This window comes from Streptomyces sp. NPDC048337 (assembly GCF_043201175.1).
In the GTDB taxonomy this organism is placed as follows: Bacteria; Actinomycetota; Actinomycetes; order Streptomycetales; family Streptomycetaceae; genus Streptomyces.
Genome location: NZ_JBICYR010000006.1, coordinates 244,966 through 301,025, shown reverse-complemented (window position 1 = coordinate 301,025; position 56,060 = coordinate 244,966). Strand labels below are relative to the sequence as shown.

Annotated in this window: 49 protein-coding genes and 1 riboswitch (2 of these 50 only partly in view); of the genes, 24 read left to right on the top strand and 25 right to left on the bottom strand. The window is 72.9% G+C overall.

The window, feature by feature from the left end:
• Nucleotides 1–740: the 5' portion of an ABC transporter substrate-binding protein gene (locus ACGFYU_RS13320; RefSeq protein ID WP_393827395.1), read on the bottom strand. 316 nt of this gene lie to the left of the window's left edge; the window shows 740 of its 1,056 coding nt (coding positions 1–740); it begins with the start codon at nucleotides 738–740; its stop codon lies beyond the left edge, outside the window.
• Between the two features lie 210 nt (nucleotides 741–950).
• Between ACGFYU_RS13320 and ACGFYU_RS13315 the strand changes: the two genes are divergently transcribed.
• A complete protein-coding gene (locus ACGFYU_RS13315) occupies nucleotides 951–2,084 on the top strand; it encodes a hypothetical protein (protein ID WP_393827394.1) in 1,134 nt (377 codons plus the stop codon).
• Here ACGFYU_RS13315 and ACGFYU_RS13310 read toward each other — a convergent pair.
• Genes ACGFYU_RS13310 through ACGFYU_RS13300 form a run of 3 tightly spaced genes read right to left on the bottom strand, consistent with a single transcriptional unit; the run spans nucleotide 2,071 to nucleotide 5,013 of the window.
• Nucleotides 2,071–3,012: a 3-oxoacyl-ACP reductase gene (locus tag ACGFYU_RS13310; RefSeq protein WP_393827393.1), complete on the bottom strand. Its 942-nt coding sequence runs from the start codon at nucleotides 3,010–3,012 to the stop codon at nucleotides 2,071–2,073. The genes ACGFYU_RS13315 and ACGFYU_RS13310 overlap by 14 nt on opposite strands.
• Nucleotides 3,013–3,056: 44 nt before the next feature.
• Complete coding sequence (locus ACGFYU_RS13305) at nucleotides 3,057–4,133, bottom strand: Zn-dependent alcohol dehydrogenase (RefSeq protein WP_393827392.1); 1,077 nt, start codon at nucleotides 4,131–4,133, stop codon at nucleotides 3,057–3,059.
• Between the two features lie 25 nt (nucleotides 4,134–4,158).
• Entirely contained in the window at nucleotides 4,159–5,013 is an 855-nt protein-coding gene (locus ACGFYU_RS13300) for a MaoC/PaaZ C-terminal domain-containing protein (RefSeq protein WP_393827391.1), read from the bottom strand.
• 196 nt (nucleotides 5,014–5,209) lie between these two features.
• Here ACGFYU_RS13300 and ACGFYU_RS13295 point away from each other — a divergent pair, with 196 nt between their 5' ends.
• Nucleotides 5,210–5,563, top strand: a complete 354-nt coding sequence (locus ACGFYU_RS13295) for a DNA-binding response regulator (protein ID WP_393827481.1) — start codon at nucleotides 5,210–5,212, stop codon at nucleotides 5,561–5,563.
• A 27-nt stretch (nucleotides 5,564–5,590) separates the two neighbouring features.
• Nucleotides 5,591–6,076, top strand: a complete 486-nt coding sequence (locus tag ACGFYU_RS13290) for a hypothetical protein (protein ID WP_393827390.1) — start codon at nucleotides 5,591–5,593, stop codon at nucleotides 6,074–6,076.
• Between the two features lie 340 nt (nucleotides 6,077–6,416).
• Here the strand turns inward: ACGFYU_RS13290 and ACGFYU_RS13285 are convergent, their stop codons facing one another.
• The 8 genes from ACGFYU_RS13285 to ACGFYU_RS13250 all read right to left on the bottom strand — a co-directional run bounded on the left by ACGFYU_RS13285 (nucleotide 6,417) and on the right by ACGFYU_RS13250 (nucleotide 17,729).
• Complete coding sequence (locus tag ACGFYU_RS13285; protein WP_393827389.1) at nucleotides 6,417–7,604, bottom strand: lipid-transfer protein; 1,188 nt, start codon at nucleotides 7,602–7,604, stop codon at nucleotides 6,417–6,419.
• A 15-nt stretch (nucleotides 7,605–7,619) separates the two neighbouring features.
• Nucleotides 7,620–9,785 carry an acyl-CoA dehydrogenase gene (locus ACGFYU_RS13280; protein WP_393827388.1) on the bottom strand — a complete coding sequence of 722 codons (2,166 nt, stop codon included), beginning with the start codon at nucleotides 9,783–9,785 and terminating at the stop codon, nucleotides 7,620–7,622.
• Between the two features lie 72 nt (nucleotides 9,786–9,857).
• Entirely contained in the window at nucleotides 9,858–11,492 is a 1,635-nt protein-coding gene (locus ACGFYU_RS13275; protein ID WP_393827387.1) for a protein kinase, read from the bottom strand.
• 11 nt (nucleotides 11,493–11,503) lie between these two features.
• Nucleotides 11,504–13,090 carry a serine/threonine-protein kinase gene (locus ACGFYU_RS13270; RefSeq protein ID WP_393827386.1) on the bottom strand — a complete coding sequence of 529 codons (1,587 nt, stop codon included), beginning with the start codon at nucleotides 13,088–13,090 and terminating at the stop codon, nucleotides 11,504–11,506.
• Entirely contained in the window at nucleotides 13,087–14,640 is a 1,554-nt protein-coding gene (locus ACGFYU_RS13265) for a protein kinase (protein ID WP_393827385.1), read from the bottom strand. Before ACGFYU_RS13265 ends, ACGFYU_RS13270 begins: the two co-directional genes overlap by 4 nt.
• 55 nt (nucleotides 14,641–14,695) lie before the next feature.
• Nucleotides 14,696–16,594 carry a serine/threonine-protein kinase gene (locus tag ACGFYU_RS13260; protein WP_393827384.1) on the bottom strand — a complete coding sequence of 633 codons (1,899 nt, stop codon included), beginning with the start codon at nucleotides 16,592–16,594 and terminating at the stop codon, nucleotides 14,696–14,698.
• A gap of 60 nt (nucleotides 16,595–16,654) precedes the next feature.
• The gene (locus tag ACGFYU_RS13255) at nucleotides 16,655–16,921 is read right to left on the bottom strand and encodes a DUF397 domain-containing protein (protein WP_393827383.1); all 267 of its coding nucleotides are present in this window, start codon (nucleotides 16,919–16,921) and stop codon (nucleotides 16,655–16,657) included.
• Nucleotides 16,881–17,729, bottom strand: a complete 849-nt coding sequence (locus tag ACGFYU_RS13250) for a helix-turn-helix domain-containing protein (protein ID WP_393827382.1) — start codon at nucleotides 17,727–17,729, stop codon at nucleotides 16,881–16,883. Before ACGFYU_RS13250 ends, ACGFYU_RS13255 begins: the two co-directional genes overlap by 41 nt.
• 84 nt (nucleotides 17,730–17,813) lie before the next feature.
• On the opposite strand from ACGFYU_RS13250, the gene ACGFYU_RS13245 reads away from it, so the two are divergent.
• The 7 genes from ACGFYU_RS13245 (at nucleotide 17,814) to ACGFYU_RS13215 (ending at nucleotide 25,765) form a co-directional block, all read left to right on the top strand.
• Complete coding sequence (locus tag ACGFYU_RS13245) at nucleotides 17,814–18,227, top strand: ATP-binding protein (protein WP_393827381.1); 414 nt, start codon at nucleotides 17,814–17,816, stop codon at nucleotides 18,225–18,227.
• A gap of 43 nt (nucleotides 18,228–18,270) precedes the next feature.
• Nucleotides 18,271–20,175, top strand: a complete 1,905-nt coding sequence (locus tag ACGFYU_RS13240) for a protein kinase (RefSeq protein ID WP_393827380.1) — start codon at nucleotides 18,271–18,273, stop codon at nucleotides 20,173–20,175.
• A 451-nt stretch (nucleotides 20,176–20,626) separates the two neighbouring features.
• Complete coding sequence (locus ACGFYU_RS13235) at nucleotides 20,627–21,274, top strand: class I SAM-dependent methyltransferase (RefSeq protein WP_393827379.1); 648 nt, start codon at nucleotides 20,627–20,629, stop codon at nucleotides 21,272–21,274.
• Nucleotides 21,275–21,445: 171 nt separating this feature from the next.
• Entirely contained in the window at nucleotides 21,446–22,390 is a 945-nt protein-coding gene (locus tag ACGFYU_RS13230; protein ID WP_393827378.1) for an N-acetylmuramoyl-L-alanine amidase, read from the top strand.
• A 163-nt stretch (nucleotides 22,391–22,553) separates the two neighbouring features.
• A complete protein-coding gene (locus ACGFYU_RS13225; RefSeq protein ID WP_393827377.1) occupies nucleotides 22,554–23,372 on the top strand; it encodes a hypothetical protein in 819 nt (272 codons plus the stop codon).
• Nucleotides 23,373–23,541: 169 nt separating this feature from the next.
• Complete coding sequence (locus tag ACGFYU_RS13220) at nucleotides 23,542–24,552, top strand: LLM class F420-dependent oxidoreductase (protein WP_393827376.1); 1,011 nt, start codon at nucleotides 23,542–23,544, stop codon at nucleotides 24,550–24,552.
• 106 nt (nucleotides 24,553–24,658) lie between these two features.
• Complete coding sequence (locus ACGFYU_RS13215; protein WP_393827375.1) at nucleotides 24,659–25,765, top strand: hypothetical protein; 1,107 nt, start codon at nucleotides 24,659–24,661, stop codon at nucleotides 25,763–25,765.
• Nucleotides 25,766–25,789: 24 nt separating this feature from the next.
• Here the strand turns inward: ACGFYU_RS13215 and ACGFYU_RS13210 are convergent, their stop codons facing one another.
• Nucleotides 25,790–26,194, bottom strand: a complete 405-nt coding sequence (locus ACGFYU_RS13210) for a hypothetical protein (protein WP_393827374.1) — start codon at nucleotides 26,192–26,194, stop codon at nucleotides 25,790–25,792.
• Nucleotides 26,195–26,442: 248 nt separating this feature from the next.
• On the opposite strand from ACGFYU_RS13210, the gene ACGFYU_RS13205 reads away from it, so the two are divergent.
• Entirely contained in the window at nucleotides 26,443–27,765 is a 1,323-nt protein-coding gene (locus ACGFYU_RS13205; protein WP_393827373.1) for a DUF6923 family protein, read from the top strand.
• 81 nt (nucleotides 27,766–27,846) lie between these two features.
• On the opposite strand, the gene ACGFYU_RS13200 is transcribed toward ACGFYU_RS13205, so the two are convergent.
• The 4 genes from ACGFYU_RS13200 to ACGFYU_RS13185 all read right to left on the bottom strand — a co-directional run bounded on the left by ACGFYU_RS13200 (nucleotide 27,847) and on the right by ACGFYU_RS13185 (nucleotide 32,038).
• Nucleotides 27,847–28,482, bottom strand: a complete 636-nt coding sequence (locus tag ACGFYU_RS13200) for a hypothetical protein (protein WP_393827372.1) — start codon at nucleotides 28,480–28,482, stop codon at nucleotides 27,847–27,849.
• A gap of 355 nt (nucleotides 28,483–28,837) precedes the next feature.
• Nucleotides 28,838–29,926, bottom strand: coding sequence for a prenyltransferase (locus ACGFYU_RS13195; RefSeq protein ID WP_393827371.1), 1,089 nt, complete (start codon nucleotides 29,924–29,926; stop codon nucleotides 28,838–28,840).
• Nucleotides 29,923–30,657 carry a class I SAM-dependent methyltransferase gene (locus ACGFYU_RS13190; RefSeq protein ID WP_393827370.1) on the bottom strand — a complete coding sequence of 245 codons (735 nt, stop codon included), beginning with the start codon at nucleotides 30,655–30,657 and terminating at the stop codon, nucleotides 29,923–29,925. The genes ACGFYU_RS13195 and ACGFYU_RS13190 overlap by 4 nt, the downstream gene beginning before the upstream one ends.
• Nucleotides 30,658–30,724: 67 nt before the next feature.
• Nucleotides 30,725–32,038, bottom strand: coding sequence for a glycosyltransferase family 4 protein (locus ACGFYU_RS13185; RefSeq protein ID WP_393827369.1), 1,314 nt, complete (start codon nucleotides 32,036–32,038; stop codon nucleotides 30,725–30,727).
• A 217-nt stretch (nucleotides 32,039–32,255) separates the two neighbouring features.
• On the opposite strand from ACGFYU_RS13185, the gene ACGFYU_RS13180 reads away from it, so the two are divergent.
• Nucleotides 32,256–32,888 carry a TetR family transcriptional regulator gene (locus tag ACGFYU_RS13180; RefSeq protein WP_393827368.1) on the top strand — a complete coding sequence of 211 codons (633 nt, stop codon included), beginning with the start codon at nucleotides 32,256–32,258 and terminating at the stop codon, nucleotides 32,886–32,888.
• A 13-nt stretch (nucleotides 32,889–32,901) separates the two neighbouring features.
• Here ACGFYU_RS13180 and ACGFYU_RS13175 read toward each other — a convergent pair whose 3' ends face one another.
• From ACGFYU_RS13175 to ACGFYU_RS13165, 3 genes are all read right to left on the bottom strand, one after another.
• Complete coding sequence (locus ACGFYU_RS13175) at nucleotides 32,902–33,747, bottom strand: hypothetical protein (RefSeq protein ID WP_393827367.1); 846 nt, start codon at nucleotides 33,745–33,747, stop codon at nucleotides 32,902–32,904.
• 140 nt (nucleotides 33,748–33,887) lie between these two features.
• On the bottom strand, nucleotides 33,888–34,121 hold the full coding sequence (locus ACGFYU_RS13170) for a ferredoxin (protein ID WP_393827366.1): 234 nt from the start codon (nucleotides 34,119–34,121) through the stop codon (nucleotides 33,888–33,890).
• A complete protein-coding gene (locus tag ACGFYU_RS13165) occupies nucleotides 34,121–35,584 on the bottom strand; it encodes an aldehyde dehydrogenase (protein ID WP_393827365.1) in 1,464 nt (487 codons plus the stop codon). Before ACGFYU_RS13165 ends, ACGFYU_RS13170 begins: the two co-directional genes overlap by 1 nt.
• Before the next feature lie 184 nt (nucleotides 35,585–35,768).
• On the opposite strand from ACGFYU_RS13165, the gene ACGFYU_RS13160 reads away from it, so the two are divergent.
• The 7 genes from ACGFYU_RS13160 (at nucleotide 35,769) to ACGFYU_RS13130 (ending at nucleotide 43,821) form a co-directional block, all read left to right on the top strand.
• Entirely contained in the window at nucleotides 35,769–36,842 is a 1,074-nt protein-coding gene (locus ACGFYU_RS13160; RefSeq protein ID WP_393827364.1) for an MBL fold metallo-hydrolase, read from the top strand.
• A gap of 85 nt (nucleotides 36,843–36,927) precedes the next feature.
• A riboswitch (cobalamin riboswitch) is annotated at nucleotides 36,928–37,039 on the top strand.
• Between the two features lie 128 nt (nucleotides 37,040–37,167).
• Nucleotides 37,168–38,421 carry a prenyltransferase/squalene oxidase repeat-containing protein gene (locus ACGFYU_RS13155; protein ID WP_393827363.1) on the top strand — a complete coding sequence of 418 codons (1,254 nt, stop codon included), beginning with the start codon at nucleotides 37,168–37,170 and terminating at the stop codon, nucleotides 38,419–38,421.
• Entirely contained in the window at nucleotides 38,421–39,077 is a 657-nt protein-coding gene (locus ACGFYU_RS13150; RefSeq protein ID WP_393827362.1) for an SCO2322 family protein, read from the top strand. The genes ACGFYU_RS13155 and ACGFYU_RS13150 overlap by 1 nt, the downstream gene beginning before the upstream one ends.
• Nucleotides 39,078–39,298: 221 nt before the next feature.
• Nucleotides 39,299–40,438: an energy-coupling factor transporter transmembrane component T gene (locus ACGFYU_RS13145; RefSeq protein ID WP_393827480.1), complete on the top strand. Its 1,140-nt coding sequence runs from the start codon at nucleotides 39,299–39,301 to the stop codon at nucleotides 40,436–40,438.
• Nucleotides 40,435–42,183, top strand: a complete 1,749-nt coding sequence (locus tag ACGFYU_RS13140; protein ID WP_393827361.1) for an ABC transporter ATP-binding protein — start codon at nucleotides 40,435–40,437, stop codon at nucleotides 42,181–42,183. The genes ACGFYU_RS13145 and ACGFYU_RS13140 overlap by 4 nt, the downstream gene beginning before the upstream one ends.
• Entirely contained in the window at nucleotides 42,180–43,079 is a 900-nt protein-coding gene (locus ACGFYU_RS13135; RefSeq protein ID WP_393827360.1) for an ECF transporter S component, read from the top strand. Before ACGFYU_RS13140 ends, ACGFYU_RS13135 begins: the two co-directional genes overlap by 4 nt.
• A gap of 286 nt (nucleotides 43,080–43,365) precedes the next feature.
• On the top strand, nucleotides 43,366–43,821 hold the full coding sequence (locus ACGFYU_RS13130) for a transglycosylase SLT domain-containing protein (protein WP_393827359.1): 456 nt from the start codon (nucleotides 43,366–43,368) through the stop codon (nucleotides 43,819–43,821).
• A gap of 104 nt (nucleotides 43,822–43,925) precedes the next feature.
• Here the strand turns inward: ACGFYU_RS13130 and ACGFYU_RS13125 are convergent, their stop codons facing one another.
• The gene (locus tag ACGFYU_RS13125; protein WP_393827358.1) at nucleotides 43,926–45,095 is read right to left on the bottom strand and encodes a steroid 3-ketoacyl-CoA thiolase; all 1,170 of its coding nucleotides are present in this window, start codon (nucleotides 45,093–45,095) and stop codon (nucleotides 43,926–43,928) included.
• Between the two features lie 243 nt (nucleotides 45,096–45,338).
• Between ACGFYU_RS13125 and ACGFYU_RS13120 the strand changes: the two genes are divergently transcribed.
• Nucleotides 45,339–46,583, top strand: a complete 1,245-nt coding sequence (locus tag ACGFYU_RS13120) for a cytochrome P450 (RefSeq protein WP_393827357.1) — start codon at nucleotides 45,339–45,341, stop codon at nucleotides 46,581–46,583.
• Between the two features lie 181 nt (nucleotides 46,584–46,764).
• On the opposite strand, the gene ACGFYU_RS13115 is transcribed toward ACGFYU_RS13120, so the two are convergent.
• Nucleotides 46,765–47,514 (bottom strand): hypothetical protein, encoded by a 750-nt coding sequence (locus tag ACGFYU_RS13115; protein WP_393827356.1) that lies wholly within the window; start codon nucleotides 47,512–47,514, stop codon nucleotides 46,765–46,767.
• A gap of 89 nt (nucleotides 47,515–47,603) precedes the next feature.
• Here ACGFYU_RS13115 and ACGFYU_RS13110 point away from each other — a divergent pair, with 89 nt between their 5' ends.
• Complete coding sequence (locus tag ACGFYU_RS13110) at nucleotides 47,604–48,986, top strand: FAD-binding oxidoreductase (RefSeq protein WP_393827355.1); 1,383 nt, start codon at nucleotides 47,604–47,606, stop codon at nucleotides 48,984–48,986.
• 188 nt (nucleotides 48,987–49,174) lie between these two features.
• Here the strand turns inward: ACGFYU_RS13110 and ACGFYU_RS13105 are convergent, their stop codons facing one another.
• Nucleotides 49,175–51,193 carry a bifunctional glycosyltransferase 87/phosphatase PAP2 family protein gene (locus ACGFYU_RS13105; protein ID WP_393827354.1) on the bottom strand — a complete coding sequence of 673 codons (2,019 nt, stop codon included), beginning with the start codon at nucleotides 51,191–51,193 and terminating at the stop codon, nucleotides 49,175–49,177.
• A 119-nt stretch (nucleotides 51,194–51,312) separates the two neighbouring features.
• On the opposite strand from ACGFYU_RS13105, the gene ACGFYU_RS13100 reads away from it, so the two are divergent.
• Nucleotides 51,313–51,630, top strand: coding sequence for an antibiotic biosynthesis monooxygenase family protein (locus ACGFYU_RS13100; RefSeq protein ID WP_393827353.1), 318 nt, complete (start codon nucleotides 51,313–51,315; stop codon nucleotides 51,628–51,630).
• A 320-nt stretch (nucleotides 51,631–51,950) separates the two neighbouring features.
• Here ACGFYU_RS13100 and ACGFYU_RS13095 read toward each other — a convergent pair whose 3' ends face one another.
• On the bottom strand, nucleotides 51,951–52,346 hold the full coding sequence (locus ACGFYU_RS13095; RefSeq protein ID WP_393827352.1) for a nuclear transport factor 2 family protein: 396 nt from the start codon (nucleotides 52,344–52,346) through the stop codon (nucleotides 51,951–51,953).
• Between the two features lie 107 nt (nucleotides 52,347–52,453).
• On the opposite strand from ACGFYU_RS13095, the gene ACGFYU_RS13090 reads away from it, so the two are divergent.
• On the top strand, nucleotides 52,454–52,948 hold the full coding sequence (locus tag ACGFYU_RS13090; RefSeq protein ID WP_393827351.1) for a GNAT family N-acetyltransferase: 495 nt from the start codon (nucleotides 52,454–52,456) through the stop codon (nucleotides 52,946–52,948).
• Between the two features lie 25 nt (nucleotides 52,949–52,973).
• Here ACGFYU_RS13090 and ACGFYU_RS13085 read toward each other — a convergent pair whose 3' ends face one another.
• Entirely contained in the window at nucleotides 52,974–55,043 is a 2,070-nt protein-coding gene (locus ACGFYU_RS13085; protein ID WP_393827350.1) for a DHA2 family efflux MFS transporter permease subunit, read from the bottom strand.
• Between the two features lie 224 nt (nucleotides 55,044–55,267).
• Between ACGFYU_RS13085 and ACGFYU_RS13080 the strand changes: the two genes are divergently transcribed.
• On the top strand, nucleotides 55,268–56,060 hold the 5' portion of the coding sequence (locus ACGFYU_RS13080; protein ID WP_393827349.1) for a peptidoglycan-binding protein. The gene runs 95 nt beyond the window's last position; the window shows 793 of its 888 coding nt (coding positions 1–793); it begins with the start codon at nucleotides 55,268–55,270; its stop codon lies off the right edge, out of view.

Genomic DNA, 56,060 nt, shown 5'->3' with positions numbered 1-56,060 from the left:
CCGGCGTACAGGCGGGTCTTGCCCGGCATGTAGCGCAGCATCGTGACCGTCGGCTTCGTCTCGCCGATGTCCGCGCCGAGCTTCGCCGCCTTGGCCTGGTACGCGGCCAGCTTGGCCTTCGCCTCGGCCGTCTTGTCGAGCGCGGCCGCGTTCAGGAGGTAGTTCTCCTTCCACGGGAAGCCCGGGCGGATGGAGAAGACGGTCGGGGCGATCTTCGACAGCGCGTCGTACTTGTCCGCGGCGCGCAGCTGGCTGCCGAGGATGAGGTCGGGCTTGAGCGCGTTGATCGCTTCCAGGTTGAGGTTGTTGATGGTGCCGACCGACTTCGGCTCGCCGGCGTCCTTCTTCAGGTAGTCGGGGATGCCCTCGTCGCCCTCGGACGGCGCGTAGCCGACGGGCTGCATGCCCAGCGAGACAACGTTGTCCAGTTCACCGACGTCGAGGACGACGACCCGCTTCGGCGCGGCCTTGAGCTCGGTGGTGCCCATGGCGTGCGTGACCGTACGCGGAAACCGCCCGGCCGGGGCGGTGGTCCCGAAGGCGGCCGTCTTCGCCGCGGCGTCCGCGAACTCCTTGCCGCCCTGCGCGACGGCCTTCTTGTCGCCACCGCTCCCCGCCTTGGTGTCCCCGGCCGCCTTCTCGCCCTGGCCGCCGCAGCCGGTGAGGGCGAGCGCCGCGGCCGCGGCGAGGGAGACGGCTGCGGCTGCGCGGCGCCGGAGGGAAGAGGACGGCAAGGACATGGGATGGCTCCTGGAGTCGGGGGCGGCATCGCAGTTAGGCAAGCCTAACCACGCCCGCTCACCCTAAACGCCCCGATATCGCACAGCACAATCGCCACCGCCGGCACAGCCGAATCGGCAGGCGGACACCCGTACGTGTGAAGCGTCCTGGGTCGTGTTGTTCGGCAGGAAGTGCGAAAACTAGCTTCGCCACCGGAGGTGACGGCCCGGATGACTGTCTGTGCCATCGAGATCGAGATGACGACCACGGCGACCACGGCCCCGTTCACGATCGCCGCGGACGGGTCGTACGCCGCCCGGCTCGCCGGGGACGGCGAGGCGCGGTACGCCGAGCGCTGGACGCTGGCCGGGCCCGAGCCGTACGCGGTGCCACTGCCGCTCGCCCAGCCCGAGGAGGCCGACAGCGAGGTGCTGCCGCTGGCGGACGGGCGGGTGCTGATCCACCGCCGGGTCGCGGAGCGGCACGCCTTCGCGCTGCTGTACCCGACGGGCGGCGCCGCGGACGGGCCGCGCACCGGGGAGCTCCCGCTGGGCTCGGTGGGGCCGCAGGACGCGGGCGCGGGCGTGGAGGACGTACGGGTCCGCCTGCTGCCACCGTCCCCGGACGGACTCGGCGCCTTCGCGCTGGCCGTGACCGCCGCCGCGACCACCGTCTGGCAGGTGGCCGGGGGCGGCTTCGGGCCGGTCGCCCGGATCCCGGGCCGGTGCTCCGGCGGCGTCTGGCTGGACCGGACGGGCCGGATGCTGGCCCTGGACCGGGAGCTGGCGGGGACGGTCAAGGCCGTCGCCGTGGATCTGGGGCGCGGCGGCGAGGTGTCGCCGCTGCTCCAGATCGCGGAGGGCAGCGACGACCGGCTCCTGCTGGCCGACCCGGACAGCGGGCTGCTGCTGCTCCGCTCCGACGCTCCGGGCGAACCGCGCCTGGGCTGGGGCGTGTTGGGCAGCTCCCTGCCGGTCCGCTTCCCGGAGTGCCTGCGGTCGCAGGACGCGACCCCCTTCGCCGTCCAGCCGGGCCAGGCCCTGATGCCGGAGACGTGCGGGGTCGCGCTCCGGTCGGCCGACGGTGGGGGTACCCCCAGCGGTAGCTGGGGGAGGATCCTGCTGTGGCGCCCCGCCGACCGGCACGTCTTCCGGCTCCCCGCGCCCGCGGGCTGGCTGGGCGGGACGGGCCTGTGGAGCCCCGAGGGTCGCCTGCACCTCCCGTACGCGACCCCCGAGGTCCCCTGCGGCATCGTCGGGCTGACCCTGCCGGTCTCCCCTCCTCCGCCGGTCCGCCTGGACCCGCCGCCGGCCCCGGCCCCGCGCCCGATCCCCCTCCAGCAGGCGCCGCTCAGTCGTGCTTGAGGCCCAGGACCTCCGTCGCGGCGAAGGTCTCGTTCGCCGGGCGGGAGTCGTAGTGCGGGGTCAGGACCTCGTCGAGCTCCTCGTAGGAGAAGGCCTCCTTGGTCGTGTCGAACTTCGCCGCCACGCGCGGGCGTTCCATGACGACCACGATCCCGCCGTGCACGACGAACAGCTGCCCGTTGGCCTTGGCCGAGGCGGGCGAGGCCAGGTAGCCGACGAGCGGGGAGACGTGCTCGGGGGCGAGCGGGTCGAGCTTGCCCTCCTCCGGGACCTGGAAGCCCGCGAAGACGTCCTCGGTCATACGGGTGCGGGCGCGCGGGCAGATGGCGTTGGCCGTCACCCCGTACTTGGCCAGGGCCAGGGCGGTGGAGGTGGTCAGGCCGACGATGCCGCCCTTGGCGGCGGCGTAGTTGGGCTGGCCGGCCGAGCCGCCGAGGAAGGCCTCGGAGGAGGTGTTGACGATCCGGCCGTAGACCGGTCCGCCCGCCGCCTTCGACCGCTCGCGCCAGTGCACGGAGGCGAAGTGGGTGGTGTTGAAGTGGCCCTTGAGGTGGACGCGGATGACCGAGTCCCACTCCGCCTCCGACATCGAGAAGACCATCCGGTCGCGCAGGATGCCGGCGTTGTTGACCAGGATGTCGAGCTTCCCGAAGCTGCTCACCGCCAGCTCGACCAGCTCGCGCGCCTGCTCGAAGTCGGCCACGTCGCCCAGGTGCGCGACCGCCTGCCCGCCCGCGGCGCGGATCTCCTCGGCCACCTCCTCCGCCGGCGCGGCCGAGGCCTCCCCGGAGCCGTCCCGTCCGGGCTGCCCGAAGTCGTTGACGACCACGCTCGCGCCGAGCCGCGCGAGCTCGATCGCCTCGGCCCGGCCGAGCCCGCGGCCCGCGCCCGTGACGATGGCGGAGAGTCCCTCAAGTGGCAGTGCCATGCGTAGCGTTCCTCTCAGAACGGGTCAGAGTGGGTCAGAGTGGGTCAGAGCTCGATGCAGGTGCGCAGGGCCACGCCCGTGCGCATCTGGTCCAGGGCGTCGTTGACCTCGGCGAGCTGCACCCGGTGGGTGATCAGGTTCTCCAGGTCGATCCGGCCGGCCCGCCACAGCGCGATGGTGCGCTCGTACGAGCGGAGCACGTCGCCGCCCCCGTACATCGACGGCAGGATCTTCTTCTCGTCGAAGAACAGCGAGAACATGTTGACCTGGTAGTTGTCGTCGAGGGCACCCGCGCCGACGATGACGACGCTGCCGCCGCGCCGGGTCATCTCGTACGCCTTGTGCGCGGTCGCCGACTTGCCGACGACCTCGAAGACGTAGTCGAAGCCCTCACCCGCGGTGACGCGGTTCTTGGCGTCGGCGAACTCCTCCGGGGAGACCGCCTCGGTGGCGCCGAACCGCAGCGCCGCCTCCCGCCGCGAGGCGACCGGGTCCACGGCGATGATCTGGGCCGCGCCCTGGACCTTGGCGCCCTGGATGACGGATATGCCGACGCCGCCGCAGCCGATGACGGCGACCGAGGAACCGGCCTCCACCTTGGCGGTGTTGATGGCCGCGCCGAGCCCGGTGGTGACGCCGCAGCCGATCAGCGCGGCGATGTCGAAGGGCAGGTCGTCGGGGATCGGGATGGCGCAGGCGGCCGGGACGACCATCTCCTCGGAGAAGGTGCCGGTGCCGGCGAAGCCGAAGATGTCGCTGGTCGCCCGCCGGAAGTTGGGGGTGGCCACGTTCCCGAAGGCCTCCAGGCACAGGTGGCCCTGGCCGCGCTTGCAGGAGGGGCAGTGGCCGCACGGCGGCAGCCAGCAGACGAGGACCCGGTCGCCGATCTTGTGGCTGACGACCCCGTCGCCGACGTCCACGATCACGCCGGAGCCCTCGTGCCCGGGGATGAAGGGGGCGGGCTGGGGCAGTACGCCGCTCATCGCGGACAGGTCCGAGTGGCACAGGCCGGTGGCCTTGACGCGGATCCTGACCTTGCCGGGGCCGAAGCCCACGGCCTCCATGTCGTCGACGACTTCGAGCTTGTCCTGGCCGATCTCGCTCTGCAGTGCTGCGCGCACGGTGCGGCTCCTTCTACAGGGTGGATTACGCGTGTTCGACGACGGTGTCGGCGAGGACCGGCGCGTCGTCCCGTTCGACGGCGGTCACCGACACCAGGACGCGGCCGGGCTCCTGCCACATCCGGATGCGCAGCGTCTCGCCCGGGAAGACGATCCCGGCGAAGCGCGTGCGGTAGGCGCGGACCCGGGACACGTCCCCGTCGAGGACGGTGTCGACGACGGCCTTCAGGGTCATGCCGTACGAGCACAGGCCGTGCAGGATCGGCTGGTCGAAGCCGGCCATCTTGGCGAACTCGGGGTCGGCGTGCAGCGGGTTCCAGTCGCCGGAGAGGCGGTAGAGGAGCGCCTGGTCCTCGCGGATGCGCCGCTCCTCGGTGCGGTCGGGGGCGCGCTCGGGCAGCTCCTCCTTGGCGGAGGGGCCGCGCTCGCCGCCGAAGCCGCCCTCGCCCCGTACGAAGATCTGCGCGTCGCTGGTCCACAGCGGCCCGTCGGCGTCCGCGACCTCGGAGCGCAGCACGATGACGGCCGCCTTGCCCTTGTCGTAGACGGCGGCGACCTTGGAACTGGAGGTGGCCTGCCCCTTGACGGGGATGGGCCGGTGCAGCTCGATGGAGTGGCCTCCGTGCAGGACGGCGGCGAGGTTCACGTCGATCCCGGGCGCGGAGAGGCCGCCCAGCATGGCCATGCCGGCGCCTGCGACGGTCGCGAAGCTGGGGAGGACGTGGAGCTTGGACTCCAGGGTGTAGCGCAGCTCGTCGGGGTCGGTGGCGGGCAGTCCGGCGCCGAGGCCGAGGTGGTAGAGCTGGATGTCCTTGTGGTCCCAGCCGATGTCCCCCTGGCGGGGGTCGGCGGCGAGGGCCCTGGCGGCATCGATCGGCATGAGGATGCTGCTCCTTGGGTTTCTCTGGTTCTTTGGAAGACCTCGGTGCGGCCGTCCGCACCGTCGGCCGCACCGAGGTCGCATGCGGACCGGTTTTAGAACGCGTTCTAGGACCGGTGAGGGAATGTATAACGCACGCCCCAGCAGTTGGGAAGACTCCTGACTTCACGTCAGATAGGCTTTCCGGGTGGACGAAATGCCCGTGGAACACCGCCAGGCCCGTGCCCTGCGCGTCCTGCTGGATCCGCAGAACCCGGCTCTGGCGCTCCAGCTCGGCCTCCAGCCCGACCTCGAGGTCGTACGGGAGCTGACGGCGCGGCCGGTGGTGGCGCTGGTCGAGGAGGTCGCCTCCGTGACGGCCGTGCTGGCGGACGACCCCGAGTGCCGGGTCCTGGTGCTGACGGGCTCGGCCCCTCCGGGCCTGCTGGACGCGGCGCTGGGCGCGGGCGCGGCGGGACTGGTGGTGCGGGACGGGCCGGTCGAGGAGCTGGCCGACGCGATCCGCCGGGCGTCGATGGGCGAGACGGTGGTGGACCCGGGCCTGGGGTGAGGGTGAGCCGGTAGGTACTTTGACCCGATGGGCCTTTTCGACAAGCTGACCGGTACGAGGCACCCCGAGGCCGGTGTCCGGCCCCTGCCCACCATGGAAGTCCGGGCCGCGCTGCTCGCGCTCGACGGCCCGGACGTGCAGTTCACGCTGCGCGAGGGCACGCCGAAGGAGGGCGCCGACCTGGTGGCGGTGTGGCGGATCCCGCCAGGCCCGTGGCATCCGCGGCGGGGGCAGACCCTGCTGCGCCTCGTCCCCGCGAAGCGGGAGGTTCGCACGCTGGACGAGAAGTGGGAGCGGTTGGAGGACGGCGAGCGGTCCTTCAACGGCAAGGGCCTCAAGTACTCCCGAGGCCCGTTGACCTCGCTCTCCACGCAGTGGACGGTGGAGCGGGACCCGGACGGCCGCCGCCGCCTGACGGAGACGTCCTCCTTCAGCTCCACCCGGGTGAAGTCCCCCCTCCGCGATGCGGTGCTCGCCGCGGGCTGGACCTGGCGCGGAGTCTTCCGCCTCTGAGCGTTCGAGCGCGGCGCCGCTCCGGGGGCTCCGCCCCCGCACCCCCACGCCTCAAACGCCGGCGAGCTGATTTTTCGCCGCCCAGGTACGCCGGTGCGGCTACAAGATTCAGGGCTCCGTCGTTTGCGGAGCGGGTCCGGGGCAGAGCCCCGATCTTGTACCCGCACGCGCGGCCTCAGAGCGGGAAAATCCAGCCCCGCCTGCGATTGAGGCGCGGGGTCCGGGGCGGAGCCCCGATGTTTGAGCCGCACACAACCCGGCCACGGCGGTCAAATCCAGCCCCGCCGGCGTTTGAGGCGCGGGGTCTGGGGCGGAGCCCCAGGGGACGGCGCCGGGGGGGCTACTTGCGGAGCAGGGTGACCACCGCCGCGCCGCCCAGGCCGATGTTGTGGGCGAGGCCCACCCGGGCGCCGGGGACTTGGCGGGGGCCGGCCTCGGCGCGGAGTTGCCAAACCAGTTCCGCGGCCTGGGCCAGGCCCGTCGCGCCCAGAGGGTGGCCCTTGGAGATCAGGCCCCCGGAGGGGTTGACCACCCATCGGCCGCCGTAGGTGGTGGCCCCGCTCTCCACCAGCTTCCCGGCGGCGCCGTCCTCGCACATGCCGAGCGCCTCGTACGTGAGCAGTTCGTTGATGGAGAAGCAGTCGTGCAGCTCGATCACGTCGACGTCCTCGATGCCCAGGCCCGACGCCTCGAAGACCTGCCGCCCGGCCGCCGCCGACATCGGCTTGCCGACCACGTCGATGCACGAGCCCGAGGAGAAGGACTCCTCCGTGTCCGTCGTCATCGACTGAGCGACGATCTCGACCGCCTTGTCGTGCAGGCCGTGCCGGACCACGAACCGCTCCGACACCACCAGCGCGGCCGCCGCCCCGTCCGACGTCGGCGAGCACTGCAGCTTGGTCAGCGGGGAGTGGATCTCCTTCGCCGCCAGGATCTCCTCGACCGAGTACACGTCCTGGAACTGCGCGTTCGGGTTGTTCGCCGAGTGCTTGTGGTTCTTGGCGCCGACCGCCGCCAGCTGCGCGGCCGTGGTCCCGTAACGCTCCATGTGCTCGCGCGCCGCGTTCCCGAAGATCTGCGCCGTGGGCGGGGACATCTCGAAGCCGTGGCCCGCCGCCATGATGCCGTAATGGCGGGCCACCGGGGACGTCTTGAAGTCGCCGCCGTCCGCGCCCCCGCCCAGCGCGCCGCGCTTCATCTTCTCGAAGCCGAGCGCCAGCACGCAGTCGTTGATCCCGCCCTCCACGAACTGCCGCGCCATCATCAGCGCCGTCGAACCGGTCGCGCAGTTGTTGTTCACGTTGTAGACCGGGACGCCGCTCAGCCCCAGCTCGTACGCCGCCCGCTGCCCGGCCGTGGAGGCCTGGAAGCAGTACCCGACCGGCACCTGCTCGACCAGCCCGTAGTCCACCCCCGCGTCCGCGAGCGCCGCGCTCCCGGCCTCCTTCGCCATGTCCCAGTACTGCCAGTCCCGCGACTCCGGCTTCTCGAACTTCGTCATGCCGACGCCCACGATGTACGACTTCATGCCCCTGGTGTCCCTTCAGTCCCTGGGAAGGCCGAGGATCCGCTCGGCGACGACGTTGAGCTGGACCTGCGTGGTGCCCCCGGCGATGGTCAGGCAGCGGGACATGAGCATCCCGTGCACCGCCCGCTCCCCCGCCCCCTCCCGTACCGCGCCCGCCGGCCCCAGCAGTTCGAGCGCGAGCTCGGCGGTCCGCTGCTGGTGCGGGGTCTGGACGAGCTTGCGTACGGACGCGCCCGCGCCCGGCTCCAGCCCCGACACCTGCTGGAGCGTGGTGCGCAGCCCGATGCAGGCCAGCGCGTGCGCCTCGGCGGTGAGCGCCCCGATGCGCGCCCGATAGGCGCCGTCGAGGTCGGCGGAACGGGCGAGGAGGGCTTCCAGGCTGGGGGTACCTCCCGGGCCGCCAGGCCCAGGGGGAGTGTCGAAGGTCATCTGGTCGGCCATGTGGACCCGCTCGTTGCCGAGGGTGTTGCGGGCCACCTTCCAGCCGCCGTCGGCCGCCCCGACGAGCGCGTCCGCCGGGAGCCGGACGTCGTCGAAGTAGACCTCGTTGAAGAGGGCCTCCCCGGTGATCTCCTTGAGCGGCCGGATGTCGATGCCGGGGGTGTTCCTCATGTCGACGACGAAGTAGCCGAGCCCCTTGTGCTTGGGCGCGGCCGGGTCCGTGCGGGCGAGCAGGATCCCGTAGTCGGCGCTGTGCGCGGAACTCGTCCACACCTTCTGCCCGTTGACCTTCCAGGAGCCGTCCTGCGCGCGCTCCGCCCTGGTCCGCAGCGAGGCCAGGTCCGAGCCCGCCCCCGGTTCGGAGAAGAGCTGGCACCAGGTGACGTCCCCGCGCAGGGTCGGCAGGACGTACACCTCCCGCTGCGCGTCCGTCCCGTAGGCGATCAGCGAGGGCACGACCCAGGTGGCGATCCCGAGGTCGGCGACCTTGACCCCGGCCCGCCGCAGCTCCTGCTGGACGACGAGCTGCTCGACGGGCCCGGCGCCCAGGCCGTAGGGGGGCGGCAGGTAGGGGGCCGCGTAGCCGGTGGGGGCCAGGATCCGGCGGGCGGCCACCGGGTCGAGCCCGCGGGCGTCCTCGATGGCCGTACGGGCCTTCGCCCGGTGCGCCTCGGCCTCCGAGGGCAGTTCCAGCCGGAGCTCGCGCCGCGCACCCGCCGCCGCGAGCCGCACGGCCCGTACGCGGTGGCCGTCCCCGGGCCCGAGCAGCTGGCGGGCGACCAGGGCCCTGCGCAGGTGGATGTGGGCGTCGTGCTCCCAGGTGAAGCCGATGCCGCCGAGGATCTGGATGCAGTCCTTGGCGCAGGAGTAGGCGGCGTCGAGCGCGGTCCCGGCGGCGAGGGCGGCGACCAGGGAGCGCACCTCGGCGGGCTCGTCCATGGCCTGGGCGGCGTCCCAGGCGAGCGCGCGGGCCTGTTCCAGCCGGACCAGCATGTCGGCGCACAGGTGCTTGACGCCCTGGAACTGCCCGATGGGCCGCCCGAACTGCTCGCGCACCTTCGCGTACTCGGCAGCGGTCTGCAGGGCCCACGCGGCGGTGCCGCAGGCGTCGGCGGCGAAGAGCGTGCAGGCCAGGTCCCGTACGAGCGCGGCGTCCAGCTCCAGCAGCCGCCCGGGCCCCACGGCGACCCCGCGGGCCCGCACCTCGGCGGTGGGCCGGGTCGGGTCGGCGCTCTCCTGCGTACGGATGTCCAGCGCGGCCGCGTCCACGGCGAACCAGCGGGTGCCGTGCGCGGCCTCCGCGGCGAGCAGCACGAGCTCGGCCTCGCCGGCGCCGAGCACCGGGGGCGCGACCCCGTCGAGCAGGTGCCCGCCGCCCTCGACGGCGACGGCGGTCAGGGTCCCGGGCCCCAGCGCCACGGCCCCGACCCGGCCGTCGAGCGGTTCGGCCCCGGCCCGGTCCAGCAGTACGGAGGCCAGCGCGCTCGGCAGGTACGCCCCGGGCAGCGCCGCCCGGCCCGCCTCCTCGACGACGACGGCCAGGTCGAGGAGGGTCCCGCCGTCGAGGTGCGGCTCCAGCAGCCCCTGCGCGGTCATCGCGTCCCAGTAGGCGGGCCGCGAGCCGGTCTGCGGCGGGGTGTCGAGCAGCTTGCGCACCTCTTCGGGCGGCACGGCGCGCGCCACCCAGCCGCGCACCGCCTCGGCCAACTCCCGCTGTTCTTGCGTGATTCCGATGCCCATGCGCGCAGACTAGAACACGTTCCAATCTGACGGAAGGTCAGATTGGAACGTGTTCTTCGGGGCACTGACGGATCAGCGGCTCGCGGCCTTCAGCGCGGCGCGGGCCACCTCCTTCGCCTTCGTCTCACAGTCGCCCTTCGCGTACGGCTTGGCCTGGAGGCCGACCCAGACGGAGAGATTGCCCTCTCGGACGGACAGGACGCAGCTCCAGTCGGCAGTGGGGGTGCCCCAGTACCCCTCGGCGCCGAACCCGAGGCGGGGCGCCTCCCTCTGGCTGATCGCCTCCACCTGGAACCGCCGCTTCTGCGTGGCGGCGTTGCCGTCCGCGTCCCCGCCGAGGCTCAGGTCCCACCGGACCTGCCCGGCCGGCGACGCGGCGGTGTGCAGCCCGTCCCAGTTACAGCTCGCCTGCACCCTCTCGGGAGTCTCGGACCGGGTGTCCTGGGCCGGCGACCCGAACGCCAGCGGCACCTTCCCCGACGCCGCCTTACAGGTCGGAACGCCCGTGTACGTGTCGGGAGCCATGACCCGGCCCCGCACGTACAGCGCGACCCCGGTCCCGGCCACGACCAGCACCCCGGCGGCCACCAGCGCCGCGATCCGCCGCGGACTACGCCACGGGCTGCGTTCCGGCCCCGGCGAATCCAGCCCCTCCGGCGTTTGAGGAGCGGGGCGCGGGGCGGAGCCCCGATCCTGTGCCTGCACCTGCGTACCGGGGCGGGGCACATCCAGCCCCTCCGGCGTTTGAGGAGCGGGGGTCCGGGGGTCGGCCCCCGGCAGCGGCGCCGCAGGGGCGGCCGGGCGGCCGTCCAGCAGCCGGTCGATCCCCGCCCGCTGCTCCGCGAGCATCCCGTACACCGCAGCCGGCCACTGCCGCCCCGCCGGGGCAACCGGCCCGATCAGCTCCCGCAACCGCGAAGGGGTCGGCCGGTCCGCCGGGTCCTTGGCCAGGCACCCGGCAACAACCTCCCGCAGCCCCGCAGGGACCCCGCTCAGGTCCGGCTCCGCATGCACCACGTCGAACAGCGTCCGCAGGGCGGAGGACCCGACGAACGGACTACGGCCCGTCATCGCCATGACCAGCACCGAGCCGAGCGAGAACACATCACTGGCAGCCGTCAGCGGCTTGCCCTCGGCCTGCTCGGGCGACATGTACGCGGGCGAGCCCACGACCCACCCGGTCCGCGTCAGCCCGGTATCCCCCTCGGCCTCCGCCTCCGTCACCCGCGCGATGCCCAGGTCGATGACCCGTACCCCGTCCTCCGCGAGCAGCACGTTGTCCGGTTTCAAGTCCCGGTGCACCAGCCCCGCCCGGTGGATCTCCGTCAGCGCGGACGCCAGACCCGCCGCGAGGCGCCGTACGACGTCCTCCGGCAGCACCCCCACCGCCTCGACGACGGCCCCCAGCGACGGCCCGGCCACGAACACCGAGGCCAGCCACGGCGTCGCGGCGTCCGCGTCGGCGTCGATCACGGCCGCCGTGTACGCGCCGGACACCTTGCGCGAAGCGGTGACCTCACGCCGGAAGCGGGCCCGGAAGCCCTCGTCGTCGGCGTAGTGCGCGAGCACCTGTTTGACGGCGACGAGCCGCCCGTCCGGTCCGGCCGCCAGCAGCACCCGGCCCATACCGCCCTGCCCCAGCACACCGAGCACGTCGAACGGCCCCACCCGCTTCGGCCCGGAGAACCCCGGCCCCAACTCTTCCATTCCGCCCCCGCTCATACCGGCATGGCCGCCACCGCGGCGCGCGCGATGTCCTTGGCCTTCGACTCGCACCCGGCGGCCTCCGGATACTTCTGGTCGCCGAGGACCACCGACACCACCAGGTTGCCGTCCCGCACGTTGAGCGTGCAGGCGATCTCGTAGTAAGTGTCCGGGGCGCCCCAGTACGCGGCGTCACCCACTCCCAAACCCGTCTCGGACCTCCCCTCGCCGAAGTCCTTTCGCGCCCGCTCCGTCCCGTTGCCCTTCCTCGGATCGCTGCGCTGCAGCTCCCACGTGACGATCGCGTCCGGCCGTGACGGATGGACGACCTTGCCGTCCGCCGCTTCCCACGACGCCCCGTACCACTCGCAGCTCGTCTTCGCGCTGTCGGTCCGCTGGTCGTAGCCGTCCCTGTCCTTCCTCCGCTCCGGCAGCGGCAGCTTCCCCGCCGCCTCCGCACAGATCGGCATCGCCGCGTACTTGTCGGCGGGTCCGGCGGCCGACTGCTCACCACCGTCCCGCCACCAGGCGTACGCCCCACCGCCGATGGCAGCCGTGGCGAGCACCCCGCCCGCCACCCAGGCGGCGGTCCGCCGGCCCGGACGCCCGCGCGGCGCGGCCGCGTCCAGCCGGGTGACCACGGCGGTCGGCGGGGCCACGGGCGCCGGTGCGCGGAGAGGGTGCACGACGGTGCGTTCCGGATCGCCGAGCAGCCGGGCGATCTCCGCCTGCCGCGCCGTGACCATGCGGTGCACGGCGGGCGGCCACGGCCGGTCCGCCGTGCCCACCGGGCCGATGGCGCCGAGCACTTGCGCCGGGGTCGGCCGGGCCGCCGGGTCCTTGGCCAGGCACCACTCGACGATGCCGCGCAGCCCCGGCGGGAGGGCGCCCAGCTCCGGGGCGGCGTGGACGAGGTTGTAGAGGGTCAGCAGCGTGGAGGGTGCCGCGAAGGGGCTGCTGCCCGTGGCGGCCATGGCCAGGACCGAGCCGAGCGAGAACACGTCGCTCGCCGGGGTCAGTTCCTTCCCCTCGGCCTGCTCGGGCGACATGTAGGCGGGCGAGCCGACCACCAGTCCGCTCTGCGTCAGTTCGGCGGCGTCGGCCCCGCCCTCCGCGATCCGCGCGATACCGAAGTCGATGACCCGTACGCCGTCCGCGGCGAGCAGTACGTTGTCGGGCTTCAGGTCGCGGTGCACGAGCCCCGCCCGGTGGATCTCGACCAGCGCGGACGCCAGGCCCGCCGCGAGGCGCCGTACGGTCTCCTCGGGCAGGGCGCCGGCGCCCTCCACGGCGGCGCCGAGCGAGGGCCCGGCCACGTACACCGAGGCGAGCCACGGCGTCGGCGCGTCCGGGTCGGCTGCCATCACGGCCGCCGTGTAGGCGCCGGACACCTTCTGCGAGGCGGCGACCTCGCGCCGGAACCGGGCCCGGAACCCGTCGTCGGCGGCGAGCCGGTCGTGCACCTGCTTGACGGCGGCGAGCCGCCCGTCCGGCGCGGCGCCCAGCAGGACGCGGCCCATGCCGCCCCGGCCGAGCTCGGCGAGGAGGCGGTACGGTCCGAGGGCGGCCGGATCGGACTCCCTGAGCTGCCTCAGCGTCATCGCTTGGCCACCACCGTCATCCCGGACCGGGCGAGGTCCTTCGCGACGGACTCGCACTGCCCCGGGGGATGGGCCTTGCCCTGCACGGAGACGAAGATGTCCAGATTGACGTCCCGTACGTACAGCACGCAGTTGCTGTCACTCGCCTTGCGCGGCGGCTTCCAGAAGGCCTCCTCCGCGAACCCGATGGCGGGATCCCGCTTGGTGAGTCCGCGGATCCACAGGCCCTCGTGGCGGCTCTTCGCGCGCTCGGCCCCGGTCTTGCCGCCCGGCTGGGCCAGGTAGAGGTCCCAGCCCAGGTAGATCTCGTCGCCGGACCGGCTGTTCCACACGCAGAAGTTCACCGAGTCCGCCTCCCAGTCACGCGTCCCCTCGGAGCGGCCGTTCCCCCGGGGCGGGTCGAATGCGGGCGGCACCGTCACCTTGCCGACGATCTCCTCGCAGGTCGCCGGCACCTTCCCCGTGTACTTGTCCTGTACCTGCGCCAGCGGCACGCCGCCCGGCAACGGGACGTCCTCGGGCACGACCAGGAAGTAGACCTCCTGGACCAGCGGTCGCCCGACCGTCAGCAGGCCGCCCACCAGCGCGGCCACGAGGGCCACCCCCACCAGCGACCGGACCTTCCAACTCCGCCGCCGCCGGGGTGCCTTGGAGGGCGGTACGGGCATCTCCGACAACGCGGCGATCTCGGCCCGCTGCCCGGCGATCAGCCCGTTCACCGCGTCCGGCCAGGGCCGCGCCGAGGGCTCCACCCGGCCGACCAGGGCCGGCAGCTCCTGCGGGGACGGCCGCGCGGCCGGGTCCTTGGCCAGGCAGCGCGCGACGACCTCGCGCAGCCCCGCCGGAACGGCACCCAGGTCGGGCTCCGCGTTCACGACCTCGTGGAGCAGGCGCGGCACGGAGGGCGCCGAGAAGGGAGCCTGCCCCGTACAGGCCATGACCAGCGTGGCCCCGAGGGCGAACACGTCACTCGCCGGGGTCAGTTCACGCCCCAGGATCTGCTCGGGCGACATGAACGCGGGCGACCCGATCAGCGCGCCGGTGTGCGTGATGCGGGTCTGTTCCCCGACGGCGCGCACGATGCCGAAGTCGATGACCCGTACGCCGTCCTCGGCGAGCAGCACGTTGGACGGCTTGAGGTCGCGGTGGATCAGCCCGGCCCGGTGCACGTCGACCAGTGCCTGCGCCAGCCCGGCCGCGAGCAGCCGCACGGCGGGCTCGGGCAGCGGCCCGCCCGCGTCCAGGGCCTCGCCGAGCGAGGGCCCCGGCACGAACTGCGAGGCCAGCCAGGGGGTCGGCGCGTCCGGATCGGCGTCCATCACGGCCGCCGTATAGGCCCCGGACACCCGGCGCGAGGCGTCCACCTCCCGCCGGAACCGCGCCCGGAACCCGTCGTCCTCGGCCAGCTCGGCGTGCACCTGCTTGACCGCGACCAGCCGCCCGTCGGGCGCCGCCCCGAGCAACACCCGTCCCATACCGCCCTGTCCGAGCACGGCGAGGACCCGGAACGGCCCCACGTGCGTCGGACCGAGCAGGCCCATGTCCTGCATTCCGCCCCGTCCCTCCCCCGGTACGGGGAGGGATCTTACCGAGCGGGCCGGAGGGTCAGGACCGTTCGTAGTAGTACCCGTCGCCGTGCGACGGCCCCACGTTGTGCTGGAGCCCCTTCGGCTCGCTCTTGGTGAAGAACGACGGGTCGAGCGTCCCGCAGAACTGGCCGGTGGACACGCTCTTGTCCTCCGTCCCCGCACTGACGTTGATCTTGGTACCGCCGATCACCGACACCACCTTGGCCATCCACTCACAGTGGCCCATCTGGTCGGAGACCAGGCGGACGGCCCCGCTGCGGGTGACGGTCACCGTGTCCGGCTGGCCGAGGTTGAACGACCCCTTGTAGGCCCAGGTACCGACGAAGTACGCCGGGACCGCGTCGCCGCCGGACGAGCCGCCACCGCTGGGCGAGCCGCCACCGCTCGGCGAGCCCCCGCCGCTCGGCGAGCCGCCGCCTCCAGGGGTGGGCCCGGTGCCGGTGCCGGTGCCGGCGCCGTTGCCTCCGGCGGCGGGGCCCGCGCCGCTGCCCGTGGTGGCGCTGCTGCCGGTGCCGGTGTTGCCGCCGGGGGAACCGGAGCCGCCGCCGGGCGTTCCCGCGCCTGCCGCGGCGCCCTGCGCGGCGCCGCCGACCTGTCCGCCGTCCGGCGCGCCGCCGGGACTCTGCGGGCTCTGCGCGCCCGCGCTCGGAGAACCGCTCGCCGCGGAGGGGGCGCCGCCCGCGCCCGGCGTCACGGGCGCACTGCTCGCCGGGGGCGACGCCTGCGGCGGCGTCGTGCCACCGCCGAACGGCTGGATCAGGGCCACCGTGCCGCCGCCGATGCCGAGCACGAAGACGACCGGGACCGCGACGGTCCACGGCCGCTTGCGGCGCCGCCGCTCGCTCTCGGAGGTGTCGGCCCCGGCCACCGGCCCCGCCACCGCGGCGACCACCGGCTCTGCGGAGCCCTCCTTCGGCCGCAGCCCGAGCGTCGCCCGGTCTGTGACCTCCAGGACGGCCTCCTCCCGCTCCGGCGGCGCCGCCTCCGCGTCGAGCAGCCGCGCCGCCTGCTGGGCGAGGCGCGCCACCACCCCGGGCGGCAGCCACGCCCCGCCGAGCGCCGCCGGACGGACCCGATCCGGGTCCTCCAGCAGCTCCTCCACGCCAGGCCGTTCGTCGGCGTCCTTGACCAGGCAGCGGCGGATGAACGCCCGCAGGCCCTCGTCCCGCACCCGCTCCAGCTCCGGCTCGGCCTCCACGATCTGGAACATCACCGCGTGCTGGTTGCTGGCCCCGGCCCCGAAGGGCAGCCGGCCGGTGGCCGCGTACGTCAGGACACAGCCGAGCGTGAACACATCGCTCTTCACCCCCGCGCGCTGCCCTCGGACCTGCTCGGGCGACATGAACCCGGGCGAACCGACGACCATGCCGGTGCTGGTCAGCAGCGACTCGACGGAGGTCTCCAGGGCGCGCGAGATGCCGAAGTCGATCACGCGGATGCCCTCGACCGTCAGCATCACGTTCGACGGCTTGAGGTCGCGGTGCACGATCCCGGCCTCGTGGATGTCCTTCAGCGCCCGCAACAGCCCCTCGGCGAGGGCGTGTACGGAGTCGGCGGGCAGCGGGCCGTGCCGGCGCACGATCTGCTCCAGCGAGAGCCCGGGCACGTACCCCGTCGCCACCCAGGGCCGCTCGGCGTCGGGGTCCGCGTCGATGACGGGCGCGGTGTACCGCTCGCCGACGCGCCGGGCCGCGTCGATCTCGCGGCGGAACCGGGCCCGGAACTGCGCGTTCGAGACGTGCTCCTCGTGCACCACCTTCACGGCGACGGTACGCCCGCCCTCGGACCGGGCCAGGAACACCCGCCCCATACCGCCGGCACCGAGCCGCCCGAGCAGCAGGTACGGCCCGATCCGGCTCGGATCCGTCGCGGCGAGCGGTTTTATGCCGCCGTCGACGTTGTCGTCCTCATCCATGCGTCCCGTTCCCCCGTAGATCCCCTGTGGTCGGCCGAACTCGCCTCAGGGTAAGGGGGATTACGCGGAGAGGGCCCTCACGAAGGCGGTGAAGGCGATGGGGCTCACGGTGAAGGCGGGGCCGCCGGGGTTCTTGGAGTCACGGACGGCGATCTGGGCGGGCTGGGTCGCAACTTCGACGCAGTCGCCGCCAGTGGTCCCGCTATACGTGGACTTACGCCAGGCGACGGCCCCAAGCGGGGCGCACTCGACGCAATCACCGCCGGTGTCACCGCTGTACGAAGACTTACGCCACAGCGCGCCCGTCAGGTTCTGGATGGTGTCCATAGCGTTCCTCCATTACACGGGCGATCCGTGCCGCCGATTCCTCCACGGAGAGGGCGGCGGCTCGCAGGTGATCGTAACGGAACGAACCCTCCCTGAGAGCCTGTGGATTGGCCGTCATATGCCCTTGGATGAAGTCCTCGGTATAGAGGATGTCCGGGTCGTCGTCGAACCGCAGGAGATTAAACGAGCCCATCAATCCGGCATGTGCGCCAACCTCGAAGGGCAGGATCTGCACCTTCACCCACTCCCGCTCCTGCAGAGCCAACAAATGGGCGAGTTGGCTCCGCATGACCTCCCGACCGCCGATCTCCTGAGAGAGCGCGGCCTCACTCATCACCACCCACATCAGCGGTGGGTTCTCGCGGTCGAGGATGCGCTGGCGCTCCATCCGGGCAGCCACCTTCGCATCGAGGTCCCCCTCGGTTCGTACGCCCAGCACGGCCCGCGCGTACTCTTTCGTCTGCAGCAGCCCATAGATCAACTGCGGCTGGAACGTGGAGATGTACGCGGCCTTCGCCTCCATCTCCGCGTACGGCTGGAACCAACTCGGCAGCTGGCTGCGCAGCACCAACCCCACCAGCCGGGAGAAGACACCGCCCGTCCCCAGCGCGGCGTCGAGCCGTTCCGAGAACTCCCGGGTCGGCACTTTCCTGGCCGTCTCGATCTGACCGATCAGGGAGGCCGCGCAGAAGATGATGCCGCCCAGAGCCCCCTGCTTCAGGTTCGCCTCCTCTCTCAGGCGGCGCAGCTCCGCACCGTAGTAGTCCAGCGGCGATGCGCTGGGATCGAGCTCGCGGATGTTGACCATGAGGAGGTCACCCCCAAGTTCACGCCGTGCGGCGTTCGTTTCGGTCTGTAGCCGAGCGTAACCACGCCGCTCCACGCTGGTGACATGAATCACGCAACTGACCGCTCTCCGGCGGAAATTGGCGCCAGCTACCGCATGGGCTTCACCGTCGGTGAGCACTCGGCCCGGCACATGCGGCGCATCCTGCGGATGTTCCTCGACCGCTGGGGCCTGCCCGCGCTGGCCGACGGCGCCGAGCTGGCGCTGACCGAGCTGGTCGCCAACGTCGTACGGCACGTGCCCGGGCGGCAGTGCACCGTACTCATCCTGCGGCGGCCGGAAGGGCTGCGGGTCGAGGTGGCCGACCGGTGCCCGCGGCCGCCCCGCGTCGCCCGGGGAGGCGACGTACGCGCGGAGGGCGGCCGGGGGCTGCTCCTGGTCGAGGCGGTCACCGACCGCTGGGGCACGGAGCCGAGCCCCACCGGCAAGACGGTGTGGTTCGAATGCGACGACGCGTAACACGCTGAGCCACGGCTCCCCGCACTCGGCGATAATGCTCTGCGTGGGGGAACTGGAACTGATCGAAGGCCGTTACTCGCTGCAGGAGTTGCTCGGGCAGGGCGGCTTCGGCGAGGTGTGGCGGGCCGAGGACAGCCGGGTGGGCCGCCAGGTCGCCGTCAAGATCGGGTATCCACAGACACCCGAGGAGACTCGCCGGTTCGAACGGGAGGCCAGCCTCGCCGGGAACCTCGCGCATCCCAACATCGCCACCATCCACGACTTCGGCCGTACCGAACGGGCCGGGCGCAGTGCGGTCTTCCTCGTCATGGAGCTGCTCCAGGGCCGGAGCCTGGCCGAGCTCCTGGAGGACGGGGTGCCGCCGCTCGCGGACGCCCTGGGCTGGGCGGCGCGGATCGCGGACGCGCTCGGGGCCGCCCACGAGGCCGGGATCGTCCACCGGGACATCAAGCCGGCCAATGTGATGGTGACCGGGAGCGGGGTGACGAAGGTGCTCGACTTCGGCATCGCCAAGGCCCATGGCGGACCCGGTACGGAGCTGACGGCGACCGGCATGATCATCGGCTCGTTCCCGTACATGGCGCCCGAGCGGTGGACGGGCGGCGCGAACGGCGTGCCGGTCGACGGCCGGGCCGACCTGTACGCCCTGGGCTGCGTACTCATGGAGCTGCTGACCGGTAGCCGGCCCTTCGCCGCCCGGGAGATGCACGAGCTGCTCGCCCAGCACCTCACCACGCAGCCGCCCGCGCCCAGCGGTCTGCGAGCGGATCTGCCGGCCGCGCTCGATTCCCTCGTACTCGACCTGCTCGCCAAGGACCCGCGCGAGCGGCCCGCGAGCGCGGCCGAGGTGTCCCGTCGGCTGGCGGAGATCGCCGGGGGCGGGGCTGTGGACTCCGGCGGCCCCCGGCCGGAGGCCGCACCGGTGACGGCGCCGCTGACCGTGCCGTCGACCCCCTACCCGCCCCCGCCGTCCTACTCCCCCACCGTGCACGCCGGGGCCGGCGACCCGGTCCGCACCATGCTGGGGCGCAGGCTGGCGCAGTTGCTGGAGGCGGGCCCGGCCGACGTCGAGGACCGGCTCGGGATGCTGGCGGCCGACCTGGCGGAGGAGCTCGGCGCGCACGACCCGCTCACGGTGCGCGCCGCGTACCACCGCGCGATGCGGGTGCGGGGGCGGTCCGTGACGGAGCTGGAGCGGATCCTGCCCAGGATGGTGCGCGTCCTGGGGCTGGAACACCCGGACACCATCACCGCGCGGGCCGCGTACGTGGGCGAGGCCGCGGCCTTCGGTCCGGGTGACGGCCGCCGGTACGAGGAGGAGCTGAGCGAGGTCATCGAGCAGGCGGCGCGGGCGTTCGGCACGCACGCCATCGTCACGCTGACGGCCCGCTACCACCTGGCGTCCGCCATGCACCGGGGTGCCGGTGTCCGCGACGGGCAGTGGGACGCGCGCACCGCTGAGCGCGCGGAGAGCGAGCGGGCCTGGCTGGGGCCGCTGCTGCCCGACCTGGAATGGGCGCTGAGTGCCGACAGTCCGGTGCTGCTGGACGTACGGAGGCGGCTGGCGCACGATGCCTGGCTGCTCGGTGACTTCGCGGGGGCCGCACCGCTGTACTGGCGGCTCTTCCCGGACCTCGCGGAGCTGGCGGAGCACGGCGATCCAGAGGTGGCGTACCGGGTGCTGCGCAGCATTGGGGAGGCGGGGGATCCCGCGAGCGCTCTGGCGCACATGAACCTGCTGCTGCACCGGCTGCCGTTCCTGGCGGGCACGCGGTGGCTGGCCCAGGAGGTCTCCGACATCCGGTCGGACTTCCGCCGCGCGCTGCGCGACCAGCGGCGGGCCGACGGCACCGGCGGCCTGTCCCACCGCTTCGGCCTCGGCCGGGCGGGGCGCGATGAGCAACGGGGCGACGGGAGCGGCGGCCTGTCCGGCCGCTTCGGCCTCTGAGCGGGCCCGCCGGGGCTTTCGCACGGGACCCACCCGGCCCCCGGGTGGGCCCCGCTGGGCGGGGCGGTCCCTTCCCCGGTTCCCCGGGCTCCGCCCGGACCCGGTCCTCAAACGCCGGGCAGGCTGAAATTGCCCACTGGGCGGCACATGCGAGCGCTGCTCAGCCAAAATCCAGCCCCTCCGGCGCTTGAGGAGCGGGGCACGGGGCAGAGCCCCGCTCTCTGAGCCGCACCTGGGCACTCAGGCGGGCCAATTCCAGCCCCTCCGGCGTTTGAGGAGCGGGGCACGGGGGCGGAGCCCCCGCAACGGCGCCGCACCGGAAACCGAACCGCCGAGCACCCCGCAGGGGCCCGGCAGGGGCCCGGCCCCCGAAAACCCGAACCCGCCCTGGCCTGCTACTCGGCGGTAAGGCAGCATGGGCGGCCGACCACCCGCAGCTCAGGAGGAACCCATGGCCGCCACCCCCAAGCCGGAGACCCTCGCCGCCTTCGAGGCCGCCAAGGGGTTCATGCCCGTACGGGAAGGGCTCGCGCTCTACGAGGCGGCCGCGCAGGCCGCCGCGCTCGGGCTCCCGCTCCTCGAAGTCGGCACGTACTGCGGGCGCTCCACCATCCTGCTCGCCGACGCCGCCCGCGAGGCCGGGGTGCCGGCCATCACCGTCGACCACCACCGGGGCAGCGAGGAGCAGCAGCCGGGGTGGGAGTACCACGACCCGACGGTCGTGGACCCGGAGATCGGCCTGATGGACACGCTGCCCACCTTCCGCCGGACCCTCCACCGGGCCGGCCTGGAGGACCACGTGATCGCGATCGTCGGCCGCTCCCCGCAGGTCGCCGCCGCCTGGGGCGGCCCGCTCGGGTTCGTCTTCATCGACGGCGGCCACACCGACGAGCACGCCACCGCCGACTACGAGGGCTGGGCCCCACACCTCGCCCCCGGCGGGACGCTCGTCATCCACGACGTGTTCCCGGACCCGGCCGACGGCGGCCAGGCCCCGTACCGCGTCTACCTCCGCGCCCTCGCCTCCGGCGCCTTCGAGGAGGTCTCGGTCACCGACTCCCTCCGCGTCCTGCGCCGCACGAGCTCGGGTCGCCCGTAGGGCCCAGCCCCGATCCCGGGTCCCCCCGACGGAGTCTGGGGGAGGGTCCGGGGCGGAGCCCCGGCAGTGGCGCTCGGCCAGGACCCTCCGCATACATCCGATAAGCACACCACGCCCCCGGATGGCCCACGATCCGTACCCTCCGAGCCCCGCCGACATAGGCTCGGCCGCGTGCGCAACGACGACAGCCCCCCACGCCCCGAAGCCGCCGCGTCGGCCGGGCCGGACCACCGGCCCTGGTTCACGCGCCGCTCCACCCTCGTCATCGCGGTCGCCGCGCTGGCGCCCACCGCCCTGGCCGGCTGGGTCCTGACCCAGGTGCTGACCGGGGCCGGGCCGGACGCCCGAGACGCCAAGCCGGCGGCCGCGTCGAACGCCGCCCCGGCCACATCCGCCGCGTCCCCGGCGTCCCCGGCGGCCCCGGCCGCCCCCGCCAAGGGCCCCCTCACCGGCCGTACCGTCGTCATCGACCCCGGCCACAACACGGGCAACTTCGACCACACCGACGAGATCGAGCGCCAGGTCGACATCGGCACGAACCTCAAGGAGTGCGACACCACCGGCACCACCACCAACTCCGGCTACATGGAGGCGGAGTTCACGATGGACGTGTCGGTCCGCGCCCGCGCCCTCCTGGAGGCCAAGGGCCTGAAGGTGGTCCTCACCCACGAGGCCGCCGACCGCGCCTGGGGCCCCTGCATCGACGAGCGGGCCCGTATCGGCAACGAGGCCAAGGCCGACGCCGTCGTCTCCGTCCACGCCGACGGCGTCTCCGCCGGCAACCGCGGCTTCCACATCATCCTCCCCGCCGAGGTCAAGGGCGGCGCCGCCGACACCGCGCCCATCGTCGGGCCGTCCCGGCGGCTCGGCGAGCGGATCGCCTCGAACTTCGCCCGGACCACCGGTTCCTCCCCCGCCAACTACCTCGGAAGCGGCACCGGTTTGGTCATCCGGGACGATCTCGGAGGACTGAACCTGTCAACCCAGCCCAAGGTGTTCATCGAATGCGGCAACATGCGTGACGCCAAGGACGCGGCGCAGCTGACGAGTCCGGAGTGGCGGCAGAAGGCGGCCCAGGGCATCGCGGACGGCATCGTCGGCTTCCTCGGCGGGTAGTCCAAGCGGGAGTCCCTCCGGGGCTCCCGGTGGGACCACCCGACGCCCCGATCCTCTCGGCCGCCGGAGAGATCCGTACCATGGTGCCGCCCGCCCCGCTGCAGGCACGCTGCGACCGCGGCAGCACCACGAGACGACCGAGACCGAGAAGGACACCTAAGACGTGAACATCCGCTCCCTCACTCGAGGCGACGGCGTGGTGATCGGAGCAGCGGCGCTGCTGTTCATCGCCTCGTTCCTCGATTTCTACTCCACCACCGGTGGCGACCTGCCGAGCGCGTGGGACACCGACGCCTACCGCCTGGTGCTCCCCAGCGTCTTCCTGCTCGGCTTCATCGCCGCCGGTCTGCTCATCGCGGGCCGCTTCCAGCCGGAGACCCGCAAGGTGCTCGGCCTGCCCCTGGCGGCGTGGGGCACCGTGCTCGCCGTGTCGGCCGCGTGGTCGGCGCTGTGGTCGCTGATCACCTGCCCGAGCACGATCGACATCGGCGCGGGCGCCATCCTCGCCTTCCTCGCCACGCTGGCCCTGGCCGGTGTGGCCGTCGCCGGCGCGAAGATCCCGGCGCTGGCCGGCCAGCTGGTCCCGGAGCCGCGGCCCGCCGCCGTCCCGCCGTACGGGGGCCAGCCCCAGCCGGGCGCCGGGTACGGGTACCCGGGCGGGCAGCAGCCGCAGCCCTACGGCAACACCCCGCAGCCGGCCCCGCCGTACGGCGGTACGCCCAACCCGGCCCCGGGTCCGCAGGACGCGGCCCAGCCGACCCCGGCGCCCGCCCCGGCGGCGGACTTCGCCCCGTTCTGGTTCGCGGTCCCGGTGGCCCGCCCCCTCTTCGCCGAGGACGGCTCCCCGACCCAGATCGCCGAACTCGCCCCGGGCACCTGGTACCTGGCCGTCGAGCAGCGCGGCCCGTCCGCCCTGGTCGCCCAGACCCAGGACGGCCGCCGCGGCGTCCTGAACGACACCTCGGGCATCCAGCGCGGCTAGGTTTCAGCCTCGCCGGCGTTTGAGGCGCGGGGGCTCGGGGGCGGAGCCCCCGCAGCGGCGCCGCACCCACAGACCCCACAGCAACGGCCCCTCGCCCTTCCGGGCGGGGGGCCGTTGCCCTACAGTCACCTGACGCACCGTCAGAAACGGCATCGCGGAGGGGACCGGCATGCGCCTCGGACTCGCACTCGGCTACTGGGGCCGCGGCCCCAACCCGGACCACCTCGACCTCGCCACCGAGGCCGAGAACCTCGGCTACGACTCGGTGTGGACCGCCGAGGCCTGGGGCTCGGACGCCTTCACCCCGCTGACCTGGATCGCCGCGCACACCTCGCGGATCCGCCTCGGCACCGCCATCGCGCAGATGGCCGCCCGCACCCCCACCGCGACCGCCATGCACGCGCTCACCCTGGACCACCTCTCCGGCGGTCGGATGATGCTGGGCCTGGGCCTGTCCGGGCCGCAGGTCGTGGAGGGCTGGTACGGGCGCCCGTTCCCCGCGAGCCCGCTCACCGCGACCCGCGAGTACGTCGACGTCATCCGCCAGGTGCTGCGCCGGGAGGGCCCGGTCACACTGGAGGGCCGCTTCCACCACCACCCGTACCGCGGGGACGACGGCACCGGCATCGGCAAACCGCTGAGGCCCATCACCCACCCGCTCCGCGCCGACCTGCCGCTCCTGCTCGGCGCGGAGGGCCCGAAGAACATCGCCCAGACCACCCGGATCGCGGACGGCTGGCTCCCCCTCTACTGGTCGCCGACCCGCACGGACGTCTACCAGGCCTCCCTCGCGGACCTCCCCGAGGGATTCATGATCGCCCCGATGGCCCGCGCCAAGGTCTGCGACGACGTCACGGAAGGCCTCCTCCCCGTCAAGGCGATGCTCGGCTTCTACATCGGCGGCATGGGGCACGCGGCCCGCAACTTCCACGCCGACCTGATGGCCCGCATGGGCTACGAGGAGGAGGCCCGCCGCATCCAGGAGCTGTTCCTCGCCGGGCGCAAGGAGGAGGCGGTCCTGGCCGTCCCGGACGCGTTCGCCGACGAGATCTCGCTGATCGGGCCGCGGGAGCGGATCGCGGAGCGCCTGGAACTGTGGCGCAAGGGCCCGGTCACCGACCTCCTCGTCACGGCCCCGGACCCGCACACCCTGCGCGTCCTCGCGGAGCTCAATCATTGAGGGCCGGTCCGACTGGCGGGCCGCGCGTGCTCCCCGCGGGGGACCACGCGGCGCGCCCCGCCCCGACCCGTCGATCCGCTCATCGCATTTACGTACCTTTGCCGCCATGTCCAAATCCAAGCTCGCAGTCCTCACTGCCACGGCGGCGGCCCTCGCCTCGGTCTCCTTGCCGACCACCGAGGCCCACGCCCTGCAGTTCGTCCCGTGCAGCGCGACTGCCCTCAGGAACGCCATCACCCTGGCGAACAACGTCCCCGGCCCCGAAGTCCTCGTCCTCAGCTTCGGCTGTACGTACACGCTGACGGCCGCCGACAACCCCGGCAACGGCCTGCCGCAGGTCACGAGCCAGATCAACATCACCGGCAACGGGGCCACCATCCGGCGCCAGCAGACACCCCCGGCCCCGTCCTTCCCCATTCCGGTGACAGACTTCCGCATCTTCCAGGTTTCAGGCCCGAACGGGCGGCTCACCCTGAACAACCTGACGGTCCGCGACGGCCGGTCGACGAGCAGCGGCGACGGGGGCGGCGGCATTTTCGTCGGCGCAGGAAGCGCACTCACCCTCAACTCCGTCGAGGTGACGAGGAACGCCGCGGGGGTCACCGGGCCGGGCGGCGGCATCCAGAACTACGGCACGCTCACCCTCAACAACAGCACCGTGAGCTACAACTTCGCCCAGGACGAAGGGGGCGGTATCGGCTCGGAAGGCACCGCAACGATCTCGAACAGCACCATCACCGGCAACACGTCGCGAAACGGCGGCGGCGGGATGGCCGCCACCGGCAGCCTGACCTTCACGAACAGCCGCCTGACCGACAATGCGACCCATGACTGGGGAGGTGGCCTCGTCGCGCGGAACCTCACCGGAACGCTCACGGACGCTCTGGTCCGCGGGAACAGCGCGATCCAAACCGGCGGCTCTCCAGACGGCGGCGGCATCAGAACCTCGGGCGTCACCACTCTGACCCTCGAACGGACCACCGTCTTCGCCAACCGCTCCCTGGGCCAGGGAGGGGGCGGCGGCATCGCCAACGGACCCGGCGACACCGTCAACCTGCGGAACAGCTCGGTGACGCACAACTATGCCCAGGTCGGGACCGCAGGCGGCATCTCCAACGATGCCGCCGGCACCGTCACGCTGACCGCGACACCTGTGGTGGAGAACTTCCCGTCCAACTGCGCCCCGACCGTGGTCCCTGGCTGCGCGTTCTGACGGCGGCGAGCCGAATCCTGCCGATCAGACCGCCGGACCGGCCTCCGGCAGGGCGGCCAGCAGCTCCCTCAGGTCCAGCGGCATGACGGCGATCTCGATGCTCCCGCCGCCTTCGTACGCGCAGGTCACGATCCGCGACCCGGGGTTGATGGCCATCCCCTCCCGCACGGAGGGGGCCCGCACGTCGGTGGACCGGCCGCCGGGCAGCGGCAGGGGCTCACCCCGCGCCGGAACCCAGCGGGCCGCGCCCTCGCCCTGGCCCGCGTACAGCCGGCCCGCCCGCCAGCGCCCCTCACCGGCGGGCCGGCGGGCCATGCCGGGGATCCCGGCCACCGGCCCGGCGGCCACCCGCGCGAGGTGCTTGCGCCGCAGGAACCACCCGGCTCCCGCGGCGCCGAGGACGACCACCACGATCTCGATCACGTTCACCGGACCCATTCAAACAGGTCGCGAAGGCTCCGATGATCCGAAAAGCACCCCGCCATTTCCCTGGTTCATTGGAGCGAACTCCCTTCCCAAAGCCCGAGCCGCGATATTCGACCCGGCATTCCCTGTGCTGATCCTTGTCCGTCACATCCACCTTGAGCAGGGACAGGTGCATGTTCGTGATTCGTCGAGGAACCAACGGGTCGAACCACGGAAAGCGGCGGCTGCGCGCGCTTTCCGCACTGAGTGCGGTGGGAATCGTCGCAGGACTCGCCGCCAGCCTGCCGGCGTCACCGGCCGGGGCCGCCCCGGCCCGCGCGGCGGCCGTCGCACAGAAGCCACACAAGGAGAAGGGCGTTGAGTGCGACGGGAAGGTCTACGCCTCGTTCGGTGACGTTGACGACCAGCTCAACACCGCCGACAGAGGCCCCGGAACGTACCAGTTCACGCCGCTGGGCAACCCGACGAAGTTCCTCTACAACGCCATCGGCGTGAACCCGCGCGACCGCTTCCTCTACGGGACCACGTTCGTCACCTCGAGCAACGAAAACAACCTGGTCCGCTTCGACCGCAATGGGAACTTCGAGGACCTCGGTCCCATTACCGGCGGTCTGCAGGAGGCCCTCTACATCTCGGGAACGTTCGACGACAAGGGCAACTACTACATCCTGGCGGACGATACGGAGACGATCTACATCGTCGACGTCAAGTCCAAGTCGGTCAAGGGTTCCTTCGAAGTCCCTGGCCTGGCCAACACGGAACTCAACATCTTCGACATCGCGTTCCGTGACGGATTCCTGTGGGGCGCGACCCGCGACGGCGCCATCGCGCGCATCGACATCGCCAATCCGACCCTGGACCTCTTCCCCGGTGTCCTTCCGAGTGATTCGGACTTCGGCGGCGCCTTCGTATACGGCAACGGCGATCTCGGGTTCTTCCGCAACGTCAACGGAGAGCTCTTCCGGGTGCACGTGAAGAACGCGACCTCCGCCGACCCCGAGTTCACCATCCTGTCGACGCAGGAGCAGGTCCCTGAGCAAACGCTGGTGAACCTCGACGCCACCTCCTGCTTCCTCGACTCCAAGGCCGACCTCTCGGTGCACAAGCGGGCCCCCAGGGAAGTCACGGCGGGCAGCGAGCTCACGTACCGCATCACGGTGAAGAACGTGAGCAAGAAGGAGAAGGAGAAGGAGAAGGAGAAGGACAAGGGCAAGGGCCACGGGAAGGGCCACGGGAAGAAGGACAAGGACAAGGGGAAGGACAAGGGGAAGGGCACCGGTGACTCCTCCGGCTGGTCCCTGACCGACTACCTCCCCGCCGAGCTCCTGTCGCCCACCACGCCCACCGACGGGTGCGAGATCAACTACGGCCTCCTCTCCTGCACGGGCGGTCCGCTGGAGAAGGGCGACAAGGTCGAGATCGAAGTGACCGGCACCGCGGCCTACGTCTCGGAGCCCACCACCGTGGAGAACACCGCCACGGTGTACGGCGACGACAAGGACCCGAACAAGAACAACGACAAGTCCACCGCGTCCACCCTCATCACCCCGGGGGACGACGGCGGCGGCCGGTAGTGCTGTGACCTGCGGCTCGCCACGCCGCCGGGGCCCCTTCGGGTGGGGCCCCGGCGGCGTGGGCGTGCGTGCCTGTCGGCGCTATCCGCCGAGCTGCGACACGCTCGGGACCTTGTCCGTCACCTCGGCGCCCGCGCTCTTGCCGGCGGTCTTGACGCCGTCGATGACGTTCTGGAAGGAGCTGATGTCGGCGTCACCCGCCTCGCCCTTGCGGAGCTTGCTGCCGAGCCCCTTGAGGGACTCGATGCCCGCCGTCAGCGGGCCCATCGCCTTCGACAGGAGCGGGTCGCCCTTGGCGTTGTCGGCGGCCGCCTTCAGCCGGTTGTAGGCGAAGGCACCGGCGAGACCGGCCTTGATGAGCGCGAACGTACGGCCCTTCGCGCCCTTCTTGAACGTACCGGCGCGGTACGGCTTGATGATCCACTGGTACGTGGCCCCGGCCGCGAGCCCGGCGTTGGCGACGAAGCGCGTCTTGGCGAACTTCTGCCGCTCGGCGGAGGTGCTGGGCGACGGCTCGGCGGCGGCCAGCTCATCGGCCTCGTCGGCGGCCGGCTCGGCGGCCGCGAGGGCCGCCAGATCCGCGACGGCGGCCGACGACACCTCTTCCTGCCGCCCCGCGCTGTTACTCCCGCACGCGGTGGCACCGGCGACCAGCGCGGTGGACAGGACCAGCGCCGTGAGGGCGCGACGGATTCGGACGGTGGGGGATACGGCCACGATTGCCTCCGGGGACTGAGGTGTCCCCCGCAGCCTCACCCCGGCCGCCGGGCTCCACCACTCGGGGCGGCCCGTTCGGGTTTGCGGCGCGCCCGGGCGGTAAGACGCGCCGTATGCGCACGCACACCCGCGTACACGCCCGGCCGGGCGGTCTGGCGGGCCGGCTCGTCGCCCTCGTGGCGGACGTGTTCGCCCTCGTGATCGCCCTGTGGATCGTGCGGTCTGCCGGACGCCAACCGGCGGGGACATCTCCAGCCCCGCCGGCGTTTGAGGCGCGGGGTCCGGGGCGGAGCCCCGATCTCGTGCCCGCACCCGCCCATTCAGGCGGCGCCAAATCCAGCCCCGCGCCGCACGGCTAGGGGCAGCAGTCCGGCTCCAGGCCGGCCGGCAGCGAGCCCCCGCCGAACACGGCCGCGGTCGCCTCGTCCCCGCCGAGCACGGCGACGGCGAGCAGCAGCGACCCCGCCGTCCACGTCGTCTGCTCCACGGGCCACACCGCCTCGTCCTGGAACACGTACCCCGTCCAGTACATGCCGTTCTCGGCCCGCAGATGCGTGATCGACCGCAGGATCTCCAGCGCCCGGTCCGACTCCCCCATCGCCCACAGCGCGAGCGCCAGCTCGCAGGACTCCCCGCCCGTCACCCACGGGTTCGGCAGCACGCACCGCACCCCCAGGTCCGGGACCACGAACTCGTCCCACCGCTCCTCGATGCGCGCCTTCGCCTCGGCCCCGGCCAGCGCCCCGCCCAGGACCGGGTAGTACCAGTCCATCGAGTACCGGGACTTGTCCAGGAACCGCTCCGGGTGCCGCCGTATCGCGTGCCGCAGCGCCCCGGCCGCCAGCTCCCAGTCCGGCTGCGGCTCCTCCCGGTGCTCGGCGATGGCCAGCGCGCACCGCAGCGCCTGGTGGATCGAGGAGGAGCCGGTCAGCAGCGCGTCGGTGACGGCCGAGCCGTCGGCCTCCCGCTTCCAGCCGATCTCCCCGCCCGGCTGCTGCAGCCCGAGCACGAACTCGATCGCCGAGTACACCACCGGCCACATGCGGTCCAGGAAGGTGTCGTCGCCGGTCGCCAGGTAGTGGTGCCAGACCCCGACCGCGACGTACGCGACGAAGTTGGACTCCCGCCCCGCGTCCTGCGGTTCGGTGGTGTCCACCCCGTCGGCCCGGTCGGCGTAGGCCGCGTACCAGGAGCCGTCCTGGTTCTGGTGGGCCGCGAGCCACTCGTAGGCCTTCTCGGCGGCCGCGTGCTCCCCGGCCGCGTCCAGCGCCATCGCGGCCTCGGTGTGGTCCCACGGATCCAGGTGGTGGCCGCGGAACCACGGTATGGCCCCGTCGGCCCGCTGCGCGGCCAGGATCCCGGCGACCGTCTCGGCGGCCTGCTCGGCGGTCAGCACCCCGTTCAGGACGAGGTGTTCGGGTGCGGTGCGCCCCGGCGAGCTCACTGCGCGGCGTCCACGGGAAGGTGGGGCTTGGTCGCGTACGCCACGAAGCTCTTGCCGATGACCGGGTTGAGGGCCTGCTCGGCGAGCCGCGTGACCAGCGGCTTCTTCATGATGTCCCAGACCAGGAGCTTGTGGTACGCCTTCACGGGCAGCGCCTTGTCGTTGTCGACGCCGAAGGCGCACTTGAGCCACCAGTACGGGGAGTGCAGTCCGTGCGCGTGGTGCGTCCCGTACGGCTTGAGGCCGGCGGCCTCCATCTTGCCGAGCAGCTCGTCCGCCTTGTAGATGCGGATGTGGCCTCCCTCGACCTCGTGGTAGGCGTCGGAGAGCGCCCAGCAGATCTTCTCGGGGCCGTAGCGCGGGACGGTGATGGCGATGCGCCCGCCGGGCTTGAGCACGCGCACCATCTCGGCGAGGACGCCCTTGTCGTCGGGGATGTGCTCCATCACCTCGGAGATGATGACGACGTCGAAGGAGTCGTCGGGGAAGGGCAGGGCCAGCGCGTCGCCCTCCATGGCGGTGGCGGTGGCGCCGGCCGGGGCCTCACCGGCCTCCTTCATGGCGGCGAACCACTTGGCGACCTCGCGGATCTCCTCGCCGTTGCGGTCGAGGGCGACCACCTGGGCGCCCCGCCGGTAGCACTCGAAGGCGTGCCGGCCTGCGCCGCAGCCCAGATCGAGCACGCGGTCGCCTGCGGCGAGCGGGAACCGGGAGAAATCGACGGTCAGCACGGGGTCCTGCCTTCGCGGTCGCGGGGGTGTTCGGGGTTGCACATGAGCTGGCGTTGGTAAGGGGAGGTCACCGCGCGCGGCGGGCGGCGGCGGCCTGCGCGATGGCGGCGCGGTAGTGCGCGGCGGTGGCCTCGGCGGCCTTGGCCCAGGTGAAGCGGGCCAGGACCCGTTCGCGGCCCGCGGCGCCGAGGCGGGCCCGCAGCTCCGGGTCGCCCAGCATCCGGCCCAGGGCCGCGGCCAGTGCGCCCGCGTCGCCCGGGGGCACCGCGAGGCAGGTCTCGCCGTCGGGTCCGGAGACCTCGGGGATCGCTCCGCCGGTGGTGGCGACGAGCGGGGTGGCGGTGGCCATGGCCTCGGCGGCGGGCAGCGAGAAGCCTTCGTAGAGGGAGGGGACGCAGGCGACCTGCGCGCTGCGCACGAGGTCGACGAGTTCGGCGTCGGTGATGCCCTTGACGAAGCGGACCGCGTCCTGGAGCCCGTACGAGGCGATGGCGCGGGCGACCGGCCCCTCCTCGGCGCGCTTGCCGACGACGACGAGGTGGGCGTCCGGCTGTTCGGTGCGCAGCTTGGCGAGGGCCTCGACGAGGTGCACGAGCCCCTTGAGCGGGACGTCGGCGCTGGAGGTGGTGACGATGCGGCCCGGGACCTCGGCGACGGAGGCGTCGGGCGACCACAGGTCGGTGTCGGCGCCGATGTGGACGACGTGGATGCGGCCGGGCTGGACGCCCAGGTGCTCGGCGATCTCCTGCTTGGAGGAGCCGGAGACGGTGAGGACGGAGGGCAGCCGGCGGGCGACCCGGCCCTGCATGCGCGTGAAGCCGTACCAGCGCCGCACGGAGGCCCGCTTCTTGCGGTCCTTCGCGGCGTCGAGGTCGAGTTGGCGGTCGACGGTGATGGGGTGGTGGATGGTGGTCACCAGCGGCGCGCCGAGGTCGGCGAGGAGCCCGTACCCGAGGGTCTGGTTGTCGTGGATGACGTCGAACTCACCGGCGCGGGCGGCGAGATGCCGGCGGGCGCGGAGCGAGAAGGTCAGCGGCTCGGGGAATCCGCCGGTCCACATGGTGGCGACCTCGAGGGCGTCGATCCAGTCCCGGTACTCGTCGCGCTTGGGCGTACGGAAGGGGTCGGGGCTGCGGTACAGGTCCAGGCTCGGCAGTTCGGTGAGCGTGGCGCCGGTGTCGAGGACCGGGTAGGGCTGTGCGCCGATGACCTCGACGGAGTGCCCGAGGCGTACGAGCTCGCGCGAGAGGTGGCGGACGTAGACGCCCTGACCGCCGCAGAACGGGTTCCCCTTATAGGTGAGGAGTGCGATACGCAGCGGGCGGTCGCCGTCGGTGGCGGAACCCGCGAAAGGGCTCTTCACCATGGCCTCAGCGGTCACTCTCGGCCCCCATCTCCCTGCACTTTCGCCGGAGCGTAACCGCTCGGATAATGTAGAACAAGTTTCAGACTTGATCCGTCGAAGACCATTGAATCTACCGGCCGGAAACCACACCGTAAGAGGCGGAGCAGGTGATTCGCGCCACGGCTGCGGCGCCTGCGATGCTGAGCCCCGGACCAGCCCGGAACAGCTCGCGCAACGACACGGAACGGGACACATGACAGCGGAAGCGAAAGCCGTCAGCACGGTCACCACACCGGCGTCCCCTCCCCTGACGGAACGCCAGGAGGCCCGGCGCCGCCGGATCCTGCACGCCAGCGCCCAGCTGGCCAGCCGGGGCGGCTTCGACGCGGTCCAGATGCGGGAGGTCGCGGAGTCCTCCAGCGTGGCCCTCGGCACCCTCTACCGGTACTTCCCGTCCAAGGTGCACCTGCTGGTGGCGACCATGCAGGACCAGCTCCAGCACATGCACACCACGCTCCGCAAACGCCCTCCGGCCGGCGACGACCCGGCGGCGCGGGTCGCGGAGACCCTGATGCGGGCCTTCCGCGCCCTCCAGCGCGAACCGCACCTGGCGGACGCGATGGTCCGCGCCCTGACGTTCGCGGACCGCAGCGTGAGCCCGGAGGTGGACACGGTCTCCCGCCTGACGACGGCGATCATCCTGGACGCCATGGGCCTGGAGTCCCCGCCGACGGCGGAACAGCTGTCAGCAGTCCGGGTCATCGAACACACCTGGCACTCGGCCCTGATCACCTGGCTCTCGGGCCGCGCCTCGATCGCCCAGGTCAAGATCGACATCGAGACGGTCTGCCGCCTGATCACCCTGACCTCCCCGGAAAAGTCCTGAACCGGCCGGTGGGTCAGGGGTACCCGGCTTCCTGCATGCAGACGGAGATGATCCGCTGCCGCTCCTCCGGCGTCGCCGTCCCGGGAACCCTGGCGGAGCACTGGGCCTCGACCTCGGCGCGCCTGCCTTCGTTCGGGTCGACCTGAGGGTTCGGCTGGGCCGGCGGCTGGACTCCCGGGGGCTGGTCGACCGGCGGGTTCGGCTCGACCGGCTGGGGCTGCTCGGTCGGACTCGGGACTACCTGGGGAGGGGTCCAGGGGTACCCGTACTCCTGCATGCAGGCGGCCATGAACCGCTGCCGGTCCTCCGGCGTCGACGCCCCGGGAGCCCTGGCGGAACAGTTGGCCTCGGCCTCGCCACGCCTGCCTTCATTCGGGTCGACCTGAGGAGTCTGCGGGACCTGCGGGACCTGCGGCGGCTGCTCGACCTGGGGAGGGGTCCAGGGGTAGCCGTACTCCTGCATGCAGGCGGCCATGAACCGCTGCCGGTCCTCCGCCGCCGTCCCGGGAGCCCTGGCGGAGCAGTTGGCCTCGGCCTCGGCACGCCCTTCATCCGGCTCGACCTGAGGGGTCTGCGGGACCTGCGGGACCTGCGGGACCTGCGGCGGGACTTGCGGGGGCTGGTCGGCCGGCGGGGGCTGGTCGGCCGGCGGCGGCTGCTCGGCCGGCGGCGGTGTCGGCGGGGGTGGAGGTGGAGGTGGCTGGCGTGTGGCGCCCAGCGCCCAGCCCTCGCCGGCTGCGCTCGGAGCGGCCGCCGCCGCGGGCTGGGCGACCAGTCCGCCGACCGCGAGGACTTGCGAAAGGGCGAATGCCGCGAGGAGCGGCCGGGCAACCAGCTTCGGACGGCGGCAGCAGTGCATGGCCGCGACCCTTCTGTGCCTTCTGCGCAATTGCCTTCGTATCGCTCTTTTCAGTCAACGGCCGCCCACAGGGAATGTCAATCGGGGCCCGAACGGGCCCCGGTCCGGCCCCGGAGCGCGAGCCCCGGGGCCGCCACCGCCTACTCCTCCGGCGGGAAGACCGGTTCGCCCGTTGCCGCCAGGGTGATCATGATGGCTTCGACCGGGCAGCCCTCCGCCGCCGTCAGGACCGGCTCGTTCGCGTCCGTTTCCGGGGTGCGCGGGTGGGACTGGCGCGCCGAGTCGAGGGTGAAGCCGTCCGGGGCGTGGTTCACGCACATGCCCGAGCCGATGCAGACGCCCCGGTCCACCTCGACCTGCCAGCGGTCTCCCATCAGGCACCCGCCTCGTAGCCGGCCGGCAGGTGGATCATCTTGTGCTCCAGGTACTCGGACAGGCCCTCGGGGCCGAACTCCCGTCCCACGCCGCTGTTCTTGTAGCCGCCGAACGGGCCCAGCATGTCCAGGCTGAAGGTGTTCACATTGAAGGTGCCCGTCCGGATCCGGCGGGCGAAGTCGATGCCGTGGTCCACGTCGCCGGTCCAGACGCTGCCGCTCAGGCCGAAGTCGGAGTCGTTCGCGATCCTGGCCGCCTCCTCCTCGTCCCCGTACGGGATCAGGCAGACGACCGGGCCGAAGATCTCCTCGCGCGCAATCCGCATGGAGTTGTGCACGTCGCCGAAGAGGGTGGGCTCCACGTACCAGCCCCGGTCCAGGCCCGCCGGGCGGCCGCCGCCCGCCAGCACCTTCGCGCCCTCCTCCTGGCCGATGCGGATGTAGTCGAGGGAGCGCCGCTGCTGGCGCCGGGCCACGAGCGGGCCGAGCTGGGTCGCCGGGTCGAGGGGGTCGCCGACGACGAGGGAGCCGGCCGCCGCCGCGAGGGCGTCGGCGATCTCGTCGTAGCGGCCGCGCGGGGCGAGGACGCGGGTCTGGGCCACGCACGCCTGGCCGTTGTTCATCCAGGCGGCCGGGACGATCCCGGCGATCGTGGTCTCCAGGTCGGCGTCCGGGAGGATCACGGCGGCGGACTTGCCGCCGAGTTCGAGGGTGACCCGGGTGAGGTTGCGGGCGGCGACCTCCATCACGCGCTTGCCGGCCGCCACCGAGCCGGTGAAGGCGACCTTGTCGACGCCCGGGTGGCCGACGAGGTACTCGCTGACCTCGCGGTCGGCGGGCAGGATCGACAGCACGCCCTCCGGCACCCCGGCCTCGCGCGCGATGTCGGCGAGGATGAAGGAGTCCAGCGGGGACTCGGGGGACGGCTTGAGGATGACCGCGGAGCCGCTGAGCAGCGCCGGGGCCAGCTTGGCCGCCGCCACGAACTGCGGGACGTTCCACGGGATGACGGCCGCGACGACGCCCACCGGCTCGCGGCGCACCAGGATCGGGCCGAGCACGCCCTGACGGTACTCCTCGTAGGGGTAGGCGCGGGCGACGGTGATCGCGGCGTCGTAGACCATCATCGGGCCGAGCGCCTGGGCGAGGACGCTCCAGGAGTACGGGGATCCGTTCTGGGAGCTGATCGAGCGGGCGATCTCCTCGTGCCGGACGGCTATGGCGTCCTTGATGCGGGTGACGACGGCGATCCGCTCGTCGAGGGACATCCGGGGCCAGGGGCCCTCGTCGAAGGCCTTGCGCGCGGCCTCGACTGCCCGGTCGACGTCCGCCTTGGAGGCGTGCGGGACGGAGCCGATGACCTGCTCGGTGTGGGGGGAGACGACCTGGATCGTGTCGGTGCCCTGCGGATCCGCCCATTCCCCGCCGATGAACAGTTGTCCGTGTTCCACGAGCTCGGTCATGGCTGATGCCTCCTGCGGCTTGGCGTTGCAGAACTGATACCAGTTCTAGTTGGAGGAGTCCACGGCCAGGACGGAACAGCCCGGAAGATCCAACGACTAGTCAGGAGCCGCTGAAGATGGTCGACTTGGGCTACCAGTTCAAGTGAAACAAGTTCTCGTTCCGAGAGTGAGACAGGGGGACCTCATGCCAGAGGACACGCCACAGGAGACCTCACCGGACACCTCACACGTGACCGACCACGGCGGCGGGGTGTGGGCGATCAAGGTCCCCATCCCCGACAACCCGCTCGGGCACACGCTCGTCCACGTCCTCGACACCGACCGGGGCCCCGTCCTCGTCGACACCGGCTGGGACGACCCCGCCTCGTGGGACACCCTCGTCGCCGGCCTCGCCGCGCTCGGCATCGCCGTCGCCGACGTCCACGGCGTCGTCATCACCCACCACCACCCCGACCACCACGGCCTGTCCGGCCAGGTCCGCGAGGCGTCCGGCGCGTGGATCGCCATGCACGCCGCCGACACCGAGGTCGTCGTACGGACCCGCACCTCCGAGCCCGGCCGCTGGTTCGACTACATGAGCGAGAAGCTCGCCGCCGCCGGAGCCCCCGATGAGCACATCGCCCCGCTGCGCGCCGCCCGCGCGAGCGGACGCATGCGGACCCTGCCCGGGCTGCGGGCCGCCCTTCCCGACCGGGAGATCGTCCCCGCCGAGCTGCTGCCCCTCGCCGGGCGCCGGCTGCGCGCGATCTGGACCCCCGGGCACACCCCCGGCCACGTCTGCCTGCACCTGGAGGAGGAGCACCCGGCGCACCTCCCCGGCAACGGCCGCCTCTTCTCCGGCGACCACCTGCTCCCCGGGATCTCCCCCCACATCGGCCTCTACGAGGATCCGGAGGACACCCGCGTCACCGACCCCCTGGGCGACTACCTCGACTCCCTCGAACGCATCGGCCGCCTGCGGCCCGCCGAGGTGCTCCCCGCCCACCAGCACGCCTTCACCGACGCGCCCGCCCGCGTACGGGAGCTCCTGCACCACCACGAGGAGCGGCTGACCGGACTGTGGGCCCTGCTGGCCGAGCCGCTCACCCCGTGGGGGCTGGCGGAGCGGATGGAATGGAACCGGCCCTGGGGGCAGATCCCGTACGGCTCCCGCAACATCGCCGTCTCGGAGGCCGAGGCCCACCTGCGGCGGCTGGTGAAGCAGGGCCGCGCGGAGGCCGTCCCGGGCAGCGACCCGGTGGCGTACCGGGCGCTGTGAGGCCCGCCACCCGGCCCCGCCGGTAAGGGGCGCTCCGGCCCGGCGCCCCCGGCCGCGCGGGCTACGGGCCGGTAGAGTGAGCGCGTCGTCCACACTTACGTACGGGGGGAAGCCGGTGCGATTCCGGCGCTGACCCGCAACCGTGACCCACCCCCGGCGCCACCCCGGCGCCGCGCGGGCGGGGAGCCGGAATGCCCCGTACCGTCAGTGCGCGGCTCGCGCCGTCGGGGCCCCCGGCGGCCGGCACCGTCGAGGTAAACGGAGCCGGAGCCCGGTGCCTGTGCGTGCCTGCCTCCCGCTCCCCAGCAGGAGAGGCCCCCTCACCGTGAACGTCCGCCGCAGCGCCGCCGCGCTCGCCGCCTCCGCCGTGCTCTGCGTGGGAGCGGCCCCCGCGGCCCTCGCCGACACCGCCCCGCCCGCCTCTCCCTCCGCGCCGCCCGTGATCCCTTCCGGCCTCTACGGCAAGGGCGACCCGACGTACGACGGCGTGTGGCGGCAGTCCTTCGCGCTGCTCGCCCAGCACACGGTCGGCGTCAAGCCCGCGCAGCAGGCCGTCGACTGGCTGGTCGGCCAGCAGTGCGCGAACGGCGGCTTCGCCTCCTTCCGCGCGGACGCGGGCACGGAGTGCGCGGCGACGACGATGTTCGACACGAACGCCACCGCCGCGGCCGTGCAGGCGCTGGTGGCCCTCGGCGGCAAGGACGCGGCCGTCAAGAAGGGCGTGGACTGGCTGAAGTACGTCCAGAACGAGGACGGCGGCTGGGCCTTCGTCCCCGGCTCCCCCAGCGAGGCCAACTCCACGGCCCTGGTGATCAGCGCGCTCGCGGTGGCCGGCGAGAAGCCGGCCGACGTCAAGTCGAAGGCGGGCAAGTCGGCGTACGAGGGCCTGCTCCCCTTCCAGCTGGGCTGCACCGCCGAACCGGCCTCCGACCGGGGCGCCTTCGCGTACCAGCCGGTCGACGGGAAGCTGATCGCCAACGGCGACGCGACGGCCGCCGCCGTGCTGGCCGGCCTCGGCAAGGGCTCGGCCGTCGTCCCCTCCGGTACGGACACCCCCGCGGCCGCACTGGCCTGCCCGGCGGGCGCCGCCGGCAGCCCGGAGACCGCCGCCCAGGGCGCGGCCGGCTACCTGGCCGAGGCGCTCAAGAAGGACGGCCACCTGGTGGCCGTGACCCCGGGTCAGGTCCTGCCGACCCCGGACACCGGCAACACCGCCGACGCGGTGATCGCGCTGGCCGCGGCCGGGCACAAGCAGTCGGCGGCGGGCGCGCTGGAGTGGCTCAAGGGCAACTCCGCGGAGTGGGCGAAGGGCAGCCCGGCGGCCCTGGGCACGCTGATCCTGGCCGCGCACGCGACCGGCGCCGACCCGAAGGCCTTCGGCGGCGCCGACCTGGTCGCGCAGCTGAACGCGACCGGCCCCGCCCCGCAGGGCGCGGACACGGGCGCGACCGAGGTGAAGAGCGAGAAGGGCGAGGGCTCCGGCAACCAGAACGTCTGGTGGATGATCGGCGCGGGCGCCGCGGCCGGTGTGGGCATCGGCATCCTGCTGAGCGGCCGCCGTAAGAAGAACCAGCTCTGATGCGCCGCGTCCCCGTCCTGGCCCTCGCCTTCGGCATCGTCCTGACCCTGCTGGCCGCCGGTCCGGCGCTGGCGTCGAGCTACCGATACTGGTCGTTCTGGGACGGCGCCGGCGGCAGGTGGGCGTACGCCACCACGGGCCCGTCGATGGCCCGTCCCGCGGACGGCTCCGTGCAGGGGTTCCGCTTCGCCGTGAGCAAGGACGCCGGGGACCAGGCGGCGCAGCCGCGGGCCGCGGCCGACTTCGGGGCCGTGTGCGGGGCCACCGCGCCGGTGGAGGGCCGCAAGCGGGTGGCGGTCGTCGTCGACTTCGGCGTCCCGGCGGACGCCCCGGCGGGCGACGCCCCTCCGCAGGCGGAGCCGCGCACGGCCTGCGCGCAGGTGGCCCCGGAGGCCACGGCGGCCGAGGCCCTGGCGGCGGTCGCGAAGCCGCTGCGCTACAACAGCGCGGCCCTGCTGTGCGCGATCTCGGACTACCCGAAGCAGGGCTGCGGCGAGCCGTTGGCCGACGCCCCGACGGGCAGCCCGGCCCCGCGGGCCGAGGCCCCGGCGGGCGGCGACGGCGGCCCGTCGGCGGGCCTGCTCGCGGGCCTCGCGGCGGTGTCCGCCCTGGCCGCGGCCGCCATCTGGCAGTCCCGCCGCCGCCGCTCCCGATGACGCACCCCACCACCCCGCCGCCCGGCGGCCCCGGCCCGAAGCCGCCCGCCGGGCAGGGCCACGGCGGCGCGGACGCCGGCGGCGCTCAGGCACCCACCGGGGCCACCCGCACCCGGAACACGACCCGCACGGGTGGTGCGGGTGGGTATCCCGCCCGGCCGCAGGCCGGGCGCACCCCCACCGGAGCCGCACCCGGCGACGCGACCCCGCCCCGGCGGAGCCTGCCCGCGGCGGGGGACCCCTCGCAGGGGCCGACGTACAAGAAATGGAAGGCTCCCGAGGCCCGCCGCGCGACGGCCCTGCACGCGGGGGCCTGGTGGCTCTGGGCCCTCGGCCTCGCCACCGCCGCCTCCCGCACCACCAACCCGCTCCTCCTCGGCCTGATCGTCGGCGTCGGCGGATACGTGGTCGCGGCCCGCCGCACCTCCGCCCCCTGGGCGCGTTCCTACGGGGCCTTCCTCAAGCTCGGCCTCTTCGTCATCGGCCTGCGCCTCCTCTTCTCCATGCTGCTCGGCTCCCCCATTCCCGGCACGCACACCCTCTTCACCCTCCCGGAGGTCCCGCTCCCCGCCTGGGCGCAGGGCATCCGCTTCGGCGGCAAGGTCACCGCCGAGCAGCTCGTCTTCGCCTGCTACGACGGCGCGAAGCTGGCCGCCCTCCTCGTCTGCGTGGGCGCCGCGAACGCGCTGGCCAACCCGGCGCGGCTGCTGAAGTCCCTCCCGGCCGCCCTGTACGAGGCGGGGGTCGCCGTGGTCGTGGCCATGACCTTCGCGCCGAACATGGTCGCTGACGTCGTCCGGCTGCGGACCGCGCGCCGGCTGCGCGGCCGCCCCACCGGCGGGATGAAGGCCATCCTCCAGATCGGCCTGCCGGTGCTGGAGGGGGCGCTGGAGCGTTCGGTCGCGACGGCCGCGTCGATGGACGCGCGCGGGTACGGGCGCACGGCGCAGGTCCCGCCCGCCGTCCGGCACACCACCAACGCCCTCACCCTCGGCGGCCTGCTCGGCATGTGCGCGGGCACGTACGGGCTGCTCGCCGCGGAGGGCGCCGCGTACGGGCTCCCCGTGCTCGGCATCGGCCTGGTCCTGGCCCTGGCCGGGCTGCGGCTCGGCGGGCGCCGGTCGGTGCGGACCCGGTACCGGCCCGACCGGTGGGGCGTGCGCGCCTGGCTGGTCGCCGGGTCGGGTGCCGCCGTCGCCGCCCTCCTCATGTACGCGGGCGCCGTCGACCCCGAGGGCCTGCGGCCGGGGGTGGTCCCGCTGGTGGCGCCCGCGCTGCCGCTGTGGCCGTCCGCCGCGATCCTGATCGGCCTGCTGCCCGCCTTCGTGGCACCCGTACCGCCCAAGGAGGCGTCCCCGTGATCCGCTTCGAGCAGGTCTCCGTCACGTACGAGGGTGCGGCCGCCCCCTCGCTCCAGGACCTCGACCTGGTGATCCCGGAGGGCGAGCTGACGCTGCTCGTCGGCCCGTCGGGGGTCGGCAAGTCCACCCTGCTGGGGGCCGTCTCCGGGCTGGTCCCCCACTTCACCGGGGGCACGCTGCGGGGGCGGGTGACGGTCGCGGGCCGTGACACCCGTACGCACAAGCCGCGGGAGCTGGCGGACGTGGTGGGGACGGTCGGGCAGGATCCGCTCGCGCACTTCGTGACGGACGTGGTGGAGGACGAGCTGGCGTACGGGATGGAGTCGCTGGGCCTGCCGCCCGCGGTGATGCGGCGCCGGGTGGAGGAGACCCTGGACCTCCTCGGCCTGAACGAACTGCGCGACCGCCCCATCGCCACCCTCTCCGGCGGTCAGCAGCAGCGGGTCGCGATCGGCTCGGTCCTGACCCCGCACCCCCGGGTCCTGGTCCTGGACGAACCCACCTCGGCGCTGGACCCGGGGGCGGCGGAGGAGGTGCTGGCCGTGGTGCAGCGGCTGGTGCACGACCTGGGCACGACGGTCCTGATGGCGGAGCACCGGCTGGAGCGGGTGGTGCAGTACGCGGACCGGGTGCTGCTCCTGCCCTCCCCGGGCGCGGCCCCCGTCCTCGGCCCCCCTTCCGAGATCATGGCGGTCTCGCCGGTCCACCCGCCGGTGGTGTCCCTGGGCCGCCTCGCGGGCTGGTCCCCGCTCCCCCTGTCGGTCCGCGACGCCCGCCGCCTGGCCGCGCCGCTGCGCGACCGTCTGGCCGCCACCGCCGGGGCGCCGGAGGGCGCAAAGGTGCAGGCTGACGCCGGCCAAAATCCGGCCCCGCCGGCGTTTGAGGCGCGGGGTCTGGGGCGGAGCCCCAGCAGCGCAGCTCCCGGGCTGCTCGCGCGCCTGCTCCGCCGGAGCAACCCGAGCCCCGCCCCCGCTCCGGGCACGGCTCCCGGCACGGGACCGGCCGTGGCCCGGAACCTCGGCGTGCGACGCGGCCGCGCAGAGGTGCTGCGCGGGATCGACCTCGCGGTGGCGCCCGGCGAGACCGTCGCCCTCATGGGCCGCAACGGCGCCGGCAAGTCCACCCTCCTGGCCGCCCTCGTCGGCACAGTGCCCCCCGCCACCGGCACGGTGACCGTCGGCGGCGCCACCCCCCACCGCACCCCGCCCCAGGAGATGGTGCGCCGCGTCGGGCTCGTCCCGCAGGAGCCCCGCGACCTCCTCTACGCCGACACGGTCGCCGCCGAGTGCGCCGCCGCCGACTCCGACGCCGGCGCGGCCCCCGGTACCTGCCGGGACCTCGTCTCCGCCCTGCTCCCGGACGTCCCCGACGACACCCACCCCCGTGACCTGTCGGAGGGGCAGCGCCTGGCGCTGGCGCTGGCGCTGGTCCTGACCGGCCGGCCCGCCCTGCTCCTCCTCGACGAGCCGACCCGAGGGCTGGACTACGCCGCCAAGGCCCGTCTGGTGGAGATCCTGCGGGCCCTGGCGGCGGACGGCCACGCCATCGTCCTGGCCACCCACGACGTGGAGCTCGCCGCCGAGCTGGCCCACCGCGTGGTGATCCTGGCCGGCGGGGAGGTCGTCGCGGACGGCCCGACCGCCGAGGTGGTGGTCTCCTCGCCCGCCTTCGCGCCCCAGGTGGCGAAGGTCCTCGCGCCGGGCCACTGGATCACCGTGGCCCAGGTCGCCGAGGCCCTGTCATGAGCCGACCCGCCGAAGCCGGCCACCCCGCCCGCCCGGTCCGCCCCGCCCGCCCCGTCCGGATCGGCCCCCGCGCCGCCGCCGCCCTGGTCCTCGTCACCCTCATCGGCATCGCTGCCTTCGGCTGGCCGCTCCTCGCCGACCGGCAGTCGGGCCTCGCCCACTCCCAGGACGCCCCCTGGCTCTTCGCGGCGCTGCTCCCGCTCCTCGTCGCCGTCGTCGTCGCGACCATCGCCGACACCGGCATGGACGCGAAGGCGGTGGCGATGCTCGGGGTGCTCGCCGCCGTGGGCGCGGCGCTGAGACCGCTGGGCGCGGGCACGGCCGGCCTGGAGCCGATGTTCTTCCTGATGGTGCTCAGCGGCCGCGTCCTCGGGCCCGGCTTCGGGTTCGTGCTCGGCTCGGTGACGATGTTCGCGTCCGCCCCGCTGACGGGCGGGGTCGGGCCGTGGATGCCGTTCCAGATGCTGGCGATGGGCTGGTTCTCGCTGGGGGCGGGGCTGCTGCCCGGGCCGGGGAGGATCAGGGGCCGGGCGGAGCTGCTGATGCTGGCGGCTTACGGCTTCGCGGGCTCGTTCGCGTACGGCACGGTCATGAACCTCCAGGGCTGGGTGCTCCTGCAGGGCATGGGCCAGGGGATCTCCTTCCACCCCGGGGACCCCGTACCGGCGAACCTCGCGCGCTTCGTCGCGTACTGCCTGGCGACCTCGGTGGGCTGGGACCTGGGCCGGGCGGTGCTGACGGTCGTACTGACGCTGGCGCTGGGCGGCACGCTGCTGAAGGCGCTGCGGCGGGCGACACGGAAAGCTGCCTTCGACGCGCCCGTCTCCTTCGATTCGGGGGTCGCGATCGGCTCCGACCCGGCCCCTGAAAGGGGTATGGATGGTCGCGGAGCGTGAGATCCGGGCCTCGTGGCGGTGACCCGCCCCACAGGACCCAGGTCACATACGAACCGGGATAGCAGTCCTTAAACGTCCCATATGCGCCCCTTCGTACGGCCTCTCACCTGGGCGGACGCCGATCGGCGCCGGAGGGGGTCGTTCCGCCCCGGCTGCGAGGACCACTAGTAAGAGGGGGTCGTTGCCAGGGGGTCCGGGCGTCTGTAGAACTGGATGAGTCGCCGAGCGGCCCGGGTGCTTCACCCGCCGCGGACGAACCCCTCTCCTCCGCGTGAGTGGCTCACGCATGCTCCGGCATGCGGTGCGACCGCCCCTGTCCCCTTCGGAAGGTCAATCCGTGTCCAACGCCGTCATCCGCTGCATCGCCGCCTCCAAGAAGACCCTCGCGGGTACCGTCCTCGCCCTGGGCGTCGCCGGTTCCATGCTTGCCGCGGTTCCCGCGCAGGCCGCCCCGATGAGCGCCAAGGCGATCGCCCAGCAGATGATCAAGGACCCGGCCCAGTTCGCTGCGTTCGACAAGATCATCTCGCATGAGAGCGGCTGGGACTACACCGCGACCAACCCGTCCTCCGGCGCGTACGGCCTGGCCCAGGCCCTGCCGGCGTCGAAGATGGCCTCCGCGGGCGCGGACTGGAAGACCAACCCGGCCACCCAGATCAAGTGGGGCCTGGACTACATGAACTCCCGCTACGGCAGCCCGGTCGGCGCCTGGAACTTCTGGTCCGCCAACCACTGGTACTAAGCCGCCGCGGCAGCAGCAGACATACGAAGGCCCCGGTGGCCGGCCTCCCCAGGTCCGGCCGCCGGGGCCTTCTGCATCCCATCCCACGGGTCTGTGTGCAGCGCCTACAGGCGCTGGATGATCGTGCCGGTCGCCAGCGCGCCGCCCGCGCACATGGTGATCAGCGCGAATTCCTTGTCGCGCCGCTCCAGCTCGTGGAGCGCGGTGGTGATCAGCCGGGCGCCGGTGGCGCCGACGGGGTGGCCGAGCGCGATGGCGCCGCCGTTGACGTTGACCTTCTCCAGGTCCTGGTCGAAGACCTGGGCCCAGCTGAGGACGACGGAGGCGAAGGCCTCGTTGATCTCGACGAGGTCGATGTCCTTGAGGGACATGCCGGCCTTGCCGAGGACGGCCCGCGTCGCGTCGATCGGCCCGTCCAGGTGGTAGTGCGGGTCGGCGCCGACGAGGGTCTGGGCGACGATCCGGGCGCGCGGCCTCAGCTTGAGGGCGCGGGCCATCTTGCGGGAGGCCCACATCACGGCGGCGGCCCCGTCGGATATCTGCGAGGAGTTCCCGGCGGTGTGGACGGCGGTCGGCATGACCGGCTTGAGCCGGGCCAGCGCCTCCATGTTCGTGTCGCGCAGGCCCTCGTCGCGGTCGACCAGGCGCCACATGCCCTGCCCCGCGGCCTGCTCCTCCTCCGTCGTCGGCACCTGGACGGCGAAGGTCTCGCGCTTGAAGCGCTCCTCGGCCCAGGCGGCCGCGGCCCGCTCCTGGGAGAGCACGCCCAGCCCGTCGACGTCCTCGCGGGTCAGGCCGCGGTGGCGGGCGATCCGCTCGGCGGCCTCGAACTGGTTGGGGAGGTCGACGTTCCACTCGTCCGGGAAGGGCTTGCCCGGGCCGTGCTTGGATCCGGAGCCGAGCGGGACGCGGCTCATGGCCTCGACCCCGCAGGCGATGCCGATGTCCATGACCCCGCCGGAGATCATGTTGGCCACCATGTGGTTGGCCTGCTGGGAGCTGCCGCACTGGCAGTCCACGGTGGTCGCGGCGGTCTCGTACGGGAGGCCCATGGCGAGCCAGGCGTTGCGGGCCGGGTTCATCGACTGCTCGCCGGCGTGGGTGACGGTGCCGCCGACGATCTGTTCGACGCAGTCGGGCTGGATTCCGGTACGGGCGAGGAGCTCGCGGTAGGTCTCGCCGAGGAGGTAGGCGGGATGGAGGTTGGCGAGCGCGCCCCCGCGCTTGCCGATGGGGGTGCGTACGGCTTCGACGATGACGGGTTCCGCGGCCATGAGCTCGTCCTCTCCTGCACTGCGCCAGCGCGGCGGGCCGTCCCGGCGCCCCGCCCCGAACTAGTACGCGTTCTAGTTCTCCCTGCAGTCTTATGACCTGAAGCCCCGCCACGCAAGGGTCTTGCACGCGGCCTGCACGGATTCCACACGCAACAGTTGGCGCCGCGACCCTTGTCACTTCTAGAACTCGTTACTACCTTCAAGCCAACTTCTGATGGGCCGTCAGACTTTGGAGTTGCCCCGATGACCTGTCCCGCGCTGCCCGAAGGCTTCGACGCCACCGACCCCGACCTGCTCCAAAGCCGCGTCCCCCACCCGGAGTTCGCCCAGCTGCGGCAGACCGCACCCGTGTGGTGGTGTCCGCAGCCCCGGGGCATCACCGGCTTCGACGACGAGGGCTACTGGGCCGTCACCCGGCACGCGGACGTCAAATACGTCTCCACGCACCCCGAGCTGTTCTCCTCCACCACCAACACGGCGATCATCCGCTTCAACGAGCACATCCAGCGTGAACAGATAGATGCCCAGCGCCTGATCATGCTGAACATGGATCCGCCGGAACACACGCGCGTACGCCAGATCGTGCAGCGCGGCTTCACCCCGCGGGCGATCCGCGGACTGGAGGAGGCCCTGCGCGACCGGGCCCGGAAGATCGTCGAGGAGGCCGTGGCCGTCTCGGCGGACGGCAGCTTCGACTTCGTGACGCAGGTGGCGTGCGAGCTGCCGCTGCAGGCCATCGCGGAGCTGATCGGCGTACCGCAGAAGGACCGCGCGAAGATCTTCGACTGGTCGAACAAGATGATCGCCTACGACGACCCGGAGTACGCGATCACCGAGGAGGTCGGCTCCAACGCGGCGATGGAGCTCATCGGCTACGCGATGAACCTGTCCGCCGAGCGCAAGGAGTGCCCGGCCAAGGACATCGTCACGCAGCTGGTGGCGGCCGAGGGCCAGGGCAACCTCGGCTCCGACGAGTTCGGTTTCTTCGTGCTGCTGCTGGCGGTCGCGGGCAACGAGACCACGCGCAACGCCATCAGCCACGGCATGCACGCCTTCCTGACCCACCCCGAGCAGTGGGAGCTCTACAAGGCGACCCGGCCCTCCACCGCCGCGGAGGAGATCGTGCGCTGGGCCACCCCGGTGGTGTCCTTCCAGCGCACCGCCACCCAGGACACGGAGCTGGGCGGCCAGAAGATCAAGGCGGGCGACCGGGTCGGCCTGTTCTACTCCTCGGCCAACCACGACCCCGAGGTCTTCGACGACCCGGGCGCCTTCGACATCACCCGCGACCCGAACCCGCACCTCGGCTTCGGCGGCGGCGGCCCGCACTTCTGCCTCGGCAAGTCCCTGGCCATCATGGAGATCGACCTGATCTTCAACGCGCTGGCCGACGCCCTGCCCGACCTGCGGCTGACCGGCGAGGACCCGCGCCGGCTGCGCGCGGCCTGGCTAAACGGCATCAAGGAGCTCCGGGTCAGCCACGGCTGACGACGGATCCAGGGCGGCAGGGGCCGCTCCTCCCACGCCCCGGCCCCTGCCGTCCGCTGGCAACGGACCCGCACCCGTTCGAGTGGCGGCCCCGCGCGAACCGGGTGATCCTGACTGACAGCGGCGATCCAGCCGAAGGGGCGCCGGGGCGATGTGTGCCCCGGCGCCCCTTCGGCCTGCATCACCGCAGGATGCCCACGGCGCGGGCGACCACGAGCAGCACGGTGATCAGCGACACCGACGTCTGGATCATCATCAGCAGCTTCGCCCACGTCGTCAGCGGCATGGTGTCGGTCGGGCTGAAGGCGGTGGCGTTGGTGAACGCCACGTACAGGTAGTCGCCGAAGTACGGCTTCCACTCGGGCGGGGCGATCTCCGCCTGCCCCATCTGCGGGAAGAGGAAGTCGGGGTAGTCCTTGGTGCCTAGGGACCGGGCGACCGGGCCGCCCCGGTCCCACTCCCAGTACCAGAGCGCGAAGGCGATCACATTGGTCAGCCAGACGGCGCCGGCGGTGGTGAGCAGGCCGAGCGCGCCTTCCGCCCCGATGCCGAGGAGCAGCTCGCGTACGAGTTTCACGGCCGACCACGCGTTGGCCAGGCTGACCGCGGCCGCCAGGCTGAGGCTGAGCCCGCGCAGCACGTACGAGGTGCGGTCGAAGCGGCGGTGCGGGTTGAGGGCGGCCAGCGCCACCAGCAGGGTGAGCTCCAGGGCCGGCAGCAGCCAGTGCGGATCGAGGGTGAGCCGGTCCGGCAGGACGAGCTGGAGGGCCACGGCGACCAGGATCGCCAGGGTCACCGCCCAGCGTTCCTCGCCCTCGGTGGGCTGCCGCCAGGCCGGCCTGCCCTCGCCCGGTTCGGCGGAGGGTTCGAGCAGGGCCTCGATCCGGTCCAGTCTGCGGTGCAGCCGGTCCAGCGCGTCGTTCTCGCTCATGGCGGACATTCTGGGGCGGCCGGCCGGCCCGCCGGGGAAGCCCCGCCCGGGCGGCTGCGGCCGTCATGGCCCGGTGCCAGACTGAAGTCATGACCACGATCGGTCAGTCCTTCCGGGGACGGCTGGTGCGGCCCGGAGATCCCACGTACGACGAGGACCGCAGGGTGTGGAACGGTTCGATCGACCGCTCCCCCGCCCTCATCGCCTACTGCGCGGGCGTCGCAGACGTCATCGACGCCGTGCGCTTCGCGACCGGGCCGGGGGCCGGGCTGCCGGTCGCCGTGCGCAGCGGCGGGCACAGCTTCCCCGGACAGTCCGTCTGCGACGACGGGATCGTCATCGACCTCTCGCCCATGCGCGGCATCCGGGTGGATCCCGAGGCCCGTACGGTCAGGGCGCAGGCCGGCGTCCTGCTGGGCGAGCTGGACCGCGAGACGCAGGCGTTCGGGCTGGCCGTGCCGGCCGGGGTCGTCACGCACACCGGCCTGGCGGGTCTCACGCTCGGCGGCGGGATCGGCTGGCTGATGCGCAAGTACGGGCTCACGATCGACCAGCTGCTCTCCGTGGACCTGGTCACTGCCGACGGGTCCTTCCTCAAGGCGAGCGAGGACGAGAACCCGGACCTCTTCTGGGGGGTGCGCGGCGGCGGCGGGAACTTCGGGATCGTCACGGAATTCACGTTCCGGCTCAACCCGCTCGGGCCGATCGTGCTGGCCGGGCCGGTCTTCTGGCCGATGGCCGAGTCGGCGCGGCTGCTGCGGTTCTACCGCGAGTGGATCACCGACGTACCGGACGAGCTGACCACGGCGATCGTCCACCGCAAGGCGCCGGCGGTCCCGTACATCCCGCCCGAACTGCAGGGGAAGCCGGTCGTGATGGTGATCTGCTGCTACGCGGGCCCGGTCGAGGAGGGGCAGGAGGTGATCCGGCCGCTGCGCGAGGACGCGGGGTCCGCGCCCGTACTCGACCTGTGCGCGCCCAAGCCGTTCACCGAGCACCAGGCGATGTTCGACCCGTCCTTCCCGGCCGGCCGCTGGTACTACTTCAAGTCGTGCGACGTCGACCGCCTCACCGACGAGGTCATCGACCGTACGGCCGAGCACGCGGCCCGGATCGTCTCCCCGTTCACCGCCTTCCCGATCTTCCAGCTCGGCGGGGCCATCGCGCGCGTCGGGGCGGACGAGACGGCCTTCGGCGGACGGGCCGCCGGCCACACCTTCAACATCAACGGGACGACGGAGGGCTTCGAGGGCTTCGAGCAGGAGCGGGAATGGGCGCGGGGCCTGTGGTCGGCGCTCGCCCCCCACCAGACGGGTGTCTACGCGAACTTCCTGATGGAGGAGGGCGAGGAGCGCGTCCGCCAGGCCTACGGGCCCGAGACGTACCGCCGGCTGCGGGAGCTCAAACGGCGCTACGACCCGGGCAACCTCTTCCGCCGCAACCAGAACATCCCGCCGGACCAGCCGGCCTAGGTCGTCTCTTTCGGATCTTGCCGGTTAAGCCCGCGTCGTCCGGTGCCGCGCATCGCAAGGCGGAGAGGCGCCCGATTACTGGACGTACTTGGGTGCCTCGACAACGCAGCGAGGTGCGGTGCCGGGTGGCGCGGGTCTGGGGGCACCTCCCAGCGGTAGCTGGGGGAGCAAGATCCGGAAGAGACGGCCTAGGTCCGGGCGGGGGTCCTGACCTGGGCTTCTCCGCTCGTCTCGGTGCCCGCCCGCTGCGCCGGCACGGTCAGCTGGAGGCGGCGCGGCCCCGACAGCGCGTACACGAGTCCAAAGCCGGCCGCGACGACGGCCGCGCCGCCCACCGCGTCGAGCACCCAGTGGTTGGCGGTGGCGACGATCGCGCAGACCGTGACCAGGGGGTGCAGCACGCCGAGCAGCTTCTGCCAGCCCTTGGGAGCCAGCACCACGATCACGATCCCGCACCACAGCGACCATCCGAAGTGCAGCGAGGGCATCGCCGCGTACTGGTTGGAGATCGCGGTCATGGCCCCGTACGAGGGGTTGGCCAGGTCCTGCGGCCCGTGGACGGTGTCGATGAAGCCGAGGCCGGGCATCAGGCGGGGCGGGGCGAGCGGGTAGAGCCAGAAGCCTATGAGGGCGAGGACGGTGGCCAGGCCGAGGGAGGCCCGCGCCCAGCGGTAGTCGCCGGGGCGGCGCCAGTACAGGACGGCCAGGATCGTCAGCGGGACCACGAAGTGGAAGGAGGTGTAGTAGAAGTTGAAGAACCCCTCCAGCCAGGGCGTGTTCACCACGGCGTGGTTCACGGCGTGTTCGATGTCGATGCCCAGGGCCCGCTCGATGCCGTGGATCTGGCTGCCGTTGCCCTCGGCGAGGGAGCGGCTGGTGGGGGCGGCAGCCCTGATGTGCGAGTAGAGCGAGTACCCGACCCGTATCAGCAGGAGTTCCAGCAGCAGGTTGGGGCGGGAGAGCACGCGCCGCCAGAGCGGCAGCAGCGGCACCCGCGACCAGCGGGCGGCGGCCGGGCGGCCGTAGGCGGTGGGGACGGGTTCGCGCCAGTACGGGGACGAGCGCGGCAGGAACGGTACGGCGCAGGCCGCGGCCAGCGCGGCGAGGAGGAGCACGTTGTCGCGTACGGGCGCCAGCGCGGCCAGGTTCGGCAGCAGCACGTCGCTGGGCAGGGTCATGGCGAGGACCACGGCCACCGGCCACACGGGCCGGTCGGCGGCCCGCCGGCCCACCTTCCCGGCGACGGCGAGCAGCACCCACAGCAGCTGGTGGCGCCAGCCGGCCGGGGACACGGCGACGGCCACGCAGCCGGTGATGGCGACGGCGAGCAGCAGCTGCCCGTCGCGGGCGTAGCGGGCGGCGCGGCGCAGGCCGAACCAGGTGATGGCGGCCGCGAGGGCCACGTAGAGGACGATCTCGCCGGGGCCGCTGAGCCCGAAGCGCAGCAGCGCGCCGTGCACGGACTGGTTGGCGAGGCCGTCGGGGGCGCCGCCTAGGCCGGTGCCGGCCAGGTGGCGGATCCAGTACGTCCAGGAGTCGCGCGGCAGGGCCGCCCAGGACAGGGCGGTGGCCGCGGCGAAGGTCAGGGCGGCGGCGCGCGCGGTGGGGCGCCGGCCGGTCAGCCACAGCAGCGGGGCGAAGAGCAGGAGCGCGGGCTGGAGGGCGGCGGCGAGCCCGATGAGGAACCCGGCGGGGCGTTCGCCTGGGACGCGGAAGACGGCCAGCAGCACCAGCAGCACGGGCAGGACGGCGGTCTGCCCGGGCGAGGCGGCCTCGCGGACGGGCAGCGAGACCATCATCAGGGCGGTCAGCACGGGCGCGGCGAGCAGCGCGGTGCGGCGCGGCACCGGGTCGGGCAGGCCGCGCGCGGCGACGAGCCCTATCGCGGCGACGAACAGCAGCGTCACGCAGGTCCAGGCGACCTCCAGCGACGGCGCGGCGAGGCCGAGGAGGGGCTTGAGGACCAGCCCGGCGAAGGGGGTGCCGGTGAACTGGCCGGCGTCGTAGAGCGAGCCGGGCAGGCCGCCGGGGAGGTGCAGGCCGCTCAGCCACTCGCCCGGTGGGACGCGCAGCACGGCGGCGGCCTGTCTGACGGCGAGGGCGCCGGCCAGCGCCCACAGGAGGAGGCGAGCCGCCCCCAGCCTGCCGCCATCGCCTATGACTCCGGCATGTCCGTTCGCACCGCTGTGCTCTGCCGCGTTCGCCACGCCTCGCCGGCCTCCCGCCCTGTTGACCGCAACCCCGACTTTGCCTGGCTGCCGCGTTTCGTGCCCCGTTCCATTACCTGGACGACGATATCCCGGGCGGGATACCTAGGATGGCCCGCATGAGCATCGTGAAGATCAACGCCCTGACCGTCCCTGCCGAGCAGCGGGAGGTGCTGGAGCAGCGCTTCGCCTCGCGGGCGGGGGCCGTGGAGTCCTCGGACGGCTTCGAGTGGTTCGAGCTGCTGCGCCCTGTGGAGGGCACCGACCAGCACCTCGTGTACACGCGCTGGCGCTCCGAGGAGGACTTCCAGGCGTGGATGGAGGGGCCGATGAAGGCCGCGCACCAGGGCGGCGGCGAGCGGCCGAAGCCGGCGGCTTCGGGGTCGACGGTGTGGTCGTTCGAGGTCGTACAGCAGGCGGCACCGAAGAAGGCCTGACCCGCCGAAAGGCCCGGGGCGAGCGCCCCGGGCCCGCACATGCAGCCCCGGCGGCGCTTGACGCGCGGGGTCCGGGGTCCGGGGCGGAGCCCCGGGTCCTTGAGCCACACCGGCGCCGCTTCGCCGGCCGCATCCAGCCCCGGCGGCGTTTGAGGCGCGGGCTCCGGGGTCCGGGGTCCGGGGCGGAGCCCCGGGTCCTTGAGCCACACCGGCGCCGCTTCGCCAGCCGCATCCAGCCCCGGCGGCGTTTGAGGCGCGGGGTCGGGGGCGGAGCCCCGGGGGCTCTGCCCCACCGGCGCCTGCTCGGCGCCCCAGCCGCCTCAGCTCCAGAAGGCGTCTTCCTCCTCGATGTCCTGCGTGCAGCCGTCGATGTCGCTGATCTTGCCCGCGACGATCGTGAGGAAGAGGCCTTCCTTGATCTCGATCCCGCGGTCGCCGCGGTCGGCGCGCGTGGTGTGGACCGTCATCACGTGGCCCCTCCCGTCCGCCAGCACCGTGTGCAGGTCGACCTGGAGGGTGCCCTTCGTTTCCTCGCCGAGCTTCCGGTAGAGGTCCAGAACGGCTTCCCGGCCCTTGTGGTGCCCGGAGAGCGGGTTGTTGCCGGGCACGTGGTGGATGACGTCTGCCGTCATCATCGTGCCCAGCTTCTCCATGTCGCCCTTGGAGAAGGCTTCGTAGGCGCGGCGGACCAGAACGGCGTCGGGATGCTGGGACATGGCGTTCACACCCTCCACTTGTGGCCGATTTAACCCTTTTCCTATCATCGGCCCGCGCCTGTGGATATTCCACGCCAGTGCTCCGCCGCGGACTCCAGAATGACGCCATGAGCACTTACACCACCTCGTGGACCGTGACCCCCGAGCCCTTCGACACCCCGGACGCCACCGTCCTGCGCCGCGCGTACTACGCGGAGGTCGCCGGCCGGTACTGGAAGCGGTCCGTGACCGAGGCCGAGATCGACCGGGGACTGCTGGACTTCCCCGACGAGGGGCTCGTACCGCCGACGGGCCGGTTCGTGGTCGGCAGACTCGGCGGCGAGGCCCTGGCGTGCGGCGGGATACGCATGCTCGACGCCCTCACCGGCGAGCTCACGCGCGTGTACGTCGACCCGCGCGCCCGCGGCACCGGCGGCGGGGCGGCGCTGCTCGAGGTCCTGGAGGCCGAGGGCCGTGCGCTGGGCGCCGAGCGGGTCCGGCTGGACACGAGGTCGGACCTCGTGGAGGCCCGCGCGTTGTACGCGCGGCATGGGTACGTGGAGATACCCGCCTACAACTCGGGCCCGTATGCGGAGCACTGGTTCGAAAAGCGCCTCGCCTGAGGGTCCGCGTCAGCGCGTCGCGGCGTCAGCGGGCGGCGTGGTCCCGGCGCGGTGAGGCGTCGTAGGGCTCCTCGGCGTCGGATCCGCAGAGCTCGGCGTTGATCTCGGCGACCAGCTTGACCAGGTCGGTGGGCCGGTCCGGGCCCCACCAGTCGCCGAGCAGCTCGGCGAGGGACTCCTGGCGGGCGGCGGAGAGCCTGGCAGCGGCCACGCGGCCCTTGTCGGTCAGAATCAGCGGCAGTCCGTCGCGGACGGCCAGCCCGCGCTCCTCGATCTGCCGGGCGGCTTCCGTGATGGCCTTCAGGGGGACGATGGTGCGTTCGGCGAGCATGGCGGGTTCGGCCGAGCCGTACTTGTTGATCCGCAGCAGCAGCCAGCTGGCGGCGGGCAGCAGGTCGTAGCCCGCCTTCTCGGTGATCTTCTCGTAGACGTGTCGGCGGCCCTCCTTGCTGCCGAGGACGCACAGCGCGCGGGCGACCTCGTCGTGGGAGGAGCGCTGGACGGGGTTGGAGGCGAGGGTCTCGGTCACGTCCGGCGCGGTGACCGAGCCGCGGAGCTTGTCCTCCTTCAGGAACCAGGCGACGGCGAAGGCCAGCAGGACGATGGGCACGGCGTAGAGGAAGACGTCGGTGATGGAGGTGGCGTAGGCGTCGAGCACGCGCGGGCGCAGCTCGGCGGGGAGGGCGCCGATGGCCCGCGGGTCGGCCTCCAGTCGCGCGGCGCTCGCGTCGGGCGGCAGCGGGATGCCGGCGAGGGCGCCGGCGAGTTTGTCGTCGAGCCGGTTGGTGAAGACCGTGCCGAAGATCGCGACGCCGAAGGAGGCGCCGATGGAGCGGAAGAAGGTGGCACCGGAGGTGGCGACGCCGAGGTCGGCGTAGCTGACGGCGTTCTGCACGACCAGGACCAGGACCTGCATGACGAGGCCGAGTCCGACGCCGAAGACGAAGAAGTAGGCGCTCATCTCCCAGGTCGAGCTGGTGCGGTGCAGCTGGTGCAGGAGGAGCAGGCCGAGGGCGGTGACGGCGGTGCCGGCGATGGGAAAGACCTTCCACCGGCCGGTGCGGCTGACGATCTGGCCGGAGGCGGTGGAGGAGATCAGCATGCCGAGCACCATCGGCAGCATGTGGACGCCGGACATGGTCGGGGAGACGCCCTGAACCACCTGGAGGAAGGTCGGGAGGTAGACCATCGCGCCGAACATCGCGAAGCCGACGACGAAGCTGATCACCGAGCAGAGGGTGAAGGTGCGGATGCGGAAGAGACCGAGTGGCAGGACGGGTTCGGCGGCCTTGCGCTCCACGAGGACGAAGGCGACGAGGAGCACGGCGCCGAGGACGGCGAGCCCGATGATCCGGGCGGAGCCCCAGCCCCAGGTGCCGCCGAGGGAGGCGACGAGCACGAGGCAGGTGGCGACGGAGGCGACGAGGAAGGTGCCGAGGTAGTCGATGGTGTGCTTCGAGGGGCGCACGGGGATGTGCAGGGCCGCGGCGATCACGACGAGTGCGACGAGACCGATGGGGAGGTTGATGTAGAAGACCCAGCGCCAGGACAGGTGGTCGACGAAGAGGCCGCCGAGCAGCGGGCCCAGGACGCTGGTCGCGCCGAAGACGGCGCCGAAGAGGCCCTGGTACTTGCCGCGCTCGCGGGGCGGGACGATGTCGCCGACGATCGCCATGGACAGCACCATCAGTCCGCCGCCGCCCAGGCCCTGGAGGGCGCGGAAGCCGATGAGCTGGGGCATGTTCTGGGCGAGGCCGCAGAGGGCGGAGCCGATGAGGAAGAGGACGATGGCGTACTGGAAGAGCTTCTTGCGCCCGTACTGGTCGCCGAGCTTGCCCCACAGGGGGGTGGCGGCGGTGGAGGCGAGCATGTAGGCGGTGACGACCCAGGAGAGGTGTGCCATGCCGCCGAGGTCGCTCACGATGGTGGGCAGGGCGGTGGAGACGATGGTCTGGTCGAGTGCGGCGATGAGCAGGCCCAGGAGCAGGGCGCCGATGGAGACGAGTACCTCGCGCGAGGCGTGCTCGGCGGCCGGACCGGTCTTCTGCGGGCGGGAACCGGGGTCAACGGCCTCCGTGGTCACATCCTGAGCCATCGATTCCTCCTCAGGCCGGATCAACATCTCCATCCTGCGTGGTGTGTCCGGTTATGGCCTCTCGGACGGGGTTGGGCGGCGCCCGGCGGGTCTGCATAATCGCTGGCAACGGCCAGGAAGGGTTTCCAGTGAGCGGTGAGCACTGTCCGGATTGCGGCGCTGTCGGTGCCGCCTGCCGGTGTGCGCCGGGTGCGGGTTTCGACCCCTTGCGCATCCGTCCGTACGTGACGTTGCCCGATCCGGGCGAGCCGGACGACGCGGCGCCCGAGCCGTCTCCGCCGCTGCCGCGCGTGGTGGTCCCGGACCAGGGCGGCACCCCGGCGTACGGGATACCCGTACCGCCGGTGCAGCAGCCGTGGCCGGACGCGGACGCGACGACCCGCCTCCCGGCGGTCCCGCCACCGCCGGTCCCGGCCGACCCGACGGCCGCGGCGGCCCCGGCGACGCCGGCAGGCCCGACGGTGCCGATGCCCGCGGCGACGCGGCCCCGTGACGCGGGGGGCAGGGGAAGGGGTGGGGGCGGGGGCGGGGGCCCGGAGGAGAGGAACGGCGGCCGGGCCTCGCGGCGGCTCCTGCCGCTCCTGCTCGGTGCCGGCGCGGTGGTCGCCCTGGGTGGGACGGCGGCGGCGCTGTGGGTGCTGCCGAGTTCCTCGGGGAGTGACACATCGCTGCTCGACGCGAAGGCCTCGGCGCCCGCGCCGAGCGTGGCCCCGGACCGGTCGTCCGCGGCCCCGACCGCCACGCAGACGGGCAGCCCGTCGCCCTCTGCCTCGCGTTCCGCGTCGCCGAGCCCCTCCAAGTCGGCTTCGCCGTCGCCGTCGCCGAGCGCGTCCCGTTCGTCGGCGCCTCCTTCCCCGAGCCCGTCGGCGAGTACGAGCCGCGCGGCCAGTCCCACGCCGGCCGCGCCGACCCTGCGGTACGGGGACTCGGGCCCCGAGGTGGAGAAGCTCCAGCGGCTGCTGGCGGCCCGGGGCCTGTACTCGGGCAGGATCAGCGGCAAATTCGACTGGAAGACCG

What these genes read in the sequence shown, in the direction of transcription:
- ACGFYU_RS13315 (WP_393827394.1), top strand. Translation starts at nt 951, where the DNA reads ATGACTGTCTGTGCCATCGAGATCGAGATGACGACCACGGCGACCACG.
- ACGFYU_RS13310 (WP_393827393.1), bottom strand. Translation starts at nt 3,012, where the DNA reads ATGGCACTGCCACTTGAGGGACTCTCCGCCATCGTCACGGGCGCGGGC.
- ACGFYU_RS13300 (WP_393827391.1), bottom strand. Translation starts at nt 5,013, where the DNA reads ATGCCGATCGATGCCGCCAGGGCCCTCGCCGCCGACCCCCGCCAGGGG.
- ACGFYU_RS13295 (WP_393827481.1), top strand. Translation starts at nt 5,210, where the DNA reads ATGCCCGTGGAACACCGCCAGGCCCGTGCCCTGCGCGTCCTGCTGGAT.
- ACGFYU_RS13290 (WP_393827390.1), top strand. Translation starts at nt 5,591, where the DNA reads ATGGGCCTTTTCGACAAGCTGACCGGTACGAGGCACCCCGAGGCCGGT.
- ACGFYU_RS13285 (WP_393827389.1), bottom strand. Translation starts at nt 7,604, where the DNA reads ATGAAGTCGTACATCGTGGGCGTCGGCATGACGAAGTTCGAGAAGCCG.
- ACGFYU_RS13280 (WP_393827388.1), bottom strand. Translation starts at nt 9,785, where the DNA reads ATGGGCATCGGAATCACGCAAGAACAGCGGGAGTTGGCCGAGGCGGTG.
- ACGFYU_RS13275 (WP_393827387.1), bottom strand. Translation starts at nt 11,492, where the DNA reads ATGGAAGAGTTGGGGCCGGGGTTCTCCGGGCCGAAGCGGGTGGGGCCG.
- ACGFYU_RS13270 (WP_393827386.1), bottom strand. Translation starts at nt 13,090, where the DNA reads ATGACGCTGAGGCAGCTCAGGGAGTCCGATCCGGCCGCCCTCGGACCG.
- ACGFYU_RS13265 (WP_393827385.1), bottom strand. Translation starts at nt 14,640, where the DNA reads ATGCAGGACATGGGCCTGCTCGGTCCGACGCACGTGGGGCCGTTCCGG.
- ACGFYU_RS13260 (WP_393827384.1), bottom strand. Translation starts at nt 16,594, where the DNA reads ATGGATGAGGACGACAACGTCGACGGCGGCATAAAACCGCTCGCCGCG.
- ACGFYU_RS13255 (WP_393827383.1), bottom strand. Translation starts at nt 16,921, where the DNA reads ATGGACACCATCCAGAACCTGACGGGCGCGCTGTGGCGTAAGTCTTCG.
- ACGFYU_RS13250 (WP_393827382.1), bottom strand. Translation starts at nt 17,729, where the DNA reads ATGGTCAACATCCGCGAGCTCGATCCCAGCGCATCGCCGCTGGACTAC.
- ACGFYU_RS13245 (WP_393827381.1), top strand. Translation starts at nt 17,814, where the DNA reads ATGAATCACGCAACTGACCGCTCTCCGGCGGAAATTGGCGCCAGCTAC.
- ACGFYU_RS13235 (WP_393827379.1), top strand. Translation starts at nt 20,627, where the DNA reads ATGGCCGCCACCCCCAAGCCGGAGACCCTCGCCGCCTTCGAGGCCGCC.
- ACGFYU_RS13220 (WP_393827376.1), top strand. Translation starts at nt 23,542, where the DNA reads ATGCGCCTCGGACTCGCACTCGGCTACTGGGGCCGCGGCCCCAACCCG.
- ACGFYU_RS13215 (WP_393827375.1), top strand. Translation starts at nt 24,659, where the DNA reads ATGTCCAAATCCAAGCTCGCAGTCCTCACTGCCACGGCGGCGGCCCTC.
- ACGFYU_RS13180 (WP_393827368.1), top strand. Translation starts at nt 32,256, where the DNA reads ATGACAGCGGAAGCGAAAGCCGTCAGCACGGTCACCACACCGGCGTCC.
- ACGFYU_RS13175 (WP_393827367.1), bottom strand. Translation starts at nt 33,747, where the DNA reads ATGCACTGCTGCCGCCGTCCGAAGCTGGTTGCCCGGCCGCTCCTCGCG.
- ACGFYU_RS13170 (WP_393827366.1), bottom strand. Translation starts at nt 34,121, where the DNA reads ATGGGAGACCGCTGGCAGGTCGAGGTGGACCGGGGCGTCTGCATCGGC.
- ACGFYU_RS13165 (WP_393827365.1), bottom strand. Translation starts at nt 35,584, where the DNA reads ATGACCGAGCTCGTGGAACACGGACAACTGTTCATCGGCGGGGAATGG.
- ACGFYU_RS13160 (WP_393827364.1), top strand. Translation starts at nt 35,769, where the DNA reads ATGCCAGAGGACACGCCACAGGAGACCTCACCGGACACCTCACACGTG.
- ACGFYU_RS13150 (WP_393827362.1), top strand. Translation starts at nt 38,421, where the DNA reads ATGCGCCGCGTCCCCGTCCTGGCCCTCGCCTTCGGCATCGTCCTGACC.
- ACGFYU_RS13135 (WP_393827360.1), top strand. Translation starts at nt 42,180, where the DNA reads ATGAGCCGACCCGCCGAAGCCGGCCACCCCGCCCGCCCGGTCCGCCCC.
- ACGFYU_RS13130 (WP_393827359.1), top strand. Translation starts at nt 43,366, where the DNA reads ATGCTCCGGCATGCGGTGCGACCGCCCCTGTCCCCTTCGGAAGGTCAA.
- ACGFYU_RS13125 (WP_393827358.1), bottom strand. Translation starts at nt 45,095, where the DNA reads ATGGCCGCGGAACCCGTCATCGTCGAAGCCGTACGCACCCCCATCGGC.
- ACGFYU_RS13120 (WP_393827357.1), top strand. Translation starts at nt 45,339, where the DNA reads ATGACCTGTCCCGCGCTGCCCGAAGGCTTCGACGCCACCGACCCCGAC.
- ACGFYU_RS13115 (WP_393827356.1), bottom strand. Translation starts at nt 47,514, where the DNA reads ATGAGCGAGAACGACGCGCTGGACCGGCTGCACCGCAGACTGGACCGG.
- ACGFYU_RS13110 (WP_393827355.1), top strand. Translation starts at nt 47,604, where the DNA reads ATGACCACGATCGGTCAGTCCTTCCGGGGACGGCTGGTGCGGCCCGGA.
- ACGFYU_RS13100 (WP_393827353.1), top strand. Translation starts at nt 51,313, where the DNA reads ATGAGCATCGTGAAGATCAACGCCCTGACCGTCCCTGCCGAGCAGCGG.
- ACGFYU_RS13095 (WP_393827352.1), bottom strand. Translation starts at nt 52,346, where the DNA reads ATGTCCCAGCATCCCGACGCCGTTCTGGTCCGCCGCGCCTACGAAGCC.
- ACGFYU_RS13090 (WP_393827351.1), top strand. Translation starts at nt 52,454, where the DNA reads ATGAGCACTTACACCACCTCGTGGACCGTGACCCCCGAGCCCTTCGAC.
- ACGFYU_RS13085 (WP_393827350.1), bottom strand. Translation starts at nt 55,043, where the DNA reads ATGGCTCAGGATGTGACCACGGAGGCCGTTGACCCCGGTTCCCGCCCG.